This is a genomic window from Micromonospora sp. HK10 (genome assembly GCF_000982955.1).
In the GTDB taxonomy this organism is placed as follows: Bacteria; Actinomycetota; Actinomycetes; order Mycobacteriales; family Micromonosporaceae; genus Micromonospora.
Genome location: NZ_KQ058835.1, coordinates 1 through 42459 on the forward strand (window position 1 = coordinate 1; position 42459 = coordinate 42459).

Here is a 42459-nt window from a genome sequence, read left to right on the forward strand (position 1 = left end):
CGGCCCCGCCCTGCTGGTTGACTCCGCGCCAGGCGCCGCCCGCGGTGGATGACCACGCGGCCGGCCCTGGTGCTTGACCCCGCGCCGAGCCCCGCCCGCCGTGGATGACCACGCGGCCGGCCCCGGCCTCGGCGGAGGGCACCGCGGCGGGGCCCCGGCGGGGCGTACCTCGGCAAGCTGGCCGGTGCCGCGCGGTGGGTGACTTATGGTGGGGCCGGGGCGGCCGACGCGCCCCCGTTGGGAACCGAAAGGCCGTCACGTCTGCCGCCGAGGATGGGCCATGACAGAGCGAACACCCGCCCGGGGCGGGACGCCCACCGCGCCGGCGGCGGATGCCCGCCGCGCGAGCCGTCCCTGAGATGGACTGGGCCGGATGGGGCCTGTTCGGGCTGGTCGCCACCGCCGCGCTCACCGCGGCGTTGATCAGCGCCCAGCTGGCCGGCCTCACCCGCCTCGACTTCCCCCTGGTCCTCGGGACGATCTTCACCGCGGATCCCGACCGGGCCCGGGTCGTCGGATTCTTCCTGCACCTCGCCGCCGGGCAGGGCTTCGCCCTCGGGTACGCGGCCACGTTCGCCCTGCTGCACCGGGCCGCCTGGTGGATCGGTGGGCTGCTCGGGCTGCTGCATGTCGGGATCGCGCTGACCGTGCTGCTGCCGCTGCTGCCGGGGGTGCACCCCCGGATGGCCTCGCAGCGGGCGGGCCTGGGCCGCACCGCCGTGCTGGAGCCGCCCGGCCTGCTCGGCCTCAACTACGGCGTGCAGACCCCCACCGTCGCGGTCGCCGTGCACGCCGTCTACGGCATCGTCCTCGGGCTGCTCCTCCAGCCCGGCTGAGCCCCGGTCGTGACATGCCACGGAGCATCCCCGATGACCGTTGAATCCGGCCCGGCGTCCCGGCGACCCCCCGCGCCGCTGCGCGACTACGGGCTGCTGGCCGACACCCGCACCGCCGCTCTGGTCGCCGCCGACGGCGGCATCGACTGGTTCTGCGTGCCCCGCTTCGACGGAGAGCCGCTCTTCGGCCGGCTGGTCGGCGGCCCGGACGCCGGCACGTTCCGGGTCGGCCCGGCCGGAACCGCCACGGTCGTCGCACGCCGCTACCGCGAGCACACCGCCACCCTGGAGACCACCTGGGCGGTCGGCGGCGGCCGGCTCACCCTCACCGAGGGCATGGTGACCGAGGTCAGCGGCCGCCTGCTGCCGACGACCCTGCTGGTGCGCCGGCTCTCCGCCGAGCAGGCCGCGGTCGACGTCGCCGTGGAATTCGACCCCCGCCTCGGCGCACGGCACGCCCGGCCCCGGGTGCTGCACCGCCGAGCGGGTCTGGTCTGCGCCTGGGGCCCGGTCGCCATCGCGCTGAACAGCGCCCCCGCGCTCGCCGTCGAGCCCGGCCGGGTCACCGTGACCACCATCCAACCCGGCCGGCCGGTCACCCTCGTGCTGTCCGTGGCGCACGGCGAGCCGCTGATCCACGTGCCGCCGGACGCCGCCTGGGAGCAGCTGCTCGACGACGAGCACCGCTGGCGGGACTGGACCGCAGAGATCGACCCGGCACTGCCGTTCCGCGAGCACGTGGTACGGAGCCTGCTGACCATCCGGCTGCTCACCTACTCGCCCTGCCAGGCGCCGGTGGCCGCACCCACCACGTCACTACCGGAGGACCCCGGCGGGATCCGGAACTGGGACTACCGCTACGTCTGGCCCCGCGACGCCAGCATCGGCGTCAGCGCCTTCCTCGCCGTCGGCAAGTCCCGCGAGGCCCGTGGCTTCCTCGCCTGGCTGCTGCACGCCAGCCGGTTGCAGCGCCCCCGGCTGCCGGCACTGCTCACCCTGCACGGCCGTCCGGTGCCGGCGGAACGGGACCTGCCCGGCTGGCCCGGCTACCTCGGCAGCGTCCCGGTGCGGATCGGCAACGGCGCGGCCCACCAGCACCAGCTCGACGGCTACGGCTGGGTGGTCGACGCCGCGTGGGCGTTCGCGCAGTCCGGCCACCGCCTCGACCGGGAGACCTGGCGGGCGGTGCGCGGCTTCGCCGACGTGGTCACCCGCTGCTGGCCCCAGCCCGACGCCGGCATCTGGGAGGTCCGCGAACCGGCCCAGCACGTCCACTCCAAACTCATGGGCTGGCTCGCCCTGGACCGCGCGCTGCGCATCGCCGACACCCACCCGCTGCCGGACCGGCAGCGCCGCCGCTGGCGGGCGGCCCGGGACGCCATCGCCGCCGAGGTACGCAGCCGCGGCTTCGACGCCACCGCCGGCTGCTACGTCCGCAGCTACGGCTCTCCACACCTCGACGCGGCCCTGCTCGTCCTGCCGCTGCTCGACCTGGACGACGCCGACTCGCCCCGGGTGCGCGGCACCGTCGACGCCGTCCGCGAACGGCTCTCGGCCGGCGGCCCGCTGCTCTACCGCTATCCGCCCGGCAGCGACGGCTTCCCCGGCACCGAGGGCGCGTTCCTGCCCTGCTCGTTCTGGCTCGTGCAGGCCCTGGCCCGCACCGGCCGCCGCGCCGAGGCGGTCGAGCTGTTCGAGACTTTGCTCGGCTACGCCGGCCCGCTCGGCCTCTACCCTGAGGAGGTGGACCCGGCGACGGGGGAGTACCGCGGCAACTATCCGCAGACGTTGACCCACGCCGCGCTCGTGCAGGCCGCCCTCGCCATCCGGGACGCCCCAGCGCCGCCACCCTGAGCCCTGCCCGCCCTTCGGGCAGCGCTCTGTGGATGCGCCGGCTGAGCCGGCGAGCAAACCGCCCGCCGGCTCAGCCGGGTTCGGCCCTTCCGGTGACGGCGGCGTCATACCTCGTCTCGACCGGGCGGCTCACCCGGATCAGCGCGGCCAGGTAGTCGCGCGTCTCCGGATCGGTGGAGTAGAGGATGGTGCCGCGCATGCCCCGGGTCATCAGCACCTTGTAGGTGTTGCGGATCAGCCGGTCCGCCTCGACGTCGGTCAGCGCCTTGCGGCTGCGGAAGTTAGGGTCCTTCGATTCCGCTCGCCGCGTGACGAGCTGGCCGTCGCGGACTACCAGGTCCGGGCCGATGATGACGCCCGACCACTCGTATTCGAAGCCCTGCGCGGTGTAGACGCAGCCGACCTGGCCGAACCCGTTCGGGTCGGTCGCCCAGAAGGCGCTGCCCGGCGCCTCTCCGACACTACGGTCGCTCTTGACGTTCCACGGCCGGGTCCAGTCGCCGATCCGCACGTCCGGCACCAGCGAGTCGTCTGGTCCCGGATCGCTCCACGGCCAGCAATAGCCTGCCGACATGCGCGCCGTCTCGCCGGCGTGCTGCTTCCGGGCCAGGAATGTCTCCATCTCCTCGGGCGATCCGGCGACGCGCAGGTCGAACCGGCCGTCGCCGGCCCAGACCGACGGTTCACCGCCGTCGAGGCCGAGCAGGTCGAGGACCCATTCCTCGTACGCCTCGCTGCCGCCGCAGCGGAACTGGTCGTGCAGCGACACCACCTCCACCTCGAGATCGAGCTGCTTCGCGTACGCGGAGATCACGTCGACGCTGCCCAGCTCGCCCGGCTTCACGACCTGATGCTCGTCGAGAAGGAAGACCGGTACCCGAGCGGCGGCGATCAGCTCGTCGATCTGCGATCGGGCGCGTTCGCGCTTCGCCTTGGGGGTGAAGCGGTTGACCGACGTTTCCCGGATCCGGTGTGCCTCGTCGCAGATCAGCACGTCGAGGCCGTTCCGCTCGGCGGTCATGAAACTGTTGAAGTAGCCGAACAGGTTCTTGAGGCGGGTCGAGCCCTTGCCTGCGTACCGGCGGAGGGTCTGGGTGAACGAGCGGGAGCCGGTGGCGTGCATGACGGAGCGCTGCTGCCGGGCCAGTTCCCCGAGCACCGACAGGGCGATGACGCTCTTGCCGCTGCCCGGACCGCCGGAGACCACCACGACCGACTTGCGGTCCGCGCTGCGCGCCCGCTCGACCGCGTGCAACACCAACTCGTACGCCAGGCGTTGCTCGTCGAGCAACGTGAAGTGGGCCCGCTCCTTGAGTTCGACCGCGGCGTACGACAGCAGGTGCTTGCTCGGTCGGACGGAGCTGGTGAGGAAGCGATCCGCGGCGGCCGCCCCCGGGGCGGGGGCCAGGTGGGTCCGGAGGTAGTCGAGGAACTGCCCGCGGCGCTGCTTGGTGAAAATTCGGCTCTGCTCGGTTGGCCGTCGCACGAAAAGGTCGTTCACGTCCCGGTCGACGGCGTTGTGCAGGTAGGCGGCACCGACGACAGGGCTGCGCCGGTGGGCGAGCACGCCGAGGAAGTCGGTCAGGTACTCGCAGTAGTCTCCGACCTGAACACCGGGATGTAGGCGCGGGCCCCGGGCGTGCTCGACCAGCACCAGCCGGTCGGACCCTTCGTAGGACTCGGCCTGCGACCACTGCTTCAGCTCGACCACCACGTAGGAGTCGTCGGTGGTTTTCGGATGCACGCCGGCGAGCACCACGTCGATCCGCTTGCTGGTCAGCGGCAACTGGTACTCGACCAGCATCTCCACCTGGCCCAGGCCGGCGTCGACCAAGTCCTGGCCGAGCACCGTGAGACTGCGCTCCCATGCCCGACGTTCGGCGGCGCTCACGTTGTGGCCGATCTGTTCCGCGATCCGATCAGAGAGTGTGCCGCTGGTGGCGCAGCGGAGCAGACCATCGGCGGAGGTACGGAACGCTGACAACACTTGCCCCCGGGCAGCACGAAATGATCGTGCGCATGGGGGGCGTGTCCGGACATGGCCGGAAGCCCGTCGTTACGCGCGTGTACGGCTGGACTTTAGCGAAGAGATCAACTGATCGCACGCCCCGTCACCGCTTGGTGGCGGAGCCTTTGGCCTGCTCGACCGGGTAGCGGACGGCCACCTCCGCCAACTTGGTGACGGCTGACTCCACGAGGTCGATGCCGAGGACGTCCGCGAGCCGGGTCAGGTAGATCATGACGTCGGCGATCTCGGCCCGGATCCGTGCGCCCGCCTCGGGGTCGTCCATCACCGCCGCCGACTGCGCGGGTGTCAACCACTGCAATTCGGCCAGCAGTTCGCCGACCTCGCCGGCCAGCGCCATGGCGAGGTTCTTCGGCGTGTGGAACTGCTGCCAGTCCCGTTCCTCGGCGAAGGCCCGCACCCGGGCCGTCAGGTCGTCCACCGGGCGAGTCTTGCACGCGCGGCCACGACGATCACTGCACTCTGCCCGCCGCTTCGGCCTTGGTCACCGATCGCACTCCGGCGCTGATGTCCTTGACCGGGATGACCGCGTCGACCAGCGCTCGGAGTGCGAACTCGGTCGGCTGCTCGGAGAACAACACCACCTTGCCCTGCCCTACGGCGTAGCCGACCTCGATGCACACGCTGACGCCGGCATATCCGCCGTTGGCCACCACGAAGATCGCGTCCGACCTCGCAATCTTCGCGAGGAACTCACGCGTGAGCCGGATCTTGTCCGGCTCCTCGACCCGCACATGCTCTTCGTTGAAGTCGTAGCGTGGGGTGTAGACCGTCATGCCCAGGTCGCGGAACGCTGCCTCAGCATGCTGGACTGTGTCGTAGAACTTGGAGCTGCTGCATATGGTGACTGCCTCGATCTCCGGCATCGATCCTCCGCGTGCGCCGTCGGTATCGGTGTTCACGTGAGCTCTACCAGACCTTGCTGAGGACTGCTTATCAGGATCGATCGGTCTAGACGCGACGGATCCTGTCGGGAGTCACGGCGACGCTGCTGACCGTGCGCCCGTCCTCGTCGGTGAACTCGATCTCGTACGCGAGTTCCGGTCGGTGGAAGACGTGCACGATCGTACCGACCGCCCCGGCCGGGGGATTCTCCTCTGGCAGCGCCTCTTTGAGCTCGACCAGGTCGTACGGGTCCAACGGTCATCCTTGTTTCGGTGGGAAGGAGATAGTGACCAGGCGAGGAGTGGAGGAACCTTCCTCGAGTATCCAGGCGGTGCGGACCAGCTGAGTGGTTGGCGCTGGTCAGGAGGTCCGAAGCGCTTCTGAGGACCTCGGATGGCAGCGTTGCAGGCCGAGGCTGGTGGGGTTGCGGCGAAGTGCACGTTTCTGGCAAGATCCCCTTCAATCTCTTGCGGAGAGGATGTCGAATGATTCGTCGTTTCACCGCACTGGCTGTGACGGCCCTGACTCTGGCCTTGATGACCGCGGTACCTGCTTCCGCGGCAACGTCTTTTGCTACGTGCAGCACGGGGCACATCTGGTCGAAAGCCTACAACAACATACCTGTTTGGACCGATACGACAATCTTTGCTGACGTGATGGGCTATTACCAAAGGGCCCAATCGGCAGATTGTCAAGGGAGCGTAGTCACCGGCGCCCGCTATAACGGATGCGGGGCGACCAACGCCAATGCCTGGATCAAGATATGGTTCGGGTGGCCCCCATATGGTTATGGGTACACGTACGCGACCTGCTGGGAGGACACATAAGCCTCCGCTGGCACCGCCCCATGCCCGACATGCACTGCGGACAGCTGGACAGCTCCCCTGAGGGGGTCGGGGCGGTCATTGATTAATGATCATCCACCAGGCCCTGCCGGGAAGGCTTGTGAGGACCGGTCCGTCCAGATGCGGCGAATCCTGTCGGGATCAGGGCAACGCTGGTGACGATGCGCCCGTCGTTGTCGGTGAACTCTGGTTTCGTAAGCGAGTTCCGGCCGGTGGAACACATGCACGATCGTGCCGACCACCCCGGTCGGACGGTCTTCCTCCGGCAGAGCCTCATTGAGTTCGACGAGGGCGTACAGGCCCAACGGTCAACCTCGCATTGGCCGGAAGGCAATAGTTGCGGGCGGGCGTAGCTGGCCTTCTTCGAGTATCCACGGTACGGACCGCGTCGGTCGGCCACCGAGAAAACGGCGTATTTTCGGCGACTCGGGAACGGCGTACGACTGGCGAGGCCGGTCGGGTGCGCGATCCAGACGACGTCGATGTGAAAGGTCCCGCTATGGCGGGGCATGCAGGAGAAGTGCGGCTGTCGCCGTACCGGTGCCCGTAGTGTCGTCTGGCGAGGACAACACGGCGGTCCCGGAGGAGGCCGATGGCAGCGGAAGGCGACGACGGTGTGGCGGCCCCGGTGCAGCGGCCCCCGGGGCGGCCGGCGTTCCTGGAACTCTTCTTCGACCTGGTCTACGTATTCGCGCTGGTTTCCCTGGTCAAGATGCTCGCCGCCGAGCTGAGCTGGACCGGCGTCGCGGAGGCGCTGGTCCTGCTGCTCGCGTTCACCCTGGTCTGGGCGCTGACCACGTGGGCCGCCGACACCCTGGACCTGGCCCGGCCCACGGTCCAGGTGCAGTTCATCGGGGTGGCGGCCGCCAGCCTGCTGCTGGCCGCCGCGGCGCCCGACGCGTACGACGGGCGCGGCCTGCTCTTCGCAGGCACCTACCTGACCGTCCACCTCGGGTCGAGCGCCTACTACCTCCTGCTCCGGCGGGATGCGGCCGAGCCGCGCCGCAGCGGCCGGATCGTTTTCTGGTACGCCATCGCGGCGGTCGGCTGGATCGGTGGCGGGCTGGTCGCCGGCCCCACCCGGCTGTTGATCTGGGCGGTGACGGTCGCCGTGGAGTACGGTGCCGCCTCGTTCGGCTGGCCGGTGCCGAGGCTGGGGCGGTCGCAGCCGCAGGAGTGGCAGCTGGTCGGCGAGCGGGTGGCCGAACGGTACCGGCAGTTCGTCATCGTCGCGCTCGGCGCGGCCATCTTCGTGATCGGAACGACCTTCAGCCTGAGCGAGTACACGATCGACCAGGCCTGGGCGCTCCTGGTGATGTTCACGATCGTGGTGTTGGCCTGGCGGATCTACATCTACCGGGCCGGCGAGCTGTTGACCGACGCCATCGCGCGGTCGACGAACCCGGCGCTGCTCACCCAGTCCGCCGCGGTCACCCACCTGATCATGGTGGCCGGCATCGCCGGCATGGCGGTCACCAGCCAGCTCGTCGTGATGCGTCCCTTCGGGGAAACCCCGCCCTCCTGGGTTGCCGTCACCCTCGGCGGACCGGCGATGTTCCTGGTGGGTCGCGGCGTGCTGGACTACACGGTGTTCGGTCGGATCTCCCGGTCCCGGCTGGCCGGGTTGGTGCTGCTGGCCGCCGTGGCACCGGCCGCGCACCTGCTGCCGCCGGTCGCGGTCGCGCTGCTCGCCATGAGCGTCCTGGCCCTGATCGCCGCGGCGAACCTGGTGAGCACCCACCTGCACGCCCGGATCCCGATGCCGCCGGCGCTCCGGTGACCCTCAGCCGGTCGCCACGGTGACCCGGGCCGGCCGGGCGTGCGCGGGCAGCGTCTCCCAGACCAGGATGAGCAGCAGGACCAGGTTCGCCACGATCAGGACGGCCAGCGGCGGCAGCAGCGCCATCGCGGGCGCGATGGCGCACAACACCACGATGCCCAGTGCCCGGGGCCAGAGGACCCGGCCGGTCAGTACGGCGTCGAAGAGCAGGCTCCCGAGCAGGAACAGGACCGGCCCGCCGACGATCGCGGCGACCCAGGCGGCCGGTGCCGCGCCGAACGGCCGGTCGGCGACCAGCGAGACGCTGGTCGACACCACCAGCACCCCGGCCACCATCACCAGATGACTGTACGAGGTGGAGGTGCCGGGCCGTACCCGCTCCACCACCTTGACGGCGGGCGGCGCCAGGAACTGCCGTACCCGGTGGAAGTAGAGCTGGAACAGCACGACCGCGCTGGCGAACCCGACGGCGCTCGCGGCCACCCGGCCGGCCTGGAAGCCGCTGCCGGCCAGCCCCATGCCGGCGCTCAGGATCAGCTCGCCGAGGGCGATCAAGAAGATTTCCCGGTGCCGCTCGGACAGGTGAGAGCCGGTGAAGATCTGGCTGGCCAGTTCGGTGCGGCCGAGCTTCGGCGTCGGCCAGCCGATCCGGGCCGACCCGAGGTCGACCACCACCGCGACCGACCAGAGCAGCAGCCGGGCCGTTCCGTGTACGAACACCCCGGCCACCCACGGCACCGCCGTGACGCCGAACCAGAAGAAGACCCGGATGCTCCTGGCCTGGACCGTGCGGTTCACCCGGGTACCCGGGATGAGGACGGCGTCCCGGACGAGATGGATGCCGAAGTACGCCCCGACCAGAAGCCAGCCGTAGTCGCCGAAGGCGCGCGGCACCGCGATCGCCATCAGCAGGGTGCCGAACATGACCGCCAGGACGGTGGCCTGGATGATCGACAGCCGGGGGTTGAACAGGTCGGTGAGCCACGCGGTCAGTACCCACACCCACCAGGCGGCCATCAGCAGCACGGCGGTCTGGGCGGCGCCCCGGACGGTGAGGTCCTCCGCCAGCCCCACCGAGAGCCGGGAGAGCATGAAGATGTAGACCAGGTCGAAGAAGAGCTCCAGGAACGTCGGATACTGGGGCTCGCCGCGCCCGCGCAGGATCCGGGGTAGCGGGCTGGACGTCACCGCGTCTGCCTCCTCTGGCACGCCGCACCGGGGGAGCGGAGGCGCGGGCAGCCTGGCGCTCCCCGCCAACCTACAAGAGCGGAGTCAGCGGCGAGCCGAAACGACCGAAGCGGGGCGGTGGCACCAGCAGCCCGGTGGTCTCCCGCCGCAGCAGCCCGGTGGCTACCCGTCCCCGCTGACGTCAGGCGAGCGGACGACCGGCGAGCTGGCCGGTACCCGTGGCAACCGTGAAGGCGGCCCAGGCGGCTGCGGGAAAGGTGAGCACCGGCCCAACCCGGTCCTTGGAGTCGCGAACGGCGACGACGCCGGGAAGGTTGGTGGCGACCTCGACGCAGTCGCCGCCGTTGTCGCCGCTGCGGGTGCTCTTGCGCCAGATGGCGCCGGTCAGATCAGTCATGCCGCAACTCCCCGGCGATCCGCTTGATCATGTCCCTCGATTCTGCCTCACTCAACGCGAGAGCCTCTACACCGTTCCAGGTGCTCTCGTAGGCCGCGAGTTCGTCGGGCTTGTCAAGGTAGAGCGCCCCGGTCAGCGACTCGCTGTAGACGACGGACGGTTCAGGTGCCGCACGGCCGCCTCTGGTAGCCGGAAAGTCGAGAATGACGAAGGATCCGGCTACTGCCCCGGGATGTGGCCCGGCCGCGAGGGGAACCACGCGCACCGACACGTTGGACATCTCGGAGGCTTCGAGCAGGTAGCTGAGCTGCCCGGTCATCACGCCCAGTCCGCCAACAGGTCGACGGAGCACAGCCTCCGACAGCGCGACCTCCAGCCGTGGCGGCTTCGGCAGGCGGCGAGTCAGCAGCCCCTGACGCTGCATCCGCACCTCGACGGCTCGCTCCCGGTCCTCGGCACTGAGCCGGCTACCCGGGTGGTACAGCCCCAGCGCGTACCGCCGAGTCTGGAGTAGCCCTGGGATCAGCGATTCGTCGTAGCGGCGCAGGTGGGCGGCGGCGGATTCCAGGCCGACGTACAGTTCGAACCAGCTCGGCACCGCGTCTCCGTACGCGTGCCACCAGCCCTTCGACTTCGTCTCGGTGGCCAGCCCTTTCATCGCCTCGGTCAGCTCGGCCGAGACCCCGTACAGCTCGCACATGGCCTTGACGTCGAGCACCCGGACCGGGCCGAGGCCGCTCTCGATGCGCCAGATCTTCTGCCGGCTGTATTCCAGCGCCTCGGCGGCGGCGTCGAGGGTCACGCCGGCCTCGGTGCGGTACTGGCGCAGCAGCCGGCCGAGCTGCCGGCGCGGCACGGTCGATCCGATGTCCTCGGCCACCCGAACACTCCCTGATTCCGTCCTGCAACACTGCGTAACGTCGCCTTGCAACCTTTACCGGTTGCAGTAAAGAAAGTCAATGACCTGAGCGAAAAATCTGATGTGGAACGTTGCGCCGAGGCTCCGCAGTGTCACAAGCTGACTACAGGAGCCGTGCTGCCGTACCGCTGCTGAGCTGCGGTGGCAGGGCCGGGTGGGTCCGCGCGTGCGGGGAGGGCGGGCGGCCCCACCCATCCACATCCGACGCAGAGGAAGGCCAGCGGCATGATGGTCCGCAACCAGCGACCGGCCCGGGGGAGCGGAGCGACCTACCGCTCCGGCGCGTACACCAGTCTGCTGCCGTGGCAGGTGCGGGAGCGCCGCTTCCCGCCGGTGGGGCTCGGCCGCCGGGGCCTCGACCCCGGCGAGGTCTATGCCTTCCTCGACCGGGTTGCCGGCGACCTGGCCGCCGTCCACGCCGCGCTGGCCGCCAGCCGCCGGGAGACCGCGGTCATCAAGGACGCGCTGCGCCGCTGGCAGTCCGACCAGTCCCGCGCCCGCGACGCCCGGGGACACCAGCGGTGAGTGCGCGGTACGTCATCCATGTGCCGATCGTCGCCGCCGACCTGCCCGCCGCGCAGCGCCTGGCCCGGGTGGTCGGCCGCTGGCTGCTGGTGCTGCCGCAGACCGAGCCGGGCGGGATCACGGTCTCGGCCGAGGACGACCAGAACGTACGCCACTGGGTCTTCTGCGACGGGCTGCTGCCCGGCGGCCGGCGCTGCCTGCTCCGCACCGACCACGATGGCCCGTGCGCCCGCCGGCTGCGCCGCTGACGTCTCGTGCCCCGGGGCGCGTGACAAGTGCTTCGTCTGAGAGCGCTCTCGGGTCTATCGTTCAGTCCATCTCGGCGCGGGGGCGCACGTGATGGAGAGTGTGGGCTGCGATGGACAAGGTCAAGCCGACTATCGAGGACGTCGCACGTGCCGCCGGGGTGTCCCGGGCGTCGGCATCCCGCGTGATCAATGATGCGCCGGGCACGTCCGACCTGGTGCGGGCGCGGGTCCACGCCGCGGTGGCCGAGCTGGGCTATCGGCCGAACGAGGTGGCCCGTGCGCTGGCCTCGGGGCGTCAGCGGGCGGTGGATGTCGTCGCGGTGACCTGTGGCCGCCCGACCGGGTGGTTGGGCACGGATCCGTACTTCAGTCGGATCCTGGCCGGCGTCATGCCGGTGCTCGACGGCGTCAACGCGCAACTGCGGCTGCACACGATCGACCGCGAGCGGGCCGCCGAAGCGATCGAGACCATCGCCAGGAACGCCACGCTCGGGGCGGTTCTCGCCGACACCACACCCGATCTGGCGACGCGGTTCTACCGGCGGTGCCGTCGGATCGTGTCGATGGTGCCCACCGCCGCGGTGGTTCCCGCGATGCTGGCCGACAACATCGACGGTGTGATCGCCGCCGTCGACGAGCTGCACCGGCTGGGCCGCCGACGGATCGTCGCCATCCACGGCCCCGCCGTCAATCCCTGCGCCACCGACCGGCGTACCGGTTTCCGCCGCGCCGTGCGCCACCTCGGCCTGGTGGAGGTGAGCGCGGACGGCGACTTCCAGCGCGACGGCGGCTACCGGGCCGCGCGGCGGCTGCTCGACCAGGACCCGGAGATCGACGCCATGTTCGTCGCCAACGACCTGATGGCGGCGGGAGCCGTGCAGGCGATCACCGCCACCGGTCGTCGTATCCCCGACGATGTGAGCGTCATCGGCTTCGACGACAGCATCGCCGCCGTGTGCGCCAACCCCCAGTTGACCACGATGCGGCTCCCGGTCGAGGACATGGCGGCAGCGGCCGCCCGCCTGCTGCTGAACGGCACGCCGGCACCGGGTCACCGGCAGCGGTTTCCGGTCGACCTGGTCAGGCGGGACAGCACGCCGCACTGAACGGGCCCGGGAGACGGCAGCCGGGCAGTCCCGGCGATAACGACATGAAATAGACGAGTCCACATAAACTGATACGCTGCTCCCTCCTTACCCCTGGAGGAGAGACACCGAAGTGAAGAAGCTATCAAGCGTCGCGTCCGCGCTGGTCCTCGCCATCGGGATCGCGGTCGTTCCGGCGGCGTCCGCCGCCGCGGCGACGGACCGGAGCGGGGCGGAACGGCTGAACATCCCGAACAGCAGCGCGTGCAAGGCGGGCCGCACCGTCATGCAGGGCATGGTGGCCGGGCCGGGCGGGCAGCTCTACATCGTCTTCACCAAGGCGGCCGGCGCGGAGCCCGTGCTGTCCCGGTGGCTGCGCGACGGCTCCACCTGGGACGGCGCCAGCTGGGTGTGCGCCGGGGCGCCGACCTCCATCCCCACCCTCGGCCACGGCAACGACCTCGCCTACCACGCGAACTACCTGGGCCAGGGCCCGGCGCTGATCGCCACCCAGGGCAGCCAGTCGGCGTATCTGAGCGACAAGGTGACGATCGTCCGGCTGGCCGCGGACGGATCCATCGGTGCCGCCAGCGAGGTGCGGCTGCCGATCGGCAACATCAGCGGCTTCTGCTACAGCGCGACGGCCGCCGGCGGCGCCGGCAAGTACGCTGCCCGGCGGCTGGGCAGCCTGTGGACCCATCCCGGCGCCGGTGCGCTCACCAGTGGCTGGACCCTGGTGAAGAGCAACCTGACCAGTCACGACAATCGTTCCGACCAGGGCATCGACTGCTCCGAGAACTACATCTGGAACACCAAGTCCATCAACACCTCGACGCCCGACACCGGCTGGAACTGGATCTACCAGTACAACTGGTCCGGCGGCGATGTGGAGAGCGACATCGGCGTGCCGGGCAACAACCTGACCGACGAGATCGAGGACGTCACCCACGTGGGGAGCGAGTTCTTCGTCGGCATCAACCGCAACGACGGGCTGGCCGACTCGGTGAAGGTGCTCACCGAATAGGTTCCCGCGGCGGGGCGGGTGGTCGTCAGTGGGGCGACCGGATCGCGGGCCAGTCGGCGACGTCGCACTGGCCGTACGCGTTGTCGCCGGCGGCGACCACCGTCCCGTCCGCCCGTAGTCCGAGCGTGTGGGCGGATCCGGCCGCCACCGCGACGATCGCCCGCCAGCCCGCGACCTCGCACTGGCCGGCGTCGTTGCCGCCGACGGCCAGGACCCGGCCGGCCGCGGTGACTCCCACGGTGTGGTAGCTCCCGGCCGCCACCGCCACGACATCCCGCCAGCCGCCGACGTCGCAGGCGCCCGCCGATCGCTCCCCGACGGCGGACACCCGCCCGTCGGCGCCGAGACCGACCGTGTGCAGGTAGCCGGCGGCAACGGCGGTGACGTCACGCCAGGAGTCCACCGCGCACTGCCCGCGGCGGTTGTTCCCCACGGCGACGGCGGTCCCGTCGGCCCGGACGCCCACCGAATGCCAGTCCCCGCACGCCAACCCGACCACCTCCCGCCACCGGCCCACGTCGCACGCGCCCTCGTGCCGCCGTCCCGCGGCCCGCACGGTGCCGTCAGCCACCAGCCCCAGGGTGCGGCGCCAGCCCGCGGCGACCACCGTGACGTCCCGCCAGGACGCCACGTCACACTGCCCGTCGCCGTTCCAGCCCGTGGCCAGCACCCGGCCGTCCGCGCGCAGGCCGACGCTGTGCGACCGCCCGGTGTTCGGCGCCGGGTGCACGTTCCCCGCCGCCACGGCGACCACCTCGGCCCAGTCCTCGACCCGGCACTCACCCGAGGTGCCGGTGCCGGCCGCGACCACGGTGCCGTCGGCGCGCAGCCCCACCGAGTGGCGGCGTCCGGCGGCGATGACCGGACCGCTCATGGGCACAGCATGACGGATCAGCCTCCGGCGAGCCGGGTTTGTAGTCGGGCCCGGCAGGCCGGCCATTCCGAGGCGATGATGGAGTACATCGCGGAGTCCCGGAGCCGGCCCTCCTCATTCGGGGCCCAGGACCGCGACCAGCAGCGCAGTACGCCCTCGAACTGCGCTCCCACGCCCTCGATCGCCGCCCGGGAGCGCGTGTTGCGCGCGTCGGTCTTGAGATCGACCCGGGCCACCCGCCATTGCTCGAACGCGTGGGCGAACAGCAGGAACTTGGCCTCGGTGTTCAGCCCGCTGCCCTGGGCCGACGCGGCCAGCCAGGTGAAGCCGACCTCGACCGCGCACAACTCGTCGCGGTCCGGCCACCGCCGCGGGTCCCAGTAGGCGGTCGCCCCCACCGCGCGTCCGGACGCCTTGGCTATCTGCGCGTACGGCAGCAGACTCCCGGCCGCGGCCCGGGCCAGTTGGGCATCGATGTAGTCGTTCACCTCGCCCGCGGTGGGCACCCAGGTGAAGCGGTACGAGGTCCGGTCCTCCTCGGCGGCGAGGGCAAGGTCCGCGGCGTGTCTGTGCTCCAGCGGCTCCAGCCGGACACGTGCACCGTCGAGCAGCGGTGCGCTCAGGCTCGGTGGGAATGGCAGGGGAACGCTCCGTCCGCGACTTGCCGGGCACACCCTGTGCCGGGCCGGGTCCTCACCCGGAGCACCCCACCCGCGTAGGAGGGTTGCCGGCCAGCAAGCCGGGGCTTCGCGCTGGCACTCATGACCTGGCGTCACCGTAGCGAGGGTTGCCGGGCCGCCGCAATCCACCTTCCCACGTCCCGGAAACCGGTGGTGCTGGCGGAGTCGCCCAGCGAGCTCTGTCGTCGCCGACGGGTCGCCGCGCACCTGCCCGCCGCGCCGCGCCGGGCCCGGGTGCCGGCCGCCGACCGCTCGTCCGGCCGCAGTCCGGAGGTCTTGCGGAGCAGTTCGTATACAACATACGCTCCCCGAATCGCCCACTCGAGGAGCTCCCAATGACGAACCTCAGTGACCCGAGCCTGCGAAGGCTCTCTCCCTTACGGGCAGCTGTGGCGGCGCTCGCCGTCGCCTGCACCGTCGTAGCCTGCTCGCCGGTGTCGAACGACGAGGGCGGCGCCAAGTCCGGCGAGGACCAGGCGGCAGGACAGGACAACTTCGGCACGCCGGCCGACCCGGCCGCCGTGAAGAAGGGCGGCAAGCTGGTCATCGCCCTCTCCGCGGAGCCCGACGCGCTGGACCCGACGCTGTCGCGCAGCCTCTACTCGCGCTACGTCTTCCAGGCCATCTGCCAGAAGCTCTACGACGTCAACGAGCAGGCCCAGGTCGTACCGCAGCTGGCCACCGCCCTGCCGAGCACCAGCAGCGACGGCAGGACGGTCACCATCCCGCTGCGCCAGGGCGCGCGGTTCGCCGACGGGACGCCGTTCGACTCCGCCGCCGTCAAGGCCACCCTGCAACGGCACCTGACCAACGCCCGCTCCGCGCGCAAGAGCGAACTCGGTCCCGTCGAGACCGTCGACACGCCCGACGCCAACACCGTCGTGATCCACCTGAAGCAGCCGTTCGCGCCGCTGGTCGGGGCGTTGGCGGACCGGGCCGGCATGATCATGAGCCCGAAGGCGCTGCAGAGCCTCGGCGACAACTTCGCCAACGCGCCGGTCTGCGTCGGCCCGTTCAAGTTCGCCAAGCGGGTGCCGCAGAACTCCATCGACGTGGTGCGCGACCCGAACTTCTACGACGCCAGCAAGGTCAATTTCGACGCCATCTCCTGGCACATCCTCAGCGACGCGAGCATCCGGGCGGCCAACCTGCGCTCCGGCGACGCGCAGGTCGCCGACAGCATCTCCACCCAGGACTACGCCGCGTTGCGCGGCGACTCCTCGCTCACCGTGCTCCAGTCCCAGTCGCTGGGCTACCAGGGGCTCACCTTCAACATCGGCAACGTCGACGGCGTCGGCACCCCGCCGAAGCCGATCAACCGGCCGATCGCGCAGAACGCCAAGGTCCGGCAGGCCTTCGAGTACGCCCTCGACCGCAAGGCACTGGTCCAGGCCGTCTTCAACGGACTCTTCGCCCCCGCCTGCTCGCCGATCTCGCCGGCCAGCCCGTTCTCCTCCGAGCAGGCGCAGACGTGCGTCCCGCACGATCCCGCCAAGGCCAAGCAACTGCTGTCCGAGGCCGGCGCCCAGACGCCGTACCCGGTGGCCATGCTCATCTCCAACACGCCCGACTCGCTGCGCCTCGCGCAGGCGTTGCAGGCCATGGTCAAGGACGGCGGATTCGACCTGAAGATCAACCCGGTGGAGTACTCCTCGCTCCTCGACGAGCAGGACCGCGGCAACTTCGAGCTGCTGCAACTGGGCTGGAGCGGACGGATCGACCCGGACGCCAACATCACCAACTTCGTCGGCACCGGCGGCAGCCAGAATGTCTCCGGCTACAGCAACCCGCAGCTCGACACCGTGCTCACCCAGGCCCGGCAGTCCAACGACCTCGAGGAGCGCAAGAAGCTCTACGGGCAGGCGGTGGCGATCCTGCAGCAGGACGACGCGCTGATCTACCTCTACCGGCAGCGGAACCTGACCGCCGTCTCCCAGAAGATCCAGGGCCTGCAGGTCTTCCCCGACGGCGTGATCCGGGCGGCCTTCGCCGGGTTCACCAAGTAGGTCCGGTCGTGGCTCGCTATCTGCTCACCCGCGCCTGGCACTCGGCGTTGACGCTGCTGCTGTCGACGGTCGTGGTGTTCCTCGGGGTACGGGCGCTGCCCGGGGACCCGGCCCTCGCCCTCGCCGGCGAGGACCGGTCCCCGGAGGCGCTGGAGGCCATCCGCCACCACTACGGGCTCGACCAGCCGCTGCCGATCCAGTTCGGGCAGTACGTGGCGCGCGTCGTGCAGGGCGACTTCGGGGTGTCGATCCGGACCGGGATACCGGTCTCGTCGATGCTCGGCACCGCCCTGCCCGTCACCGTCGAGCTGTCCCTGCTGGCGATCGTCCTCGCCGCCGCGCTCGGCGTCGGGGCCGGGGTGCTCGCGGCGGTCCGCCGCGGGCGCCCCGCCGAGTGGCTGGCCAACGGGCTGGCCCTGATCGGCCTGTCGGTGCCGCACTTCTGGCTCGGACTGCTGGCGATCCTCTACCTCTCCGTGGCGGCGGGGCTCTTCCCGGCCTCCGGCTTCGTGCCCCTGCTCCAGGACCCGGTCGGCAACCTGCACCACATCGTCCTGCCGGCCGTCATCCTCGGCACCGGCCTCGCCGCCATCATCATGCGCCAGACCCGGTCGGCGATGCTGGAGGCGCTCTCCTCCGACCACGTCCGGACGGCGAAGGCGAAGGGCCTGCGGCCCCGGGCCGTCATCACCCGGCACGCCCTGCGCAACAGCCTCATCGTGGTGGTGACCATCGTGGGCCTGCAACTCGGTGGCCTGATCTCCGGCGCCGTCGTCACCGAGCAGATCTTCGGGCTGCCCGGCTTCGGCAAGATGACCATCGACGCGGTGTTCCAGCGGGACTATCCGGTGATCCAGGCGGTCGTCCTGCTCACCGCCACCGCGTACATCGTGATCAATTTCCTGGTGGACCTGCTCTACTCGGTCATCGATCCGCGCATCCGGGTGACGGGGGAGCCGGCATGACCGTCCTCACCGTACGGATGGCCGACGCCGCGCCCGCCGGCATCAGCCGGCGCGCCCGGGTCCTGCGGCGACTGCGCCGCAACCCGCTCGCGGTGGTGAGCTTCGTGGTGCTCGCGCTCGCGGCCGTCGTCGCCCTGCTGTCGCCGTGGATCGCGCCGCACGAGGTCCAGCAGACCGATTTCGCCCACACGTTCTCCCCACCCGGCACCCCCGGGCACCTGCTGGGCACCGACGACCTGGGCCGGGACGTCCTGTCCCGGATCATGCTGGGGGCGCGGGCCTCGCTGCAGGTCGCGCTCCTGGCGGTGGCCACCTCCCTGATCATCGGGGTGCCGCTCGGCCTGGCCGCCGGCTACTTCCGGTCCTGGGACGCGGTCATCTCGCGCTTCACCGACCTGCTGCTCGCCTTCCCGTTCCTGATCATGGCGGTGGGGTTGGCGGCCATCCGGGGCGCCAGCCTCACCAACGCGGCCGTCGCCGTCGGCATCGCCCAGATCCCCGGCGTGATCCGGGTGGTCCGCTCGGACACCCTGCGGCTCAAGTCGCTGGACTTCGTCGCCGCGGCCGTGGTGGACGGGGCCAGCGACCTCTGGGTGCTCGCCCGGCACATCCTGCCGAACGCGACGTCGGTGATCCTGGTGCAGGCCACCGTGGCGATCCCGGCCGCGATCCTGGGCGAGGCGGTGCTCTCCTTCCTCGGCCTCGGCATCCAGCCACCGGCCCCCAGCCTGGGCACCATGCTGGCCACCGCCCAGCAGTTCGCCGCCCGGGCGCCCTGGGCCGCGGTGCTGCCCGGCGTCGTCATCATGGGCCTGGCGCTGGCGTTCAACGTCTTCGGCGACGCCCTCCGGGACGCCCTCGACCCGAAGGGAGACCGGCGATGACCACGGTCGAACGGGCGGCCGCCTCCGCCGCCACCAGCGGATCGCCCGTCCTGGCGGTACGCGACCTGTCGGTCTCGTTCCGCACCGAGAGCGGGACGGTCTCGGCGGTGGACCGGGTGAGCCTGGATCTGGCAGCCGGCGAGATCGTCGGGATGGTGGGCGAGTCCGGCTGCGGCAAGAGCGTCACGGCGATGAGCATCGCCGGCCTGCTGCCGGACAGCGCGCGGGTCACCGGCTCCGTCCGGCTGGAGGGCGCCGAGCTGGTCGACGCCCGCGAGTCGGTGCTGCGCCGGGTGCGCGGCAAGGAGATCGCCTACATCTTCCAGGAGCCGATGACCTCGCTGAACCCGGTGCTCACCGTGGGCCGGCAGATCGGGGAGGTGCTGCAGGTCCACGAGCGGATGTCCCGCAAGGCGGCCCGGGCCCGCGCCGTCGAGCTGCTGTCGCTGGTCGGCATCCCGTCCGCCGCGACCCGCGTCGACACCTACCCGCACCAGCTCTCCGGCGGCATGCGCCAGCGCGTGATGATCGCGATGGCGGTGGCCTGCGGCCCGAAGGTGCTGGTCGCCGACGAACCCACCACCGCCCTGGACGTCACGGTCCAGGCCGGCATCCTGCAGGTGCTGCGCGACCTGCGGGACCGGCTCGGCACCACCATCCTCGTCATCACCCACGACCTCGGCGTGATCGCCGACATCGCCGACCGGGTCGTCGTCATGTACGCCGGGCGGGTGGTGGAACGGGCCCCGGTCATCGACCTGTTCGCCCAGCCCCGGCACCGGTACACCGCCGGGCTCCTGGCGGCCTCGCCCACCCCGGGCAGGCACGCCGGCACCGAGCGGCTCCAGGAGATCCCCGGCCTGGTGCCGGTGCTGTCCGCCCAGCCCGACGCCTGCACCTTCGCGGATCGCTGCCCCGCCGCCGACGAGCGGTGCCGGCAGGCCGTGCCCCCGCTCGACGCGGTCGGCGCCGCGGTGACCGACCACCTCGCGGCCTGCTGGCATCCGTGCCCGGCGCCGCGGCCGCAGCCCCAGGAGACGACCGGATGACGCCGCAACCGAACGCCCTCGAACTCGCCGACCTGGTGATGCACTTCGGGCCGGTACGGGCCGTGGACGGGGTGTCCCTCACCATCCCCACCGGCCGGGTCACCGCGCTGGTGGGGGAGAGCGGCTCGGGCAAGTCGACCGTGGGCCGCTGCGTGGTACGGCTCGAGAAGCCCACCGCCGGCACGGTCCGCATCGCCGGCACCGACGTCACCGGGCTGACCCGGCGACAGCTGCGCCGGCACCGCGGCGACGTGTCGATCGTCTTCCAGGACCCGGCCGGCTCGCTGGACCCGCGGATGCTGGTCGGCGAGATCGTGGCCGAGCCGCTGCGGCTCTCCGGCGCGCGGCTGAGCCGCCGCGACCGGGCGACCCGGGTCACCGAGGAGCTGGGCCGGGTCGGGCTGCGGGCCGAGGTCGCCCGCCGGTATCCGCACGAACTCTCCGGCGGGCAACGCCAGCGGGTCAGCATCGCCCGCGCGCTGATCTCCGAGCCGAAGCTGCTCATCGCCGACGAGCCCACCAGCGCCCTCGACGTGTCGGTGCAGGCGTCGGTGCTCAACCTCCTCGCCGACCTGCAACGCGACATCGGGTTCGCCTGCCTCTTCATCACCCACGACCTGTCCGCGGTCGAGTACCTGGCCGACGACATCGCCGTCATGTACCTCGGCCAACTGGTGGAGCAGGGCCCCCGCGAGCGGATCTTCGCCCGCCCGGCCCACCCCTACACCCAGGCGCTGCTGGCGGCCGCGCCGGTGGCCGACCCGGTACGCCAACGGCAGCGGCAACCGGTGCTGCTCGGCGACGACCTGCCGTCCGCGCTGGACCCGCCGTCGGGCTGCCGCTTCCGTACCCGGTGTCCGCTGGCCTTCGACCGGTGCGCCACCGAGGTGCCCGCCGAGGTGGCGTTCGGCGGCGGGATGGCCGCCTGCCACCTGGTCCAGCCCGACGGCACCCGGCCCGACGTCCGGGCCGCCGACCCGAGTGAGGTGTTGTCATGACGTTCACCACCAGGCCGACCCTGCGGGGAACCTTCGGGATGGTGTCCTCCACGCACTGGCTGGCCAGCCAGTCCGCGATGGGGATCCTCGAGCGCGGCGGGAACGCCTTCGACGCCGCGGTCGCCGCCGGGTTCGTCCTGCACGTGGTCGAACCCCACCTCAACGGGCCCGGCGGTGAGGTGCCGGCCATCGTGGCCACCGCGCAGGACCCGACCGCGAAGGTGCTCTGCGGGCAGGGGCCGGCGCCGGCCGGTGCCACCATCGGGCACTTCCGCTCCCTCGGGATGGACCTGATCCCCGGCTCCGGCCCGCTCGCCGCGGCCGTCCCCGGCGCCGTGGACGCCTGGCTGCTGCTGCTGCGCGACCACGGCACCTGTTCGCTGGAGGAGGTGCTGGAGCCGGCGATCGGCTACGCCGGCGCGGGCCACCCGCTGGTCGGCCGGGTCGGCGACACCGTGGCCGCCGTGCGGTCGCTCTTCGAGGAGCACTGGCCGACCTCCGCCCAGCTCTGGCTGCGCGGCGGCCGGCCGCCCGCGGCGGGGGAGCTGTTCACCAACCGGGCGTACGCGCAGACCCTGCGCCGCCTGGTCGACGCCGGCCGGGCGGCGGGCGCGGACCGGGAGGCGCAGATCGAGGCCGCCCGTCGCGCCTGGGGTGCGGGCTTCGTCGCCGAGGCGATCGACCGGTTCAGCCGGCAGCCCTTCCAGGACTCCAGCGGACGCCCGCACGCCGGCCTGGTCACCGGCGCGGACCTGGCCGCGTTCCGGGCCAGCTGGGAGGAGCCGGCCACCCTGGACTGGCGCGGCTGCACGGTGGCGAAGACCGGCTTCTGGGGCCAGGGCCCGGTGCTGTTGCAGACCCTGGCGATCCTCGACGCGCTCGACGACGCCGCGGTGTACGACCCGTCCACCGCGGCCGGGATCCACGCCCAGGCCGAAGCCCTCAAGCTCGCCTTCGCCGACCGGGAGGCCTGGTACGGCGACGGACCGGTGCCCGCGAAGGCGCTGCTCTCCGGCGAGTACGCCCGGGAGCGCGCCGGCCTGGTCGGGGAACGCGCGTCGGCGCAGCTGCGGCCGGGCCGCCCCGAGGGCGCCGAGCCGCGCCTGCCGGCGTACGTGCGGCGCGGCGCCGGCGACCGGGCCGACCCGGCGGACCCCACGACGGGCGAGCCGACGGTGCAGTCGGACGGGGTGACCCGGGGCGACACCTGTCACGTCGACGTGGTCGACCGCTGGGGCAACATGATCTCGGCGACCCCGAGCGGCGGCTGGCTGCAGAGCTCGCCCACCATTCCGGAGCTCGGCTTTCCCCTCGGCAGCCGGCTGCAGATGTGCTGGCTGGAGGAGGGGCTGGCCTCGTCGCTGGCGCCGGGACGCCGCCCGCGTACCACGCTGAGCCCGACCATGGTGCACCGCGACGGGAAGCCCGTCCTGGCGTTCGGCACGCCCGGTGGCGACCAGCAGGACCAGTGGCAACTGCTGTTCCTGCTGCGCCACCTGGTCGGCGGCCAGGACCTGCAGGAGGCGATCGACGCGCCGATGTGGCACACGCTCAGCCTGCCGGGCTCGTTCTACCCGCGCGACAGCGAACCCGGCGTGCTCGTGGCGGAGGACCGGCTGGACGGGGCGGTGCAGGCGGCGCTGCGCGCACGGGGGCACGAGGTGCGCCGCTCCGGCGCGTGGAGCCTGGGCCGGCTCTGCGCGGTGACCCGCGATCCGGGCACCGGCGTGCTGGCCGCCGGCGCGAACCCCCGAGGCATGCAGGGCTACGCCTGCGGCCGCTGACCCTCAGCGGGCCCCGTATCCGGCCTCGGCGTTCTCGAACGCGGCGGCGGAGGCGGCGTCGAGGTGGGCCAGCGCGGCCCGCTCGGCCCGGTCTCCGTCGCCGGATTCGATGGCGTCGACCAGTTGGATGTGCTCGGCCCACGAGTGCGGTGCCCGTTCCGCGGCGCCCAGCCGGAAGACCCACTGCACATGGAGGTAGAGCGCCTTGGCGATCGACAACAGCCACGGGTTGCCGCTGATTTCGAGGATCCGCAGGTGCAGGGCGCTGTTCAGCTCGGCGACGCGGGCCAGGTCCTGCCGCTGCGTCGCCTCGCGGCCCTGCTCCAGCAGGCCCCGCAGGGCGGCCACGTCCGCCGCCGTCGCCCGCTCGGCCGCCAGCCGGGCGGCCAGCGACTCCAGGCGCTGGCGGACGGCGAACATGTCCGCGACGGTCGCGGTGCTCGGGGAGGCGACCACCGCGCCGCGGCGGGGCAGGATCACCACGAAACCCTCCGCCTCGGCGACGCGCAACGCCTCCCGGACCGGGTTGCGGGAGACGGCGAAGTCCTCGGCGAGCCGATCCTCGGTCAGTCGTTCGCCGGGCAGGTAGTGGCCGTCGATGATGGCGGTCCGCAGGGCGGCGAGGACCTGGTCGCGTAGCGGCAGGTGTTGCGCGCCGAGCTTGCCTCGCAGGTCATCAGCCAACCTGACCGCCTCTCCGTGAACCCCGTCCAAGCAGAGCGTATACGAAGAACAATTTGCGGAGGACAGCCGACCGTGCCGAAAACACTGCCATCCGTCATGCGCCTGCGCGCCGCGGCGCCGGGAAGCCCGGACCTCGCCCGGCGGCGGCAGGCCCTCGTCGTCGTGCTCACCTTCCTGACCGGGAGCGCCGATGCCATCGGCTTCCTGGCCCTGGGCGGGGCCTTCTCCAGCGTCATGACGGGCAACATGGTCCTGCTCGGGCTCTCGGCGGGCCGCGGCGACGCCGACCTCGCCCTCACCTCCGGCTGCGCCATCCTCAGCTTCATCATCGGGGTCCTCGCCGGCGCCCGCCTGGCCGGCCCGGCGCAGCCGGACGACCCGGTCTGGCCCCGCCGGGTCACCCACACGCTGGTCCTGGAACTGCTGGTGTTCGTCGTCTTCCTCGTGGTCTGGGTGGTCACCCTGCCCAGCCGGTCGCCGCCGGTCGACCTGGGGCTGCTGATGCTGTCGGCGGCGGCGCTGGGCGTGCAGAGCAGCGCCATCCAGCGCTTCGGCGTGCCGGGCCTGTCCTCCACCTACCTGACCGGCACGCTCACCAGCCTGATCGCCGGGGTGGCCGCCCGCCGCCCCTGGCGACACCTGCGACCCAAGGCCCACGTCCTGCTCGCCCTGATCAGCGGCGCGGTGGTCGGCTCGTTGCTGGCCCGGCAACTGCCCGCCTGGTCGCCGGTGCTGCTGATCGCGCCGCTCGTGCTGGTCATCACCGTGTCGGCGCGGATGGCCGAACAGCCTGCCCGGCGGCTCGCGGAAGCGCCGGGCGGCCCGGCCGGTCCGCCCGCGCCCCCGGACCGGTCAGGAATCGAGAAGCACCGGCCGTACCACCGCACCTAGCGTGATCGCCATGACCGCCATCGAGTCCCTCACCCTCGAAGTCCCCGACCCCGCCGCCGCCACCGCCTTCTACACCGGCTTCGGCCTGACCGACCAGGTGCGGGTACGCGCCACCGAGGCGCCCACCTCCGGCTTCCGCGGGTTCGTGCTCTCGCTCGTGGTGTCCCAGCCCAGCACCGTCGACGCGCTCGTCGGCGCCGCCCTCGCCGGCGGGGCCACCGCGCTGAAGCCGGTCAAGAAGAGCTTCTGGGGGTACGGCGGCGTCGTGCAGGCCCCGGACGGGACGATCTGGAAGGTCGCGACGTCGGCGAAGAAGGACACCGGCCCCGCCACCCGGCGGATCGACGACCTCGTGCTGCTGCTCGGCGTGGCGGACGTGAAGGCGAGCAAGCAGTTCTACCTCGACCGCGGACTGGCCGTGGCGAAGAGCTTCGGCAGCAAGTACGTCGAGTTCGCCACCCCGGCGTCGTCGGTCAAGCTGGCGCTCTACGGGCGGCGCGCCGCCGCCAAGGACGCCGGCGTCTCCCCGGACGGCACCGGCTCGCACCGGCTCGTCATCGGCAGTGCCGCCGGACCCTTCACCGACCCGGACGGGTTCACCTGGGCGGCCTGAGGATCGCGGTCACCGGGGGCACCGGCCGGGTCGGCGGGCAGGTGGCGCGCCTGCTGGCCGCCGAGGGAGCACACGACGTCGTCGCGCTGTCCAGCCGCACCGCCCCGTACGACGACCCGGCCGCGCTGCGGGCCGCGCTGGCCGGGGTCGACACCCTGGTGTTCGTGTCCAGCGACGGCGAGGCCGCCCGGGTGATCGTCCACCACCAGAACGTGCTGGACGCGGCGACCGCGTCCGGCGTCCGGCACGTGGTGCTGCTCAGCGGCGTGGACGCGGACGTGGACTCCCCGTTCTGCTACGCGCACACCAACGGGCACACCGAGCGGCTGCTGCGCGCCTGCGGCCTGCCGTACTCGATCGCCCGCGCCGGCCTGTTCACCGAGTTCCTCGTCGGCCTGATCCGGCAGGTCGGCTCGCGCCACGGCGGGACGGTGGCGCTCCCGGCCGGGGCCGGCCGGGTCGCCCCCGTGGCCCGGGACGACGTGGCGGCCTGCCTGGCCGCCCTGGCGCTGCGCGAACCCACCAACGGCCACCACGACGTGACCGGGCCGGAGAGCCTGCCCGTCGAGGCGGTCGTCGCGGCCGCCGGATACCGGTACGCCGACACCACGCCGGCCGACTTCGCCGGCGCCCTGCTGCGGCACGGCGAGGAGCCGTGGTGGACCTACGCGTACGCCAGCATGTTCGCCTCCGTCCGGCAGGGCCGCTGGGCGGCGACCTCCGGCGCGGTGGCCGAGTTGACCGGCCGCGCCCCGGCCCCGCTGCGGGACGTGCTGGCCGCCGCGCGCACCGGTGGGCGGTGACCGGCGCCGTCCGCGCACACCCTCACCGGCCGTCGTAGAGGGCCTCGATGTCCGCGGCGCGCTGCTGCTGCACCGCCTCGCGTCGGACCTTCAACGTCGGGGTGAGCTCACCGTTGGCCTCGGTGAAGTCGTCGGGCAGGATCCGGAAGGCCTTGATCGCCTCGGCGTGGGAGACGGACCGGTTCGCCTGGTCGATCGCGCGCTGGACCTCGCCGCGCAGGGCGGGGTCCTCGCGCAACTGCGCCACCGAGGCGTGCGGGCGGCCGTGCGCGTCGCCCCACCGGGTCAACGCCTGCGGGTCGATGGTGACCAGCGCCCCCACGTACGGCCGGCCGTTGCCGGTCAGCATGGACTGGCTGACCAGCGGGTGCGCGCGGACCTGGTCCTCGATCGGGGCGGGGGCGATGTTCTTGCCCTCCGCGGTCACCAGGATCTCCTTGGTGCGTCCGGTGATCCGCAGGTAGCCGTCGTCGTCGAGGCTGCCGACGTCGCCGGTGCGGAACCAGCCGTCGGCGGTGAACGTCTCCCTGGTCGCGGCCGAATTGTTCCAGTAGCCCTGGAAGACGACGTCGCTGCGGACCAGGATCTCCCCGTCGTCGGCGATGGCCACCTCCACCCCGGGCAGCGGCCGGCCGACGGTGCCGATCCGCATGGCCGAGGGCCGGTTGGCCGTCAGCGCCGGGGAGGTCTCCGTCAGTCCGTAGCCTTCGAGGGCGGTGAGGCCGGCGCCCCGGAAGAAGTGCCCGAGCCGCTCACCGAGGGGCGCCCCGCCGACGACGGCGACCCGGCAGCGTCCGCCGAACGTGGCCCGCAACTTCCGGTAGACCAGCAGGTCCAGCAGGCCCCGCAGCAGCCGCAGGCCGGTGCCGGGTCCGGACGTCGTGTCCAGCGCGCGGCTGTACCGGGCCGCCACCCGGTCCGCGGCGGCGAACAGCCACCCCAGATGCCGGTCGGTGGCCTGCCGCCGCGCCTCGGTGTACGCCTTCTCGAAAACCCGCGGCACCGCGAGGACGAACGTCGGGCGGTACCGGCGCAGCTGCTGGAGCACGCCGCGCGGGTTCGGGCTGTGCACCATCGTGGCCCGGGTCCGCACCATGCCCACCTGGACCATCCGGGCGAACGCGTGGGCCAGCGGCAGGAAGAGCACCGTCGAGGCCGCCTGGTTGAACAGCTCGGGCAGCGCGGCGACCGCGTTGGCCACGTCGAGGTGGATGTTCCGGTGGGTCAGCACGCAGCCCTTCGGCCGCCCGGTCGTCCCGCTGGTGTAGACGATCGTCGCCGGGTCGGCGCCCGACACCGCGGCCCGCCGGCGTTGCACGGCGGCGTCGTCGACGGCCCGGCCGCGCTCCGCCAGCCGGACCAGGTCACCGGAGTCGATCCCCCACACCTCGCGCAGCTCCGGCAACCGGTCGCGGACGCCGGCCAGCAGCGCCGCGTGGTCGGCCGTCTCCACCACGCAGCCCACCGCGCCCGAGTCGGCGAGGATCCAGGCCAACTGCTCGGCGCTGGACGTGTCGTACACCGGGACGGTCACCGCGCCGACCGCCCAGAGCGCGTAGTCGACCAGGGTCCACTCGTAGCGGGTGCGGCTCATCAGCGCCACCCGGGCCCCGGGCTGCACGCCGGCGGCCAGCAGCCCGCGCGCCACCGCCAGCACGTCGTCGCGGAACTGCCGGCAGGTCACCACCGACGGGTCGGGGGAGGGGTGCGGCCAGCTCCGGGCGTCCGGGTCCGGGCGGCGGAACTGCACCGCCTCCGGGTCGCGCCGCGCGTTGTCCCACACCGCGTCGGCCAGCCCGAGGGCCTCCCCGCCGGTGATCTCCGGTGGCACGCTGACGGTGCGCCGCATCACGGACCCCGGTGCAGCGGTACGTCCCGGTCGGCCGGCGGCGTGGCCGGCCCGGTCACCCCGTCGTCGTAGCGCCTCACGTCCCACCTCCGCTCGCGGCCGCTGATCCCGGCCGTGGCGTACCCGGCCCGGCACCGGCCATGCGGGTCAACCGGGGTGCGGCCGCGGCAGCCGGCCGGTGGGACGTACCGGGCGGAAGGCGTGCCGGCGGTCAGTTCCGGGGCGGGAAGAGCATCCGGGCCAGCACGAGCATCATCGCCGCGAAGCCGCCGACCAGGGCCAGCCACGACCAGGCCCAGCCGACGGTGAGGCCCAGCACCACGAACGCGGCGATGGCGACCAGCCAGAGGGTGAGGGTGTAGATGCCGAACCGGGCGGCCGCGGCCGGGTCGGTGGTGAACCGGTCGCCGACGTCCTGGTGGGCGGCCTGGTGGTGGCGTACCCACGGCTTGTGCCGGTTGGTCTGGGTGGCCCCGAGGTAGGTGAACGCGACGGCCGCGGCCACCACGGCGAGCACCCCGCCGATCAGCCAGGGCAGCTCCGCCCCGGTCAGGTAGCGCCAGGCGGCGCCGGCGCCGGCGAGGGCGACGGTGGTGGCGGCCCCGTAGCCGGCGGCACGGCGGCCGGGCATCGGGTAGCTCATGGTGGTCTCCTGCCGCAGCGCGTCGGCCACGACGAGGCCGGCGGGCAGCGCGACGGCGGCGATCGCGGCGAGCCGCGCCGGGTCGGGCACCGCGACGTCGAGCGCGGCGAGCACGGGCACGGCGAGCGCGGCGACCGCGACGGCGGCGAGGACGACGGTGCGGACCAGGAACCCGGGCTTGGGCCGCACCCGGAGCCGGGCCCACGCGGAGGCCGGTGAGTCGGGCGCCGACGCCATCTCGTCGATCAGCGACCGGACGTCGCCCAACTCGGCCGTCGCGCGCTGCACGGCGGCGGCGGGGGAGAGGCCGGCCCGTTCGAGGTCGGCCACCCGGGCCACCAGGTTCGCCCGGATCTCCTCCTTCAGGTCCTGGACCTCGGGGGTCATCTCGACGTCCGCGAAGGCCTGGTCGAGGAGGCGGTGGAGGTCGGTCGCGGGGCTGCGGGTGGTGCCGTCCGAGGTGGTCATGACGATGCCTTTCCGGTGGTCCGGTGCCGGGACGTGGGTTGGTCGCCGAGGTCGAGCAGCGAGTCGATGAGGTCGCGGGTGACCACCCAGGCCGCGACGCTGCGCCGGTAGACGGCGTGGCCGGCGTCGGTGATCCGGTAGTACTTCCGCCGGCCACCCTGGGTCTCGTCACCCCAGTAGGCCTCGACGAGCCCGTCCTTGGCCAGGCGCCGGTAGCTCGCGTACAAGGTCGCTTCCTTGATCTCGTACGCCCCGCCGGTCGCCTCGCGGACCGTCTTGAAGATCTCGAACCCGTAGCTGTCGCCCCGGCGCAGGATCCCCAACACGATCGTGTCGGTGTGCCCGCGGAGCAGGTCGGCGGCGAAGGCGTCGCCGAGCAGGGCGGCGTCGCTATCGCTTCTCTCAAACATGACTAGTACTTTATCAGATCTAGTACTCGGTCAGCTATAGACGGCGGCGGCCGCCCTCCGCTCGGGAGGGCGGCCGCCGGCCGGAGGGCTCAGCCCAGCTTGGGTGTGGCCCGGGCGACGATCGCGGCGAAGTCCACGCCGGCCGGCAGGGTGCCGAAGGCCTGGCCGTGGTCGCCGCCGAGCCGGGAGGCGCAGAAGGCGTCGGCGACGGCCGGATGCCCGTACCGGACCAGCAGGGCGCCCTGCAGGACCAGGGCGAGCCGCTCGACGACCCGGCGGGCCCGCAGTTCGAGGTCGGCGTGGTCGGTCAGCTCGGCCCGCAGCTGACGCAGCGCGGCGTCCAGCCGCCGGTCGACGCCTTCCGCGGCGCCCACCTCGGTCTCGAAGGCCGCCATCACCTCGGGCTCCCGGGCCAGGGCGCGCAGCACGTCCAGCGCCGCCACGTTGCCGGAGCCCTCCCAGATCGAGTTCAGCGGCGACTCGCGGAACAGCCGGGGCAGGCCCGACTCCTCGACGTAACCGTTGCCGCCCAGGCATTCGAGGGCCTCGGCGGCGTGCCCCGGCCAGCGCTTGCAGACCCAGTACTTGCCGACGGCGAGGGCGAGCCGCTTGAACGCGGTCTCCCGGCCGTCCCCGCGCGCCGACCGGTCGGTGGCGCCGGCGAGCCGCATCATCAGCACCGTGGCGGCCTCGGACTCGACCGCGAGGTCGGCGAGGACGTTGCGCATCAGCGGCTGGTCGACCAGGTAGCGGCCGAAGGCCTGCCGGTGGATGGCGTGGTGGGCGGCGGTGATCACGCCCTGCCGCATCCCGGCCGCCGCGCCGATCACGCAGTCCAGCCGGGTCAGGTTGACCATGTCGATGATGGTGCGCACCCCCCGGCCCTCGTCCCCGACCCGCCAGGCGACCGCGTGCTCGTACTCGACCTCGGCGGAGGCGTTGGACCGGTTGCCGAGCTTGTCCTTCAGCCGCATCAGCCGCATCGGGTTGCGGGTGCCGTCGGGCAGCACCCGCGGGACGAGGAAACAGGTGAGCCCGCCCGGCGCCTGGGCCAGGGTCAGGAAGAGGTCGCACATCGGCGCCGAGGTGAACCACTTGTGCCCGACCAGCCGGTAGCTGCCGTCCGGCTCGGGGCGGGCGGTGGTGCTGTTGGCGCGTACGTCCGAGCCGCCCTGCTTCTCCGTCATCGACATGCCGGCCAGCAGTCCCCGCTTGCCCAGCGGCGCGCGCAGGCCGAAGTCGTACGTGGTGGCGGTCAGCAGCGGTTCGTACCGGGCGGCCAGGTCCGGGGCGTGCCGCAGCGCCGGCACGGCCGCGTAGGTCATCGAGATCGGGCAGCCGTGCCCGGCGTCGGGACGCCAGACGTAGAACTTGGCCGCGCGGGCCACGTGCGCGCCCGGCCGGTCGTCGGCCCAGGGCGCGGCGTGCAGGCCGTGCCCGACCGCGGTCCGCATCAGCTCGTGCCAGGCCGGGTGGAACTCCACCTCGTCCACGCGGTGGCCGAAGCGGTCGTGGGTACGCAGCACCGGCGGGTGCTCGTTGGCCAGCCGCCCCTGCTCGATCGCCGCCTCGCCGCCGCCGAGCCGGCCCAGCTCGTGCAGCTCGCCGGCGGCCCAGCCGGCGCCCTCGCGGTCCAGCCCGCTGAGCAGCGCCGGGTCGTCGGCCGCGTCGTAGCCGACCAGCGGGGGAACCTGGTTGCGGACCTCGTGTGTCGTCACGGCGTTACTCCCAGCGCGCGGTGGATGAAGGTGACCAGGTCGGGGATGGTGTCGGGGCCGGCGACCCCGGCGGCGAGGGGGCCGACCATGGCCTCGGCCAGGGCGCCGACCAGGGCGGTCGCGGTCAGCTCCGGGTCCTGCGGCGGCAGCTCGCCGCGGGCCACCCCGGCCGCGACGTAGCCGGCGATCAGGTCGGCGTACGCGCGGCGGAAGACCAGCCGCTCGGCGTCGACCGCCGGGTCGACCGGCTCGGCCAGCAGGGCGTACGCCAGGCGCGGTGCGCGCAGCGCGCGGCCGCAGAACGTCTCGGTCACGGCGGCCACCTGCGCGGCGGCGCTGCCCAGCGGCGCGGCGGCGCGGGCCACCGCGGCCACCTCCCGCCCGGAGGCGGTGCGGAACACCTCGGCGAACAGCTCGGCCTTGGTGGGGAAGTGGCGGTAGACGCTGCCGGTGGCGACCCCGGCCCGCTCGGCGACGGCGGCGACCGAGCAGCCGGCGTAGCCGTGCCCGGCCATGATCTCCAGCGCGGCGGTGATGATCCGCTCGCGGGAGGCGCTCAGTCGGGCCTTCACCCGCTCGGTGCTGCGGTACGGCACGAAAGAAGTGAACCACCGTTCACAGCTTGCTGGCAAGGCGGCCACGTCCCGTTCGGCGCCGCCTGCCGGGTTCCCCGCGGGGAATCGGTCACAGCTTGGCTGCGGTCCTTACTCCTGATCTTGGAGGCGCCCCGCCGATCGGGTAGCGTCCCCCGGCAACGCCGTCATTTGCACCAGCCCTGGCTGCGCGTTCGCCGGGGTCGAACGGAGGGACACTGCCGTGAAGGTCCGTAGCGCAGTCCGCAGGACTGGCCTCGTCGTGGCGATCGCCGCCCTCGCAATGAGCGCCGGATGCGCCAAGAAGGAGCAGGGCGAGGTCCAGGCCGACGGGGTCAAGCTCGTCGAGAAGGGCAAGCTCACCGTCTGCACCCACCTGCCGTACGCGCCGTTCCAGTCCAAGGACGCCAGCGGCAAGGTGATCGGCTTCGACGTCGAGCTCATGGACCTGGTCGCCAAGGACCTGGGCGTCGAGCAGACGATCATCGACACCCCGTTCGAGGGCATCAAGTCCGGCCAGGACCTCAACGCCGGCAAGTGCGACGCGGCGGCGGCCGGCATGACCATCACCGAGGAGCGGAAGAAGGTCATGGACTTCTCCGCCCCCTACTTCGACGCCACCCAGGCGCTGCTGGTCAAGACCGGCAAGCCGTACAAGTCGCTGGACGACCTCAAGGGCAAGAAGCTCGGCGTCCAGGCCGCGACCACCGGCCGCGACTACGCCAAGAAGTACGCCGACGAGAAGGGCCTGCAGCTCGTCGAGTTCGAGGACCTCGCCGCCGAGCAGCAGGCCCTCGCCAACGGCCAGATCGAGGCGGCCATCAACGACCTGCCGGTCTGGACCGAGTACATCAAGGAGCACCAGGGCGGCTTCGAGGTCGCGGCCGAGTTCGACACCGGCGAGCAGTACGGCTTCTCGGTGAAGAAGGACGGCAACCCGGAGCTGCTCAAGAAGATCAACGACGCGCTGGCCAAGGCCAAGCAGGACGGCACGTACGACACGATCTACGCCAAGTGGATCGGCAAGAAGCCGAACGCCTGACCGGTTTCCCGAGGGCGCGCCCGGCTGGGCGCGCCCTCCGCGCCGTCCACCCCGCACCCGCAAGGAGCGTCGAACCGTGAAGCTGCGCCGTCGCCAGCGAGAACGGCTGTCCCTCTGGCTCCAGTACCTGGCCTTCGTCGCGGTCATCGCCGTGGTGGTCCTCGCCGCGGACTGGGGCCGGCTGCGGGAGGCCTTCTTCCGCGTCGACATCATCGAGTCGATGTTCCCGACGGTGATCACCGTCGCGCTGCGCAACACCATCCTCTACACCCTGGGCGCGTTCGCCTTCGGCCTGGTCTTCGGCACCATCCTGGCGCTCATGCGGCTGTCCCGGGTCGCGCCCTACCGCTGGGTGGCCACCGCGTACATCGAGCTGTTCCGGGGCCTGCCCGCGCTGCTGGTGCTCTTCCTGGTCGGCTACGGCATCCCCATCGCCTTCCCGGAGCGGGAGATCCCCGGCGGGGTGTTCGGATCCATCTCGATCGGTCTCGGCCTGACCGCCGCGGCCTACATGGCCGAGACCATCCGGGCCGGCATCCAGGCCGTGCCGAAGGGGCAGATGGAGGCGGCCCGCACGCTGGGCATGTCGCACTTCACCGCGATGCGGACCATCGTCATCCCGCAGGCGTTCCGGATCGTGATCCCGCCGCTGACCAACGAGCTCATCCTGCTCACCAAGGACTCGTCGCTGGCCTACGTGCTCGGCGTCACGGCGCAGACCATCGAGGTCACCAAGTTCGGCCGCGACACCCTCAACGACCGGGTGAACGCCACCCCGCTGCTGGTGGCCGGCCTCACCTACCTGATCATCACGCTGCCCCTGTCCCAGCTGGTACGACGCCTCGAACTCCGCTACGCCAAGGCCCGGTGACCCTGATGACGACTTCCCCGTCCCGGCCCGCCGTCGAGATCCGTGACCTGCACAAGTCCTTCGGCCCGCTCGAGGTGCTCAAGGGCATCGACTTCGAGGTCGGGCACGGCGAGGTGGTCTGCGTGATCGGACCCTCCGGCTCCGGCAAGTCGACCCTGCTGCGCTGCGTCAACCTCCTCGAGGAGCCGACCGCCGGCAAGATCTGGGTCGACGGGACCGAGATGACCGACCCGGACGTCGAGATCGACGCGGTCCGGCGCGGCATCGGCATGGTCTTCCAGTCGTTCAACCTCTTCCCGCACCTGACCGTGCTGGACAACCTCACCATCGCCCAGCGCCGGGTGCTGCGCCGCGGCCGGGCCGAGGCCGAACGGGTCGCCCGGGCCAACCTGGCGCGGGTCGGCCTCACCGACAAGGCCGGCGCGTACCCGGCGCAGCTCTCCGGCGGCCAGCAGCAGCGGGCGGCGATCGCCCGGTCGCTGTCGATGGACCCGAAGCTGATGCTCTTCGACGAGCCGACCTCCGCGCTCGACCCGGAACTGGTCGGTGACGTGCTCACCGTCATGCGCCAACTCGCCGAGGAGGGCATGACCATGATGGTGGTCACCCACGAGATGGCGTTCGCCCGGGACGTCGCCGACCGGGTCGTGTTCATGGACGGCGGCGTGGTGGTCGAGCAGGGCCCGCCGCGCGAGGTGCTCGGCGCGCCCCGGCACGAGCGCACCCGCTCGTTCCTCTCCCGGGTGCTGGACCCGACCCACGTCGCGCAGCTCGACCCGCCCGGCCAGTCCGCCGAACCGCCCACCTCGCCCGGCCTGCCGGCCGACGACCGGCACCAGATCTGACCCACCCGACCGCCGGCGCAGCGCCGTGCCGCCCCGAATCAGTGCGGCGCGGCCGGGCGGCCGCGCAGGCGGTCCGCCAGGTCGCGGACGGCGGCGGCGAAGCGCGGGTCGTACTCGCTGGGCCAGTGCCCGACGATCGGCGGCGGCACCGTGTCGCTGGGTGGCACCACCACCCCGGTCGGATCCCGCAGCCGCCGGTCCACCGTGGCCGCCGGTCCGGTCACCGTGGCCGGCTCGCCCGGCCGGTGCGGGGAGAAGACCCAGCCGCCGATCGCGTCGGTGTCCCGCCACAGGTTGAGCCAGCGCCAGCCGACCCGCCGCCCCAGCTCGCCGAGCACCTCGTCGTGCACGTACGCGGGAAACCAGCGCGCGTACAGCCGGCGGATGGGGGCGCCGTAGGTCAGCAGGGCCACCCGGTCGGCGGCCTCCGGCGGTAGTTGCAACACGGCCGCGGCGAGCAGCATCGAGCCGTGGCTGTGCCCGGTCAGCAGCACCCCGTGGCCCTGCCCGGTCAGGTAGCTGATCCGCCGGCTGAGCTCCGGCACGGCCCGCTCCGCGTAGCAGGGCGGGGCGAACGGGTGCGCGGCGCGCGGCCAGAACGTGCCCACGTCCCACAGCACGCCGACGAAGCGGCGGAACTCCGGCGTCCGGTACGCGAAGAGACCGCCGACGATCAGGCCGAGCACCACGGCGGCGATGACGTAACTGCCGAGGAGCAGGCTGAAGTTGACCAGGTCGCCGGGGATCCGCGTCCAGCGCTCGATCAGGTCGCTGGGATACTCCCGGACCATGCCGAGGGTGCTGGTGGCCATCCCGACCCCGGCCAGCGCCGCGTAGCTGAGGGCCAGCGGCGTCAGCCACTCGGTGAACCGGGCCCGGGCGATCACCCGGCGCACCTGCTGCCGGCGCAGGTCCGACTCGGGCGGCGCGCCGGGGAAGTCGCGGGCGACGATCTCCCGCGCGGCGCGCCGGCGGGCCGGCCCGGACGCCACCGCCACCACCACGGCGGCCACCGCGGCCACCGTCACCGCCAGGAAGAACCCGAAGATCGCCCACTTGAAGGCCAGCGGCGGGCTGCTGGACAGCCGCTCGGCGGCCGAGGCACCCCGGTCCAGCAGGTCCGCCACCCGGTAGACCGCCTCGCCGGAGAAGGCGACCGCGAGCCCGGTGGCGACCGCGCCCATGACCGGGGCGCCGAGCGCCCGCAACCGGCTGCCCCCGGGCGCCCGGCCCCGGGCCCACCACACCGCCCCGGCGAGCACCACGAGCAGGACCGTCTGGCTCAGGAAGAGCAGACCCAGGATCGTCGGGTACGCGGGCAGACCGGTCGCGGCCGGCCAGGGCGCCGGCTCGACCGCCACCGCGACCAGCACCACCCCGGTGAGCACCAGCGCGGCCACCCGCAGGTCGCGTACGCTCCGGTCCAGGACCCGGCTCGGCCCGGTCCGGTCGATCAGCGGGTACGCGCAGACCAGCCCGACACAGACGGCCAGGAGCAGCCCGGTGAGCCCGGCCAGCGGCAGCGCCCAGGGCACCGCAGCCCGGCCGGCGATCCGGGCGGCGAGCAGCACCGCGTCCAGGGTGCCCAGGGCGGCGGCCACGTGCACCGCGCGCAGCCGGGCCACGATCGGCGCGGCGTCCCACTGGCCGACCGCGGCGAGCTGGTGCTCGCTCGAGGTGGTCAACGCGCCCCGGAACTCCGCGAACGTCCAGCCCGGCCGGGTGCCGAGCCGCCAGACCAGCGCGACCGCCGCGACCGGCACCAGCGCCAGCACCGCCAGCCGCAACCCCACCGGCCGTCCGCCCAGCCAGGACACCCAGCTCCGGCCGGCCACGCACCAGGGCGTGCCCATGCACCGCCAGGCGAGCAGGTCCAGCGCCACCTCCGCCACGGTGAGCACGTACAGCGCCGTGAGGGTCAACGCGAGCACCCGGCACAGGCCCTTCACCACGGCGGTGGACGCGTTTCCGCCGGCCGGGCGCATCCAGATCGCCATGTTGCAGAGCATGAACGGCAGCAGGAACACCAGCGACAGGGTGCGCACCGCCGTGCCCGACGGCAGGTCCCGCCACCGGTACGCCTCCAGGATCACCCCGCCCGCGCCCCGGGTGTCCGGGTAGCCGGGGCGGGGGCGGTAGAAGCCGCCGCTGCGGTCCCCGGCGACCTGCCGCACGTGCGGCCGGTCCAGCACCTGCTCCGCGCCGGCGCCGGAGACCCCGTGCACCCGCAGCTCGACGATCTCCGTCGGTGGGTCCGGCTGCGCTGGCGCGTCCGACATCGATCCCCCGCGTGGTGGTGGCACCGGTACCGCGAAGCCCGGTGGGGCGCGCACGGCGCGGCGGTCTACCCGTTCCGGGCCCGCTCACACGCCGCCGCCCGGCGGTGCCACGGCGGCCCGGCTCAGGGCCGGGCGTCGGGTCAGCGGGTGCGTACCACGGCCACCGGGCAGTGCGCGTGGTGCAGCACGGCGTGGCTGACCGAGCCGAGCAGCAGCCCGGCGAGGGCACCCCGGCCCTGCGCGCCGACCACCACGAGCTGCGCCGTCTTCGACTCCTCGACCAGCGCCCCGGCGGCCGAGCCGGACACCAGCCGCTGCCGCACCGGAAGGTCGGGGTGGCGGGCGGTGGACCCGGCGACGGACTCGGCGAGCAGCCGCTGCGCGTCCGCCGTCAGTGCGTCCAGGTCGTGCCCGAGCGGCACCAGGTCACCCGGGGCGACCGCCGTCGGGTAGCGCCAGGCGTGCACCGCCACCAGCGGCACACCGCGTCGGGCCGCCTCGTCGGCGGCCCACCGGAGCGCCTCGGCGGAGCACTCGGAGCCGTCCACGCCCACCACGACCGGGCCGTCGGCGCGCGGCTCGCCGCGCACGACCAGCACCGGGCACTGCGCGCGGGCGGACACCTGCACCGTGACCGAGCCCAGCAGCAGCCCGGCGAAGCCGCCGAGCCCGCGGTTGCCGAGCACCAGCAGGGCGCCCCGGCGGGCCTCGTCGAGCAGCACCGGGACCGGCGCACCGTCGACCACCGCGCCGGTGACCGGCAGGTCCGGTGCCACCCTGGCCGCCTCGGCCACCGCGTCCGCGACGTACCGCTCGGCCTGGTTGCGCAGCCCGCCGGTGGCCGGCCCGCCGGGGTGCGGGCCGAGCGGCACGTTCATCAACGGCCAGATGAACGCGTGCACGATCCGCAGCGGTAGCTGCCGCTGCGCCGCCTCGCGAGCGGCGCTGCGCACCGCGTCCAACGCGATCGTCGAACCGTCCACACCCACCACGACCGGGGTGCCGCTGTCGCTGGTCATCGCGAGCCACTCCTTTTCGTTTCCGCTCCGTCCGGCGCCACACCGACGGCCGGGCCGCCGCTGCCGGGCGTGGTCGCGTCCGGCCCGTCCGTGCCGGCGCGACCGGGCCGGGCCCGGGTCAGCCACAGCACCAGGCCGGGCAGCGTGCTCACCGCGGCGCAGGCCAGCAGTTCCGCCGCGCCCAGCGGTTCGGTGCCGAGCAGGCCGCGCAGCGGCGGCAGCAGCACGCCGGCCAGTTGCAGCAGCGCCGAGAGCGCCACCGCGGCCGGCAGGGCGAGGTTGCGCTCCGCCGAGCCGGGTGTCCGGGGCGCCCGGACCGCCAGCGCGACGCCGAGCTGGGCCAGGCCGAGCACTACGAAGACCACCGACTGCCAGGGGCGGTCCCAGTGGGCGGCGAGCGCTCCCGCGCCGAGCACCACGGCCGCGATCAGCCCGCCGGTGAGCAGTACGTCCCGGCCGAGCCCGGCGCCGAGCACCGACTCCTGCGGGGACCGGGGCGCCCGGCGCAGGAGGCCCGGCTCCGCCGGCTCCGCGCCCAGCGCCACTCCCGGCACCCCGTGGGTGAGCAGGTTGACCCAGAGGATCTGCGCCGGCAGCAGCGGCACGGCCAGCCCGAACAGCGGGCCGAGCAGCATCACCGCGATCTCCGCGACGCCACCGGACAGGGCGTAGCGCAGGAAGCGCCGGATGTTGGCGTAGATCCGGCGGCCCTCGCCGATCGCGGTCGCCACGGTGTTCAGGTCGTCGTCGACCAGCACCAGGTCGGCGGCCTGCCGGGCCACCTCGCTGCCGCCGCCCATGGCCACCCCGATGTCGGCACGGCGCAGCGCCGGGGCGTCGTTGACGCCGTCGCCGGTCATCGCCACCACGTGCCCCTGGGACTGCAACCCGGCGATGATGTCGAGCTTCTGCTCCGGCTGGGTCCGCGCGTACACCCGGGTGTGCGGGTGCGCCCGCGCCAGGTCGCCGTCGTCGCCGCAGGCCAACGGCTCGCCCTCGCGCCAGAGGCCCAGCTGGCCGCCGATCGCGGTGGCGGTGGCCGGGTGGTCGCCGGTGATCAGCACCAGGCGTACGCCGGCCGCGTCGAAGCTGCCGGCCACGTCGGTGGCGCCGGCGCGCAGCGGGTCGGCGATCGCCACCAGCCCGACGGGGTGCAGCCCGGTCGGCCGGGCCGGGTCGGCCGGCGGGGCGTCCCGTACGCCGGAGGCGACCGCGAGCACCCGCAGGCCCTCGCCGGCCAGCCGGCGCGCGGCGGCGATCAGCTCGGCGATCTCCGCGTCCGGGGCGTCGACCAGCGGCGCGCGCAGCACGTTCTCCGGCGCACCCTTGCAGGCCACCAGGTAGCGGCCGTCGCACGCCCGGTGCACGGTGGTCATCCGGCGTAGGTCCTGGTCGAACGGGTGCTCGGCGACCCGCGGCCAGGCGGTCCGGGTCTGCTCCGGGTCCAGGCCGCAGCGGGCGGCGAACGCCACCAGCGCCGCTTCGAGCGGGTCGCCGACGGCGGCCCAGTCCGGCCGTTCGCCGGTGGGCGGGGAGAGCGTGGCGTCGTTGCAGAGCAGTCCGGCCCGCGCGAGCCGGCGCAGCTCCTCCGGTACGGCCACCGGCTCGCCGTGCCGCCGCACGGCGCCCTCCGGCTGGTATCCGTGGCCGGTGACCCCGTACCGGCTGCCGTCCGGGGTGATCGCGTGCTGGACCGCCATCCGGCCCTCGGTGAGCGTCCCGGTCTTGTCGGAGGCGATCACCGTCACCGAGCCGAGCGTCTCCACGGCGTGCAGCCGTCGGGGAATGGCCCGCGCCCCGGCCATCCGCCGGGCGCCGAGGGCCAGCGCGAGGGTGACCACGGCCGGCAACGACTCGGGCACCGCCGCCACCACCAGGCTGACCGCGGTGACCGCCATGTCGACCACCGGCCGGCCGCCGGCCACGCCGATGATGAACACCAGGGCGGAGAGCACCACGGCGGCCAGGCCGAGGACCCGGCCGAGGGCGGCCAGCCGGCGTTGCAGCGGAGTGGCGGCGGGCCGGGTGGCGGAGACCAGCGCGGTGATCCGGCCGAGCGCGCTCGCCGCGCCGGTACGCGCCACGGTGCCGGTGGCCCGGCCGGTGGTGACCACCGTGCCGGCGCTGGCCTCGTCGCCGGCGTCCCGGGCGACCGGCACCGACTCGCCGGTCAGCGCCGACTCGTCGAGGTGCAGCCGGGCGGCCTCGGCGAGCAGCAGGTCGGCCGGGACCACGTCGCCGGCCTCGACGCGGACCAGGTCGCCCCGGACCAGATCGGCGGCGGGCAGGACGAGGTCCCGGCCGTCGCGGACCACCCGGGCGGTCGGCGCGGCGAGCCGGTCCAGCGCGGCGATCGCCCGGTCCGCGCGAACCTCCTGCACCACGCCGATCACGGTGTTGACCAGCACGACCAGCAGGATCACCGCGGTGTCCGGGTAGTCCCGCAGCACCGTGGTCACCACGGCGGCAGCCAGCAGCAGCGCGACCAGCGGGTCGGTGAGCTGACGCAGGATCCGGGTGGCCAGGTGCCGGCGCTGCGGGGCGGCCGTGCTGTTCGGGCCGTCGGCGCTCAACCGGTCCGCCGCCTCCGCCGAGCTGAGGCCGGCCCCGGCGCCCGCCAGGTCGACGCCGGGCGTGGGGTCGGCTACGACCTCGGTCGCACCGGTCACCGGCCGTCCCACCATCGCGCTGTACCCCTTCCCGGCCCTGCCGCTCTGGCCTGCCCGCACCTTTCATGGTGGTTCATCCGCCCCCGGGGCGACCAGTGAAGATCAGCACAGCCGGCCGGGCCGTTGGTCCCTTGCGCCGGCGGCTCCGGCCTGCGCCGCCGGCTCAGCGGGTCTGGCCTGGGTAACCACGGGCACCGGCCGGCGCAGGCCGGCTCAGCGGGAGGTGAGCGTCTGCTCCGCGTACGCCCAGAGCCGGTCGGCGGCGGCCGGGTCCACGGCGTGGGCGGCCACCCCGCCGGTCGCCTCCGCTCCGCCCGCCACCACCTCGGCCTCCTGGTTGTCGTCGAAGTACCGGCCGGTGACCCCGTCCAGCAGCGGCGAGGCGGCCAGCAGCACCGAGGTCGCCGCGCCCTGGGCGGGAGTCTTGTAGTACGGCGGGTCGACCCGGTTGCCGGCCTCGTCCATCGCCCCGAACGCGCGCAGCGTCGCGGCGTCCATGTGCCGTTGCAGGTTGGTGGTGATGTAGCCGGGGTTGAGCGCGTTGGCGGTGATCCCGTCCCCGGCCCAGTGCCGGGCGATGCCCACCGCGAGCAGGACGCCGGCGGTCTTGGACCGGCCGTACGCCGCCCACGGGTCGTACGGCTGTCGCGCGAACTGCGGGTCGTCGAAGTCGAATGCCTCGCGCAGGTGCGCCCCGGAGCTGACCACGACCACCCGGGCGGCACCGGCGGCGCGCAGGTTGTCGTGCAGGCCGCGGACGAGCGCGAAGTGGCCGAGGTAGTTCGTCGCCAGTTGCAGTTCCCAGCCGGCGTCGGTGAGCCGCCGGTCGGGCAGTGCCATGATCCCGGCGTTGGCGACCAGGGCGTGCAGCGGGCCCTGCCAGTCGGCGACGAACGCGTCGACCGAGGCCAGGTCGGCCAGGTCGAGGGCGGCCGCCCGGACGCTGCCCGGGCCGGGGCCGGCGAACTCGGCCACCAGGTCTGCGGCGTGGCCGGGGTCGCGGGTGGCCACGGTGACCTCGGCGCCGGCGCCGGCCAGGGCACGGACGGTCTCCCGGCCGATGCCGGAGGCGCCCCCGGTGACGATCATGCGGCGCCCGGTCAGGTCGACGCCGGCCAGGATCTCGGCGGCGGAGGTGCGGGCGTGGAACGGTGTGGTGAGGCGGGCGGTAGCTGTCATGACCCTTACGCTACGGAGCGTGACCCTGGACTGCCTGTAGTTCGCAGTCCGGCATTCTTGAGCGACCGTCCGACGGGAGGCCTGCCGTGGATCCGCTGGCGGACGTGCTCGCGCTGCTCGGCACGACCGGTCACGTCTCCGCCACGCTGGCCGCGGGCGGCCGGTGGGCCGTCCGGTTCCCGCCGCCGGCCGGGATCAAGTTCAACGCCGTGCGGCGGGGCCACTGCCGGCTGCGGGTGGACGGCGTGGCCGCGCCGATCGACCTGGCCGAGGGGGACTGCTACCTGCTGACCCGGCCGGTGTCGTACGTCCTGGCCGGCGCGGCCGAGCTGCCGCCGGAACCGGCCGAGCCGATCTTCACGGCGGCGACGGGCGGCCTGGCCCGGGCCGGCACCGGCGACGAGGTGCTCCTCGTCGGCGCCGCGTTCACCTTCACCGCCCGCGCCCGCGACCTGCTGCTGGACAGCCTGCCGCCGGTCATCCACGTGCCCGCCGCGCTGCCCGAGGCGGCGGCCCTGCACCGGTCGGTGGTGGAGATCGACACCGAGCTGCGGCAGGCCCGCGCCGGAGCCACCCTCGTCGCCGAGCACCTGGCCCTGGTCATGCTGATCCGGATCCTGCGCCTGCACCTGGACCGGGGACGCCCCACGGGGTGGCTGGCCGGGCTGGCCGACCCGGTGGTCGGTCCGGCGCTGCGGGCGATGCACGCGCGCCCGGCGCAGCGGTGGACGGTGGCGCAGCTGGCCGGCGTCGCGGCGGTCTCCCGCTCCACCCTGGCCGCGCGGTTCCGGGCCGTGGTGGGCCGGGGGCCGCTGGACTACCTCACCGCGTGGCGGGTCGAACTGGCCGCCGCGCGCATCCGGCGGGGCGGGGACACCCTGGCGACCATCGCCCGGGAGGTCGGGTACGGGTCGGAGAGCGCGCTCAGCGTCGCCTTCAAGCGCGTCACCGGCCGCAGCCCGGGCGCCTACCGGCAGTCCGCGCGCCCCGGTGACCGTTACCCTGCCTGAGAGAGTGTTGTGATACCTGGA

General features: G+C 73.2%; 39 protein-coding genes and 1 riboswitch. Of the genes, 20 read left to right on the forward strand and 19 right to left on the reverse strand.

What is annotated here, in order from left to right; all coding sequences use genetic code 11:
• The first annotated feature begins 359 nt into the window (after window positions 1-359).
• A complete protein-coding gene (locus LQ51_RS18515; RefSeq protein WP_052744955.1) occupies window positions 360-836 on the forward strand; it encodes a hypothetical protein in 477 nt (158 codons plus the stop codon).
• A gap of 33 nt (window positions 837-869) precedes the next feature.
• Window positions 870-2690, forward strand: coding sequence for a glycoside hydrolase family 15 protein (locus LQ51_RS18520; RefSeq protein WP_046567444.1), 1821 nt, complete (start codon window positions 870-872; stop codon window positions 2688-2690).
• A gap of 70 nt (window positions 2691-2760) precedes the next feature.
• Here LQ51_RS18520 and LQ51_RS18525 read toward each other — a convergent pair whose 3' ends face one another.
• From LQ51_RS18525 to LQ51_RS18540, 4 genes are all read right to left on the reverse strand, one after another.
• A complete protein-coding gene (locus LQ51_RS18525) occupies window positions 2761-4539 on the reverse strand; it encodes a DUF2075 domain-containing protein (RefSeq protein ID WP_231605794.1) in 1779 nt (592 codons plus the stop codon).
• A 262-nt stretch (window positions 4540-4801) separates the two neighbouring features.
• The gene (locus LQ51_RS18530; RefSeq protein ID WP_046567445.1) at window positions 4802-5137 is read right to left on the reverse strand and encodes a nucleotide pyrophosphohydrolase; all 336 of its coding nucleotides are present in this window, start codon (window positions 5135-5137) and stop codon (window positions 4802-4804) included.
• Window positions 5138-5168: 31 nt separating this feature from the next.
• A complete protein-coding gene (locus tag LQ51_RS18535) occupies window positions 5169-5582 on the reverse strand; it encodes a TIR domain-containing protein (RefSeq protein ID WP_046567446.1) in 414 nt (137 codons plus the stop codon).
• An 85-nt stretch (window positions 5583-5667) separates the two neighbouring features.
• Complete coding sequence (locus tag LQ51_RS18540; RefSeq protein WP_046567447.1) at window positions 5668-5856, reverse strand: DUF4926 domain-containing protein; 189 nt, start codon at window positions 5854-5856, stop codon at window positions 5668-5670.
• Window positions 5857-7038: 1182 nt separating this feature from the next.
• Between LQ51_RS18540 and LQ51_RS18545 the strand changes: the two genes are divergently transcribed.
• Complete coding sequence (locus LQ51_RS18545) at window positions 7039-8226, forward strand: low temperature requirement protein A (protein ID WP_046567448.1); 1188 nt, start codon at window positions 7039-7041, stop codon at window positions 8224-8226.
• Between the two features lie 3 nt (window positions 8227-8229).
• Here LQ51_RS18545 and LQ51_RS18550 read toward each other — a convergent pair whose 3' ends face one another.
• The 3 genes from LQ51_RS18550 to LQ51_RS18560 all read right to left on the reverse strand — a co-directional run bounded on the left by LQ51_RS18550 (window position 8230) and on the right by LQ51_RS18560 (window position 10691).
• Window positions 8230-9414 carry a low temperature requirement protein A gene (locus LQ51_RS18550; protein WP_046567450.1) on the reverse strand — a complete coding sequence of 395 codons (1185 nt, stop codon included), beginning with the start codon at window positions 9412-9414 and terminating at the stop codon, window positions 8230-8232.
• Between the two features lie 181 nt (window positions 9415-9595).
• Complete coding sequence (locus LQ51_RS18555; protein ID WP_046567452.1) at window positions 9596-9811, reverse strand: DUF397 domain-containing protein; 216 nt, start codon at window positions 9809-9811, stop codon at window positions 9596-9598.
• Window positions 9804-10691: a helix-turn-helix domain-containing protein gene (locus tag LQ51_RS18560; RefSeq protein ID WP_046567454.1), complete on the reverse strand. Its 888-nt coding sequence runs from the start codon at window positions 10689-10691 to the stop codon at window positions 9804-9806. The genes LQ51_RS18555 and LQ51_RS18560 overlap by 8 nt, the downstream gene beginning before the upstream one ends.
• Before the next feature lie 264 nt (window positions 10692-10955).
• Between LQ51_RS18560 and LQ51_RS18565 the strand changes: the two genes are divergently transcribed.
• The 4 genes from LQ51_RS18565 to LQ51_RS18585 all read left to right on the forward strand — a co-directional run bounded on the left by LQ51_RS18565 (window position 10956) and on the right by LQ51_RS18585 (window position 13612).
• Window positions 10956-11255, forward strand: a complete 300-nt coding sequence (locus LQ51_RS18565; protein ID WP_046567456.1) for a DivIVA domain-containing protein — start codon at window positions 10956-10958, stop codon at window positions 11253-11255.
• Window positions 11252-11503 carry a hypothetical protein gene (locus LQ51_RS18570; RefSeq protein ID WP_046567457.1) on the forward strand — a complete coding sequence of 84 codons (252 nt, stop codon included), beginning with the start codon at window positions 11252-11254 and terminating at the stop codon, window positions 11501-11503. Before LQ51_RS18565 ends, LQ51_RS18570 begins: the two co-directional genes overlap by 4 nt.
• Before the next feature lie 110 nt (window positions 11504-11613).
• Complete coding sequence (locus LQ51_RS18575; protein WP_046567458.1) at window positions 11614-12609, forward strand: LacI family DNA-binding transcriptional regulator; 996 nt, start codon at window positions 11614-11616, stop codon at window positions 12607-12609.
• A gap of 112 nt (window positions 12610-12721) precedes the next feature.
• Complete coding sequence (locus LQ51_RS18585; RefSeq protein WP_156313139.1) at window positions 12722-13612, forward strand: hypothetical protein; 891 nt, start codon at window positions 12722-12724, stop codon at window positions 13610-13612.
• Between the two features lie 25 nt (window positions 13613-13637).
• Here LQ51_RS18585 and LQ51_RS18590 read toward each other — a convergent pair whose 3' ends face one another.
• Both LQ51_RS18590 and LQ51_RS18595 read right to left on the reverse strand, forming a co-directional pair.
• On the reverse strand, window positions 13638-14486 hold the full coding sequence (locus tag LQ51_RS18590) for an RCC1 domain-containing protein (protein ID WP_046567464.1): 849 nt from the start codon (window positions 14484-14486) through the stop codon (window positions 13638-13640).
• Window positions 14487-14503: 17 nt separating this feature from the next.
• Window positions 14504-15160: a GNAT family N-acetyltransferase gene (locus tag LQ51_RS18595; RefSeq protein WP_197087826.1), complete on the reverse strand. Its 657-nt coding sequence runs from the start codon at window positions 15158-15160 to the stop codon at window positions 14504-14506.
• A riboswitch (SAM riboswitch) is annotated at window positions 15139-15253 on the reverse strand. It overlaps the preceding gene by 22 nt.
• A gap of 347 nt (window positions 15254-15600) precedes the next feature.
• On the opposite strand from LQ51_RS18595, the gene LQ51_RS18600 reads away from it, so the two are divergent.
• From LQ51_RS18600 to LQ51_RS18625, 6 genes are read left to right on the forward strand one after another with little or no spacing between them, the layout of a single operon-like run.
• Window positions 15601-17172, forward strand: a complete 1572-nt coding sequence (locus LQ51_RS18600; RefSeq protein WP_046567489.1) for an ABC transporter substrate-binding protein — start codon at window positions 15601-15603, stop codon at window positions 17170-17172.
• 8 nt (window positions 17173-17180) lie between these two features.
• The gene (locus tag LQ51_RS18605; RefSeq protein WP_046567466.1) at window positions 17181-18137 is read left to right on the forward strand and encodes an ABC transporter permease; all 957 of its coding nucleotides are present in this window, start codon (window positions 17181-17183) and stop codon (window positions 18135-18137) included.
• Window positions 18134-19021 carry an ABC transporter permease gene (locus LQ51_RS18610; protein ID WP_052744958.1) on the forward strand — a complete coding sequence of 296 codons (888 nt, stop codon included), beginning with the start codon at window positions 18134-18136 and terminating at the stop codon, window positions 19019-19021. Before LQ51_RS18605 ends, LQ51_RS18610 begins: the two co-directional genes overlap by 4 nt.
• Window positions 19018-20070, forward strand: a complete 1053-nt coding sequence (locus LQ51_RS18615) for an ABC transporter ATP-binding protein (protein WP_046567467.1) — start codon at window positions 19018-19020, stop codon at window positions 20068-20070. Before LQ51_RS18610 ends, LQ51_RS18615 begins: the two co-directional genes overlap by 4 nt.
• Window positions 20067-21068, forward strand: coding sequence for an ABC transporter ATP-binding protein (locus LQ51_RS18620; protein ID WP_046567493.1), 1002 nt, complete (start codon window positions 20067-20069; stop codon window positions 21066-21068). The genes LQ51_RS18615 and LQ51_RS18620 overlap by 4 nt, the downstream gene beginning before the upstream one ends.
• Window positions 21065-22852 (forward strand): gamma-glutamyltransferase family protein, encoded by a 1788-nt coding sequence (locus tag LQ51_RS18625; protein WP_046567469.1) that lies wholly within the window; start codon window positions 21065-21067, stop codon window positions 22850-22852. The genes LQ51_RS18620 and LQ51_RS18625 overlap by 4 nt, the downstream gene beginning before the upstream one ends.
• A 3-nt stretch (window positions 22853-22855) precedes the next feature.
• Here LQ51_RS18625 and LQ51_RS33440 read toward each other — a convergent pair whose 3' ends face one another.
• Complete coding sequence (locus tag LQ51_RS33440; RefSeq protein ID WP_052744959.1) at window positions 22856-23536, reverse strand: GntR family transcriptional regulator; 681 nt, start codon at window positions 23534-23536, stop codon at window positions 22856-22858.
• 96 nt (window positions 23537-23632) lie between these two features.
• Here LQ51_RS33440 and LQ51_RS18635 point away from each other — a divergent pair, with 96 nt between their 5' ends.
• Genes LQ51_RS18635 through LQ51_RS31375 form a run of 3 tightly spaced genes read left to right on the forward strand, consistent with a single transcriptional unit; the run spans window position 23633 to window position 25843 of the window.
• Window positions 23633-24427 carry a YoaK family protein gene (locus LQ51_RS18635; RefSeq protein WP_052744960.1) on the forward strand — a complete coding sequence of 265 codons (795 nt, stop codon included), beginning with the start codon at window positions 23633-23635 and terminating at the stop codon, window positions 24425-24427.
• Window positions 24428-24437: 10 nt separating this feature from the next.
• On the forward strand, window positions 24438-25040 hold the full coding sequence (locus LQ51_RS18640; protein WP_046567496.1) for a VOC family protein: 603 nt from the start codon (window positions 24438-24440) through the stop codon (window positions 25038-25040).
• Window positions 25041-25042: 2 nt separating this feature from the next.
• Window positions 25043-25843: an NAD(P)H-binding protein gene (locus LQ51_RS31375; protein ID WP_255352241.1), complete on the forward strand. Its 801-nt coding sequence runs from the start codon at window positions 25043-25045 to the stop codon at window positions 25841-25843.
• 22 nt (window positions 25844-25865) lie between these two features.
• Here LQ51_RS31375 and LQ51_RS18650 read toward each other — a convergent pair whose 3' ends face one another.
• The 5 genes from LQ51_RS18650 to LQ51_RS34390 all read right to left on the reverse strand — a co-directional run bounded on the left by LQ51_RS18650 (window position 25866) and on the right by LQ51_RS34390 (window position 31527).
• Window positions 25866-27692: an AMP-dependent synthetase/ligase gene (locus LQ51_RS18650; RefSeq protein ID WP_046567470.1), complete on the reverse strand. Its 1827-nt coding sequence runs from the start codon at window positions 27690-27692 to the stop codon at window positions 25866-25868.
• A gap of 211 nt (window positions 27693-27903) precedes the next feature.
• Window positions 27904-28803: a permease prefix domain 1-containing protein gene (locus LQ51_RS18655; RefSeq protein WP_046567472.1), complete on the reverse strand. Its 900-nt coding sequence runs from the start codon at window positions 28801-28803 to the stop codon at window positions 27904-27906.
• The gene (locus LQ51_RS18660) at window positions 28800-29213 is read right to left on the reverse strand and encodes a PadR family transcriptional regulator (RefSeq protein WP_046567473.1); all 414 of its coding nucleotides are present in this window, start codon (window positions 29211-29213) and stop codon (window positions 28800-28802) included. The genes LQ51_RS18655 and LQ51_RS18660 overlap by 4 nt, the downstream gene beginning before the upstream one ends.
• A gap of 89 nt (window positions 29214-29302) precedes the next feature.
• On the reverse strand, window positions 29303-30931 hold the full coding sequence (locus LQ51_RS18665) for an acyl-CoA dehydrogenase family protein (RefSeq protein ID WP_046567475.1): 1629 nt from the start codon (window positions 30929-30931) through the stop codon (window positions 29303-29305).
• On the reverse strand, window positions 30928-31527 hold the full coding sequence (locus LQ51_RS34390; RefSeq protein ID WP_046567476.1) for a TetR/AcrR family transcriptional regulator: 600 nt from the start codon (window positions 31525-31527) through the stop codon (window positions 30928-30930). Before LQ51_RS34390 ends, LQ51_RS18665 begins: the two co-directional genes overlap by 4 nt.
• Window positions 31528-31747: 220 nt before the next feature.
• Between LQ51_RS34390 and LQ51_RS18675 the strand changes: the two genes are divergently transcribed.
• From LQ51_RS18675 to LQ51_RS18685, 3 genes are all read left to right on the forward strand, one after another.
• Window positions 31748-32566 (forward strand): basic amino acid ABC transporter substrate-binding protein, encoded by an 819-nt coding sequence (locus LQ51_RS18675; RefSeq protein WP_082159518.1) that lies wholly within the window; start codon window positions 31748-31750, stop codon window positions 32564-32566.
• Window positions 32567-32642: 76 nt separating this feature from the next.
• Window positions 32643-33437 carry an amino acid ABC transporter permease gene (locus tag LQ51_RS18680; RefSeq protein ID WP_046567477.1) on the forward strand — a complete coding sequence of 265 codons (795 nt, stop codon included), beginning with the start codon at window positions 32643-32645 and terminating at the stop codon, window positions 33435-33437.
• Window positions 33438-33442: 5 nt separating this feature from the next.
• Complete coding sequence (locus LQ51_RS18685; protein WP_046567502.1) at window positions 33443-34282, forward strand: amino acid ABC transporter ATP-binding protein; 840 nt, start codon at window positions 33443-33445, stop codon at window positions 34280-34282.
• A 38-nt stretch (window positions 34283-34320) separates the two neighbouring features.
• On the opposite strand, the gene LQ51_RS18690 is transcribed toward LQ51_RS18685, so the two are convergent.
• The 4 genes from LQ51_RS18690 to LQ51_RS18705 all read right to left on the reverse strand — a co-directional run bounded on the left by LQ51_RS18690 (window position 34321) and on the right by LQ51_RS18705 (window position 41428).
• A complete protein-coding gene (locus tag LQ51_RS18690; protein ID WP_046567479.1) occupies window positions 34321-36561 on the reverse strand; it encodes a hypothetical protein in 2241 nt (746 codons plus the stop codon).
• A gap of 140 nt (window positions 36562-36701) precedes the next feature.
• Window positions 36702-37580, reverse strand: a complete 879-nt coding sequence (locus LQ51_RS18695; protein WP_046567480.1) for a universal stress protein — start codon at window positions 37578-37580, stop codon at window positions 36702-36704.
• Window positions 37577-40264 (reverse strand): cation-translocating P-type ATPase, encoded by a 2688-nt coding sequence (locus LQ51_RS18700; protein ID WP_082159519.1) that lies wholly within the window; start codon window positions 40262-40264, stop codon window positions 37577-37579. The genes LQ51_RS18695 and LQ51_RS18700 overlap by 4 nt, the downstream gene beginning before the upstream one ends.
• Before the next feature lie 198 nt (window positions 40265-40462).
• Entirely contained in the window at window positions 40463-41428 is a 966-nt protein-coding gene (locus LQ51_RS18705; protein WP_046567481.1) for an SDR family NAD(P)-dependent oxidoreductase, read from the reverse strand.
• An 86-nt stretch (window positions 41429-41514) separates the two neighbouring features.
• On the opposite strand from LQ51_RS18705, the gene LQ51_RS18710 reads away from it, so the two are divergent.
• Window positions 41515-42438 (forward strand): AraC family transcriptional regulator, encoded by a 924-nt coding sequence (locus tag LQ51_RS18710; RefSeq protein ID WP_046567483.1) that lies wholly within the window; start codon window positions 41515-41517, stop codon window positions 42436-42438.
• Window positions 42439-42459 lie beyond the last annotated feature (21 nt).

Excerpts from the sequence above, each read along its gene's own strand:
- LQ51_RS18515 (WP_052744955.1), top strand. The coding sequence starts at position 360 with ATGGACTGGGCCGGATGGGGCCTGTTCGGGCTGGTCGCCACCGCCGCG.
- LQ51_RS18520 (WP_046567444.1), top strand. The coding sequence starts at position 870 with ATGACCGTTGAATCCGGCCCGGCGTCCCGGCGACCCCCCGCGCCGCTG.
- LQ51_RS18535 (WP_046567446.1), bottom strand. The coding sequence starts at position 5,582 with ATGCCGGAGATCGAGGCAGTCACCATATGCAGCAGCTCCAAGTTCTAC.
- LQ51_RS18545 (WP_046567448.1), top strand. The coding sequence starts at position 7,039 with ATGGCAGCGGAAGGCGACGACGGTGTGGCGGCCCCGGTGCAGCGGCCC.
- LQ51_RS18555 (WP_046567452.1), bottom strand. The coding sequence starts at position 9,811 with ATGACTGATCTGACCGGCGCCATCTGGCGCAAGAGCACCCGCAGCGGC.
- LQ51_RS18565 (WP_046567456.1), top strand. The coding sequence starts at position 10,956 with ATGATGGTCCGCAACCAGCGACCGGCCCGGGGGAGCGGAGCGACCTAC.
- LQ51_RS18575 (WP_046567458.1), top strand. The coding sequence starts at position 11,614 with ATGGACAAGGTCAAGCCGACTATCGAGGACGTCGCACGTGCCGCCGGG.
- LQ51_RS18590 (WP_046567464.1), bottom strand. The coding sequence starts at position 14,486 with ATGAGCGGTCCGGTCATCGCCGCCGGACGCCGCCACTCGGTGGGGCTG.
- LQ51_RS18610 (WP_052744958.1), top strand. The coding sequence starts at position 18,134 with ATGACCGTCCTCACCGTACGGATGGCCGACGCCGCGCCCGCCGGCATC.
- LQ51_RS18615 (WP_046567467.1), top strand. The coding sequence starts at position 19,018 with ATGACCACGGTCGAACGGGCGGCCGCCTCCGCCGCCACCAGCGGATCG.
- LQ51_RS18620 (WP_046567493.1), top strand. The coding sequence starts at position 20,067 with ATGACGCCGCAACCGAACGCCCTCGAACTCGCCGACCTGGTGATGCAC.
- LQ51_RS18625 (WP_046567469.1), top strand. The coding sequence starts at position 21,065 with ATGACGTTCACCACCAGGCCGACCCTGCGGGGAACCTTCGGGATGGTG.
- LQ51_RS18635 (WP_052744960.1), top strand. The coding sequence starts at position 23,633 with ATGCGCCTGCGCGCCGCGGCGCCGGGAAGCCCGGACCTCGCCCGGCGG.
- LQ51_RS18640 (WP_046567496.1), top strand. The coding sequence starts at position 24,438 with ATGACCGCCATCGAGTCCCTCACCCTCGAAGTCCCCGACCCCGCCGCC.
- LQ51_RS18650 (WP_046567470.1), bottom strand. The coding sequence starts at position 27,692 with ATGCGGCGCACCGTCAGCGTGCCACCGGAGATCACCGGCGGGGAGGCC.
- LQ51_RS18655 (WP_046567472.1), bottom strand. The coding sequence starts at position 28,803 with ATGACCACCTCGGACGGCACCACCCGCAGCCCCGCGACCGACCTCCAC.
- LQ51_RS18660 (WP_046567473.1), bottom strand. The coding sequence starts at position 29,213 with ATGTTTGAGAGAAGCGATAGCGACGCCGCCCTGCTCGGCGACGCCTTC.
- LQ51_RS18685 (WP_046567502.1), top strand. The coding sequence starts at position 33,443 with ATGACGACTTCCCCGTCCCGGCCCGCCGTCGAGATCCGTGACCTGCAC.
- LQ51_RS18690 (WP_046567479.1), bottom strand. The coding sequence starts at position 36,561 with ATGTCGGACGCGCCAGCGCAGCCGGACCCACCGACGGAGATCGTCGAG.
- LQ51_RS18695 (WP_046567480.1), bottom strand. The coding sequence starts at position 37,580 with ATGACCAGCGACAGCGGCACCCCGGTCGTGGTGGGTGTGGACGGTTCG.
- LQ51_RS18700 (WP_082159519.1), bottom strand. The coding sequence starts at position 40,264 with ATGGTGGGACGGCCGGTGACCGGTGCGACCGAGGTCGTAGCCGACCCC.
- LQ51_RS18705 (WP_046567481.1), bottom strand. The coding sequence starts at position 41,428 with ATGACAGCTACCGCCCGCCTCACCACACCGTTCCACGCCCGCACCTCC.